The sequence below is a fragment of the Acidobacteriota bacterium genome, assembly GCA_003696075.1.
GTDB lineage: Bacteria > Acidobacteriota > Polarisedimenticolia > J045 > J045 > J045.
In genome coordinates this window covers 1-47,303 of sequence record RFHH01000074.1, presented here as the reverse complement: position 1 = coordinate 47,303, position 47,303 = coordinate 1, and the positions used below count along the sequence as shown (strand labels likewise).

43 protein-coding genes are annotated in these 47,303 nt (G+C 72.3%); 26 read left to right on the top strand and 17 right to left on the bottom strand.

Annotated elements, in window-relative coordinates:
• Positions 1-371 precede the first annotated feature (371 nt).
• The 11 genes from D6718_04915 to D6718_04865 all read right to left on the bottom strand — a co-directional run bounded on the left by D6718_04915 (position 372) and on the right by D6718_04865 (position 11,993).
• Positions 372-1,271: a hypothetical protein gene (locus tag D6718_04915; protein ID RMG46873.1), complete on the bottom strand. Its 900-nt coding sequence runs from the start codon at positions 1,269-1,271 to the stop codon at positions 372-374.
• Positions 1,268-1,930: a cell division ATP-binding protein FtsE gene (ftsE, locus tag D6718_04910; GenBank protein RMG46872.1), complete on the bottom strand. Its 663-nt coding sequence runs from the start codon at positions 1,928-1,930 to the stop codon at positions 1,268-1,270. Before ftsE ends, D6718_04915 begins: the two co-directional genes overlap by 4 nt.
• A 57-nt stretch (positions 1,931-1,987) precedes the next feature.
• Complete coding sequence (gatB, locus tag D6718_04905; GenBank protein RMG46871.1) at positions 1,988-3,538, bottom strand: Asp-tRNA(Asn)/Glu-tRNA(Gln) amidotransferase subunit GatB; 1,551 nt, start codon at positions 3,536-3,538, stop codon at positions 1,988-1,990.
• Complete coding sequence (locus D6718_04900) at positions 3,420-3,770, bottom strand: phage holin family protein (GenBank protein RMG46876.1); 351 nt, start codon at positions 3,768-3,770, stop codon at positions 3,420-3,422. The genes gatB and D6718_04900 overlap by 119 nt, the downstream gene beginning before the upstream one ends.
• Before the next feature lie 10 nt (positions 3,771-3,780).
• A complete protein-coding gene (locus D6718_04895; GenBank protein RMG46870.1) occupies positions 3,781-4,431 on the bottom strand; it encodes a hypothetical protein in 651 nt (216 codons plus the stop codon).
• Positions 4,432-4,453: 22 nt separating this feature from the next.
• On the bottom strand, positions 4,454-5,023 hold the full coding sequence (locus tag D6718_04890) for a sugar ABC transporter substrate-binding protein (protein RMG46869.1): 570 nt from the start codon (positions 5,021-5,023) through the stop codon (positions 4,454-4,456).
• Positions 5,024-5,116: 93 nt separating this feature from the next.
• A complete protein-coding gene (locus tag D6718_04885) occupies positions 5,117-6,118 on the bottom strand; it encodes a tetratricopeptide repeat protein (protein ID RMG46868.1) in 1,002 nt (333 codons plus the stop codon).
• A complete protein-coding gene (locus D6718_04880) occupies positions 6,115-7,521 on the bottom strand; it encodes a sigma-54-dependent Fis family transcriptional regulator (protein ID RMG46867.1) in 1,407 nt (468 codons plus the stop codon). The genes D6718_04885 and D6718_04880 overlap by 4 nt, the downstream gene beginning before the upstream one ends.
• Entirely contained in the window at positions 7,518-9,032 is a 1,515-nt protein-coding gene (locus tag D6718_04875; protein ID RMG46866.1) for a PDZ domain-containing protein, read from the bottom strand. The genes D6718_04880 and D6718_04875 overlap by 4 nt, the downstream gene beginning before the upstream one ends.
• A gap of 76 nt (positions 9,033-9,108) precedes the next feature.
• Positions 9,109-10,557 (bottom strand): sigma-54-dependent Fis family transcriptional regulator, encoded by a 1,449-nt coding sequence (locus tag D6718_04870; GenBank protein RMG46865.1) that lies wholly within the window; start codon positions 10,555-10,557, stop codon positions 9,109-9,111.
• Complete coding sequence (locus D6718_04865) at positions 10,554-11,993, bottom strand: hypothetical protein (GenBank protein RMG46864.1); 1,440 nt, start codon at positions 11,991-11,993, stop codon at positions 10,554-10,556. Before D6718_04865 ends, D6718_04870 begins: the two co-directional genes overlap by 4 nt.
• Before the next feature lie 160 nt (positions 11,994-12,153).
• Here D6718_04865 and D6718_04860 point away from each other — a divergent pair, with 160 nt between their 5' ends.
• From D6718_04860 to D6718_04770, 19 genes are all read left to right on the top strand, one after another.
• Positions 12,154-13,521 carry a tetratricopeptide repeat protein gene (locus D6718_04860; GenBank protein RMG46863.1) on the top strand — a complete coding sequence of 456 codons (1,368 nt, stop codon included), beginning with the start codon at positions 12,154-12,156 and terminating at the stop codon, positions 13,519-13,521.
• A complete protein-coding gene (locus tag D6718_04855; protein RMG46862.1) occupies positions 13,518-14,192 on the top strand; it encodes a hypothetical protein in 675 nt (224 codons plus the stop codon). Before D6718_04860 ends, D6718_04855 begins: the two co-directional genes overlap by 4 nt.
• Before the next feature lie 269 nt (positions 14,193-14,461).
• A complete protein-coding gene (locus D6718_04850; GenBank protein ID RMG46861.1) occupies positions 14,462-14,902 on the top strand; it encodes a division/cell wall cluster transcriptional repressor MraZ in 441 nt (146 codons plus the stop codon).
• A 23-nt stretch (positions 14,903-14,925) separates the two neighbouring features.
• Complete coding sequence (gene rsmH, locus D6718_04845) at positions 14,926-15,864, top strand: 16S rRNA (cytosine(1402)-N(4))-methyltransferase RsmH (GenBank protein ID RMG46860.1); 939 nt, start codon at positions 14,926-14,928, stop codon at positions 15,862-15,864.
• Positions 15,861-16,199: a hypothetical protein gene (locus tag D6718_04840; protein RMG46859.1), complete on the top strand. Its 339-nt coding sequence runs from the start codon at positions 15,861-15,863 to the stop codon at positions 16,197-16,199. Before rsmH ends, D6718_04840 begins: the two co-directional genes overlap by 4 nt.
• Positions 16,196-17,962, top strand: a complete 1,767-nt coding sequence (locus D6718_04835; protein ID RMG46858.1) for a penicillin-binding protein 2 — start codon at positions 16,196-16,198, stop codon at positions 17,960-17,962. Before D6718_04840 ends, D6718_04835 begins: the two co-directional genes overlap by 4 nt.
• Complete coding sequence (locus D6718_04830) at positions 17,962-19,443, top strand: UDP-N-acetylmuramoyl-L-alanyl-D-glutamate--2,6-diaminopimelate ligase (GenBank protein ID RMG46857.1); 1,482 nt, start codon at positions 17,962-17,964, stop codon at positions 19,441-19,443. The genes D6718_04835 and D6718_04830 overlap by 1 nt, the downstream gene beginning before the upstream one ends.
• Positions 19,440-20,837 carry a UDP-N-acetylmuramoyl-tripeptide--D-alanyl-D-alanine ligase gene (locus D6718_04825; GenBank protein ID RMG46856.1) on the top strand — a complete coding sequence of 466 codons (1,398 nt, stop codon included), beginning with the start codon at positions 19,440-19,442 and terminating at the stop codon, positions 20,835-20,837. The genes D6718_04830 and D6718_04825 overlap by 4 nt, the downstream gene beginning before the upstream one ends.
• Positions 20,834-21,907 carry a phospho-N-acetylmuramoyl-pentapeptide-transferase gene (locus tag D6718_04820; GenBank protein ID RMG46855.1) on the top strand — a complete coding sequence of 358 codons (1,074 nt, stop codon included), beginning with the start codon at positions 20,834-20,836 and terminating at the stop codon, positions 21,905-21,907. The genes D6718_04825 and D6718_04820 overlap by 4 nt, the downstream gene beginning before the upstream one ends.
• Before the next feature lie 16 nt (positions 21,908-21,923).
• Positions 21,924-23,345, top strand: a complete 1,422-nt coding sequence (gene murD, locus D6718_04815; protein ID RMG46854.1) for a UDP-N-acetylmuramoyl-L-alanine--D-glutamate ligase — start codon at positions 21,924-21,926, stop codon at positions 23,343-23,345.
• Positions 23,342-24,478, top strand: a complete 1,137-nt coding sequence (locus tag D6718_04810; GenBank protein RMG46853.1) for a hypothetical protein — start codon at positions 23,342-23,344, stop codon at positions 24,476-24,478. Before murD ends, D6718_04810 begins: the two co-directional genes overlap by 4 nt.
• Entirely contained in the window at positions 24,468-25,580 is a 1,113-nt protein-coding gene (murG, locus tag D6718_04805; GenBank protein RMG46852.1) for an undecaprenyldiphospho-muramoylpentapeptide beta-N-acetylglucosaminyltransferase, read from the top strand. Before D6718_04810 ends, murG begins: the two co-directional genes overlap by 11 nt.
• On the top strand, positions 25,577-26,971 hold the full coding sequence (locus D6718_04800; protein ID RMG46851.1) for a UDP-N-acetylmuramate--L-alanine ligase: 1,395 nt from the start codon (positions 25,577-25,579) through the stop codon (positions 26,969-26,971). The genes murG and D6718_04800 overlap by 4 nt, the downstream gene beginning before the upstream one ends.
• On the top strand, positions 26,968-27,906 hold the full coding sequence (gene murB, locus D6718_04795; protein ID RMG46850.1) for a UDP-N-acetylmuramate dehydrogenase: 939 nt from the start codon (positions 26,968-26,970) through the stop codon (positions 27,904-27,906). The genes D6718_04800 and murB overlap by 4 nt, the downstream gene beginning before the upstream one ends.
• Entirely contained in the window at positions 27,903-28,700 is a 798-nt protein-coding gene (locus tag D6718_04790) for an FtsQ-type POTRA domain-containing protein (protein ID RMG46849.1), read from the top strand. The genes murB and D6718_04790 overlap by 4 nt, the downstream gene beginning before the upstream one ends.
• Positions 28,697-29,953 carry a cell division protein FtsA gene (ftsA, locus tag D6718_04785; protein ID RMG46848.1) on the top strand — a complete coding sequence of 419 codons (1,257 nt, stop codon included), beginning with the start codon at positions 28,697-28,699 and terminating at the stop codon, positions 29,951-29,953. The genes D6718_04790 and ftsA overlap by 4 nt, the downstream gene beginning before the upstream one ends.
• Positions 29,954-30,069: 116 nt before the next feature.
• Positions 30,070-31,359, top strand: a complete 1,290-nt coding sequence (ftsZ, locus tag D6718_04780; protein RMG46875.1) for a cell division protein FtsZ — start codon at positions 30,070-30,072, stop codon at positions 31,357-31,359.
• 4 nt (positions 31,360-31,363) lie between these two features.
• A complete protein-coding gene (locus D6718_04775) occupies positions 31,364-32,374 on the top strand; it encodes a diguanylate cyclase (protein ID RMG46847.1) in 1,011 nt (336 codons plus the stop codon).
• 233 nt (positions 32,375-32,607) lie between these two features.
• The gene (locus D6718_04770) at positions 32,608-33,603 is read left to right on the top strand and encodes a voltage-dependent potassium channel subunit beta (protein ID RMG46846.1); all 996 of its coding nucleotides are present in this window, start codon (positions 32,608-32,610) and stop codon (positions 33,601-33,603) included.
• 56 nt (positions 33,604-33,659) lie between these two features.
• Here D6718_04770 and D6718_04765 read toward each other — a convergent pair whose 3' ends face one another.
• Entirely contained in the window at positions 33,660-33,863 is a 204-nt protein-coding gene (locus D6718_04765; protein RMG46845.1) for a DUF2892 domain-containing protein, read from the bottom strand.
• 989 nt (positions 33,864-34,852) lie between these two features.
• Between D6718_04765 and D6718_04760 the strand changes: the two genes are divergently transcribed.
• The 3 genes from D6718_04760 to D6718_04750 all read left to right on the top strand — a co-directional run bounded on the left by D6718_04760 (position 34,853) and on the right by D6718_04750 (position 38,434).
• Entirely contained in the window at positions 34,853-36,529 is a 1,677-nt protein-coding gene (locus D6718_04760) for an exo-alpha-sialidase (protein RMG46844.1), read from the top strand.
• A complete protein-coding gene (locus D6718_04755; GenBank protein RMG46874.1) occupies positions 35,335-37,062 on the top strand; it encodes a signal peptidase II in 1,728 nt (575 codons plus the stop codon). Before D6718_04760 ends, D6718_04755 begins: the two co-directional genes overlap by 1,195 nt.
• An 85-nt stretch (positions 37,063-37,147) precedes the next feature.
• Complete coding sequence (locus D6718_04750; GenBank protein ID RMG46843.1) at positions 37,148-38,434, top strand: aminotransferase class I/II-fold pyridoxal phosphate-dependent enzyme; 1,287 nt, start codon at positions 37,148-37,150, stop codon at positions 38,432-38,434.
• On the opposite strand, the gene D6718_04745 is transcribed toward D6718_04750, so the two are convergent.
• Positions 38,394-38,951 carry a YaiI/YqxD family protein gene (locus tag D6718_04745; protein ID RMG46842.1) on the bottom strand — a complete coding sequence of 186 codons (558 nt, stop codon included), beginning with the start codon at positions 38,949-38,951 and terminating at the stop codon, positions 38,394-38,396. The genes D6718_04750 and D6718_04745 overlap by 41 nt on opposite strands.
• The gene (locus D6718_04740) at positions 38,948-40,348 is read right to left on the bottom strand and encodes a DEAD/DEAH box helicase (protein RMG46841.1); all 1,401 of its coding nucleotides are present in this window, start codon (positions 40,346-40,348) and stop codon (positions 38,948-38,950) included. Before D6718_04740 ends, D6718_04745 begins: the two co-directional genes overlap by 4 nt.
• 205 nt (positions 40,349-40,553) lie before the next feature.
• On the opposite strand from D6718_04740, the gene D6718_04735 reads away from it, so the two are divergent.
• Genes D6718_04735 through D6718_04720 form a run of 4 tightly spaced genes read left to right on the top strand, consistent with a single transcriptional unit; the run spans position 40,554 to position 43,744 of the window.
• Positions 40,554-41,303: a hypothetical protein gene (locus D6718_04735; protein RMG46840.1), complete on the top strand. Its 750-nt coding sequence runs from the start codon at positions 40,554-40,556 to the stop codon at positions 41,301-41,303.
• Complete coding sequence (locus D6718_04730; protein RMG46839.1) at positions 41,291-42,175, top strand: hypothetical protein; 885 nt, start codon at positions 41,291-41,293, stop codon at positions 42,173-42,175. The genes D6718_04735 and D6718_04730 overlap by 13 nt, the downstream gene beginning before the upstream one ends.
• The gene (locus tag D6718_04725) at positions 42,169-42,834 is read left to right on the top strand and encodes a hypothetical protein (protein RMG46838.1); all 666 of its coding nucleotides are present in this window, start codon (positions 42,169-42,171) and stop codon (positions 42,832-42,834) included. The genes D6718_04730 and D6718_04725 overlap by 7 nt, the downstream gene beginning before the upstream one ends.
• Positions 42,779-43,744 (top strand): carboxypeptidase regulatory-like domain-containing protein, encoded by a 966-nt coding sequence (locus D6718_04720; protein ID RMG46837.1) that lies wholly within the window; start codon positions 42,779-42,781, stop codon positions 43,742-43,744. The genes D6718_04725 and D6718_04720 overlap by 56 nt, the downstream gene beginning before the upstream one ends.
• 23 nt (positions 43,745-43,767) lie before the next feature.
• Here the strand turns inward: D6718_04720 and D6718_04715 are convergent, their stop codons facing one another.
• From D6718_04715 to D6718_04705, 3 genes are all read right to left on the bottom strand, one after another.
• On the bottom strand, positions 43,768-44,019 hold the full coding sequence (locus tag D6718_04715) for a hypothetical protein (GenBank protein ID RMG46836.1): 252 nt from the start codon (positions 44,017-44,019) through the stop codon (positions 43,768-43,770).
• A 666-nt stretch (positions 44,020-44,685) separates the two neighbouring features.
• Positions 44,686-45,060: a cupin domain-containing protein gene (locus D6718_04710; protein ID RMG46835.1), complete on the bottom strand. Its 375-nt coding sequence runs from the start codon at positions 45,058-45,060 to the stop codon at positions 44,686-44,688.
• A gap of 200 nt (positions 45,061-45,260) precedes the next feature.
• Entirely contained in the window at positions 45,261-45,785 is a 525-nt protein-coding gene (locus D6718_04705) for a hypothetical protein (GenBank protein ID RMG46834.1), read from the bottom strand.
• Positions 45,786-47,303: the final 1,518 nt, after the last annotated feature.

Here is a 47,303-nt window from a genome sequence, read left to right as displayed (position 1 = left end):
GCGTCGATTTGCACCATCGCGGACGCACCATTCGACCGATAGAAGGGCTCCCTCCACGGTGCGAAACGCCGCGCAGCTCGATGTCGGATCGAAACTTCGACCCGAAAGCGCGGGCGCCAGGGCATCCGGGTCCGCCACCTCCGGGAGGTGCTCCCTCGATGGTGCGAAACGCCGCGCAGCTCGTTGAGAAACCATGACTTCCGCCCGATCGTGTGCGTCGGTCCGTTCGAGACCGGATCCTTCCGTCCTCCAACGACTTCGGCGAAACAACGCACCATTGGGGATGCACACCACGACCGATGAGCGGTTGAGACGGGTCTCCGCGCTTTCGACGCGGCCCATCGCCCCGGGAGGCGAGGGGCCGCGGCCGATCACTCGAAGGCTGCCGGTCCCGCGGCAAGGCCCGCCGCCACGCCGCCCGCGACGGCGCCGCCGGCGACGAGCGCGCCGATCGTCCCTTGCGAAAGGCCCGCGCCGAAGAGGACCTGCATCCAGCCCGCGAGAGGACCGCCGGCGACGGCGGCGAGGAGAACCGACCGCGCGAGATCGACCGCGAGCGTCCCGAGGGCCGCTCCCGTGCCACCCAGGATCGCTCCGGAGAGCAGCACCGGACTGGCCACGAAGAGGAACGGGGCGCCGACGAGCCGCAACAGGGCGACCTCGTCCCGCTTGTCGTCCAGGGCCAGACGCACCACGCTTCCGATCGTCGTGAGGGCGCCCGCGAGAAGGAGTCCCGCTCCCCCGAGGACGAACCAGCTGAACGCCCGAGCGGCGCGGGCCACGGCAGCGAGCCAGTCGCGGTCGAAGCGGATCCCGGTCACGCGAGGATCGTCCTTCAGCCGCTCGAGCACCGGATCCAGGCCCCCGGCGTCCGCCGAGGCGGGGACGAGACGGAGCGACGGCGGGAACGGATTTCCGCCGAGCAGCCGGTCGACGTCCCCCAGGTCGGGGAACAGGCGCCGGAACTCGTCCAGCGCCTGCTCGGGCGGTACCCATTCCACCCGGCGCACCGCCGGTTCGCGCGCCAACTCCTTTTCGAGGTCTCCAACGTCCGAACGGCGGGTCTCCGGCGCGAGGTAGATATCGACGACCGCCTGGTCGATCCAGCCGGCGACCACCTGCCGGACGCCTTGGGTCAAGAGGAGAAAGGCCGAGAGAAGCGCGACGGCGACCACCATCGACGCGACCGAGAGGGCGGACGCGATCGGCCGCCGCAGCAGGTCGGTGAGGGCCGTGCGAAGCGCCTCCCAGGCGAAGCGTACCGCCCTCACGCGGCCCGGTCCTCCTCCAGCCGGCCGTTCCGCAAGCGGACGACGCGACCGCCGGCCTGGTCGATCAGCGATGGATCGTGCGTCGCCAGCACCACGGTCGTACCCCTGGCGTGGATCTCCCGCAGGAGGCCCAGGATCTCGAGAGAGCGCTCGCGGTCGAGATTTCCGGTCGGCTCGTCGGCGAGAACGATCCGGGGCTCCGCGGCGAGCGCGCGCGCGATCGCCACCCTCTGCTGCTCTCCTCCCGAGAGCGAACTCGGCCAGTCGCTGGCGCGATGCGCCAGCCCGACCCACTCGAGCACCCGCCGGGTCCGGTCGCGCCGCCGGCCCGCCGGCCAGCCGAGCGCGCGGAGCACGAAGGAGACGTTCTCGGCGACCGTGCGCCTCGGCAAGAGGCGGAAGTCCTGGAAGACGACCCCGATGCGGCGACGCAGGGCCGGTACCTCGCGCCAGCCGAGCCGCGACACATCGAGGCCGTCGACGATCACGCGGCCGGAGGTGGGGAGGATCTCGCGGTACAACAGCTGCAGCAGCGTGGTCTTCCCCGCACCGGAGGGTCCGGTGACGGTCACGAACTCCCCCGGCGCGACGTGCAGGGAAATGTCGCGAAGGGCCGGCTCGAGGCGGTAGACCTTGCTGACGCGGTCGAGGAGGATCATCTCGCGCGCATCATGCCATCATCGACGCCCTGCGTCCCGTTCCGGGGCGCGCCCCGGTCAGGACTCCCGCAGGAGCGCCTCCAGCCGGCGGCGCAGCCGGCCGGGATCGGCCCGCCCACCGCTGCGGCGGAGACCCATGCCCACGAAGTGGTCGATCAGGCCCGTCTTGCCGGCCCGATACCGGCGGAGAAGATCGGGCGCCTCCCGCAAAATCTCCCGGCAAAGCGCCTCGATGTCCTGGTCCCCGAGGCTCTCGCGAGCTTCGCGCTCGGCCCACTCCAGGACGTCGCCGCCCCGTCCGGCCGCCTGCCGGAGTGCGCGGCGGGCCCGCGCGTGGCTGAGCTTTCCCGTGGAAACCCGTTCGACGAGCGCGGCGAGCGTCTCGGGAGGGACCCGGGGCGCTTCCCCGTCTTCCCCGAAGATCACCGCCGCTTCTCCCAGGATCCAGTGGGCGGCCTCGCGCGCCGCCGCCCCCGCACCGATCGCGCGGTCGAAGTAGCGGGCGAGGGCGGGCCGGTGCGCCAGGTCCCGCGCCGGACCGGAGGGCACCCCCAAGGCGAGGTAGCGCTCGATCCGCAGGTGGATCGGTTCGGGCAGATTTCTCCCCGCGGCGGCGAGCAGGGCCCGGCGGAGCCGCAGCGGGGGCAGGTCGGGCTCCGGCAGGTAGCGGTAGTCGAACTCGTGCTCCTTGCCGCGCAGGCGGCGCGTGCAGCGGCGGCGATCGTCCCAGGCCCGCGTCTCGTCGGCCGCCCCCGGATCCGCGCCGGCAAGCCGCTCGATCTCGTAGGCCAGCGCGCGGCGCACGTTGCGGAACGAGTTGAGGTTCTTGATCTCGACCCTGGCGGCCCCCGGCCCCAGCGAGACGTTGGCGTCGCAGCGGAGAGAGCCCTTCTCCATCTCCGCATCGCTCACGCCGAGATCGACGAGCGTCGCCTTCAGGCGCTCGAGAAAACGTTCGGCCTCTTCGGGGGAGGCCAGCGCCGGCTCGGTGACCACCTCCACCAGCGGCGCGCCGCAGCGGTTGAAGTCGAGTCCGGTCCGCCCTCCGGGGAACCGGCCGTGAATCGACTTTCCCGCGTCCTCTTCGATGTGGATCCGCTGCAGCGGAACGGGATGCGAGGGCGGGCCGATGTCGAGGGCGCCGCCCGTCGCCAGCGGGCGCCGCTGTTGGGTGATCTGGTAGCCCTTGGGCAGGTCGGGATAGAAGTAGTTCTTCCTGTCCCACTCCGAAACCGGATGGACGCGCGCCCCCAGCGCCAGGGCCAGCCGAACCGCCAGCCGGACGGCCTCCCGGTTCGGCACCGGCAACGCCCCCGGAAGGCCGAGGCACACCGGGCACACGAGCGTGTTGGGGGGCGCGTCGGCGCGAACGGGGCAGCCGCAGAACAGCTTCGTCGCTGTCCTGAGCCGGGCATGGACCTCGAGCCCGATCACCGGGGCCCGCCGGATCACCGGTGCCTCCCGGGGGCGCCGCCCGGCGCCGCTCCGCTCACACCAGCTCTTCCTCGTCCCAGATGCCGACGAACCACGACACGACCGACACCACCAGCGAGCCGAGCACCGCCCACCCCAAGGAGCGAACCTCGAACCCGGGCACGACCGCCGCAGCCAGCATGAACAACAGGCCGTTCAACACGAGATAGAACAGCCCGAGCGTGAGCAGGGTGATCGGAAGCGTGAGGATCAACAGCACCGGTCTCACGATCGCGTTGAGGAAGCCGAGCACCAGGGCGGCGACCGCCAGCGCCGGCAACGACCGCACGGTCACGCCCGGCAGGATCCACCCCGCGGCCGCCAGGGCCACCGCGACCGTGAACCAGTGGGTCAGAAAGCGCTTCATCGCGCTCCCCTCACGGCGCCACGAGGCTCCGAGCGGCCTCCTCCCGCTCGGCATCGGCCCGCTCCGCCCGGCTCAGCCGTTCGACCAGGATGCTCGTTTCGACGATGCGGTTGCGCTCCCAGAACGAGCGGATGTGCGTCGTCTGGAGGGTGGCCCGGACGTCGCACTCCCGATCGACCCAGCGCGCGCGGCGCCCGAACACGCCGAGCGTCGCATCGCTTTCGGGATCGACGAACTCCCCGTTCGATTGGGGAGGACCCCACCTCGCGACCAGCGCTTTTTCCAGCTCGTCGTAGCCGGCGGTTTCGGGAGGGACGTTCAAGCGCACCGCGACCACCACCTCGCGCGGCTCCCGGTTCGCTCCGCCTTCCTCGACGGCGACGGTGATCCGGAACTTGTCCCGCTCGGCGCACGCACCCCCGTCGCGCTCGCGGCCACACCAGGAGTAGACGGTCTCGTCGCGCCCGGCGGTCCCGGGGGCGGGGGCCCACCGCCCGCCACGGGAGCGGGCCAGGTCGGCCGCCTCCTCCAGCGTCATCCCGAGCCGGAAACCCTGGAGGGACCAGCGCCGCCCGCAGTCGCCCCCCTCCTGCGAGAGCGCGACGGCCCCGGCCCCGGCGAGGAGCACGACGAGCAGCGCGGAGCTGGCGATCGGTCGCATCTCGGCGCCTCCGCGCCCGCGGTCAGCGATGGAAGAGCAGCACGTCGCCCGGCCGCAGGTAGATGTTGTCCGCCGTCGGTTTGCCGGCGAGCAGATCGCTGCAGTCGATCTTGATCCACTCGGCCCCGCCTTCCGACTGCCGGATGAGCGTCATCTTCTCGTTGGCGAACGCGGTGAGGCCTCCCGCGGCAGCGATCGCCTGGAGAAGGGTCGTCGGCTGGTAGAAGCTCAGCACGCCCTGGCGGTTCACCTCGCCCAGCACGTAGACCTTGAAGCTGTTGATCTCCTTGACGATCACCGCCACGTTGGGATTTTCGAAGAACGGCTCCAGCTTTTCGGCGATGACCCGGCTCAGACGGGCGGGTGTCAGCCCCTCGGCCTTCACGTCACCGATCATCGGCAGGGAGATCATGCCGTCGGGACGGACCCGCACCTCGAGCTGAATGTTCTTGTCCTCAAAGACCCAGACGTACAGGAGATCCTCGACGCCGATGATGTACGACCGGTCGTCGTCGGAAGGCGCCGCCGGGGCCGGGACCGCGGCCAACGCGCCGGACACCGCGGCGGCGAGGAGCAGAAAAAGCGCGCGCATCTGCCGAGACCTCCGTTCCGGGCTCCGCTCCGGGCCGGCCGATTATGATGGCCGCCGCGGCGGCGGGGCAATCGCCCGGCCCGCGCGACGCCCTCAGTGCGGGCCGGCGGGCTCGCTCCCGCGGCGGGCGGCGATGGCCCCGAGAATCGGCTCGGCGTTGACGCCGAGATCGGCCGCCTTCCGAGCTTCCTTCTCGGCCTCGTCCAAGCGTTCCAGCCGGAGCAGGGTCGTCGCGTAGGCGAGATGCAGGCTGCCGTCGACCGGCGCCGCCTCGATCGCCTCGGCGAAGTAGCGCGCGGCGTCCTCGTAGTGACCGAGAGCGAAGTGCGTCTGCGCCACGCGCCGCAGCACGTCCGCGCGCCCCGGCACCAGCTCCGACACCCGGATCCACGTCTCGAGCGCCGCGTCGAGCTTTCCCTGCCACTCGTGGGCCATCGCCACGGTGGAGAGAATCCGGGGATTGTCCGGGGCAGCCTTCCCGGCCCGCTGGATCAGCTCGTATCCCTCCTGGGGACGTTCCGTCTTGACGTACAGCATTCCCAGGTTGAGCAGGGCCCCTGGATGATCCGGCTTCGCGGCGAGGGCTTTCTTGAGGTATTCCTCGCCCTTCTCGACGTCCTTGACGTGGATGCGCGCGTCGCCGGCGACGAAATAGGCCTCTGCCACCTGGTCCGGAGAGGCGAGCGGCGACCGGGCCACACGCAGCGCCTCGTCCACCGCCTTCTCCGTGTCGCCGGCCTTCCACAGCCCCTTGGCGTAGAGGAGGCGCACCTGCGGGTCGTCGGGGGCCTTGCCGAGCGCCTCGACCAGCAGCTCCATCCCCCGCTCGACCTGGCCGGTGGCCACCAGCAGCCGCCCGTAGCGGGCCCGGGCGACGGCGTCGTCCGGGTGCTGCTCGACCTCGCGGCGCAGCGCATCGAGTTTCTCGCGGACCTCGGGGGTGAGCGGAACGACGCGCCCCTGGACACCCGTTTCGGCTGGCGGCGCGGGAGCGCCGCCGGCCTCCGCCTCCGTCGCTCCGCCCGGGACGGGGACGATCGCCAGGAGGAAAGCGGTCGAAACGAGCGCGCAACGCCGATGCGTGGTCCTCTTCATGGTGTCTCGCTCCTCTTGTTGGCGGCCAGCCGTTCCAGCTCGTGGTGCTCGAGTTTCTTGTAGAGATTCGAACGCGGCGTCCCGATGGCCTGTGCGGTACGGGTGATGTTCCAGTCGTTTTCTTCCAGCTTGCGCAGGAGGAAAGCCCGCTCGGCGCGCTCCTTGAACTCCCTGAGCGTCTCGGCGTCGAAGAAGCTCTCCTCCCGGCCTCCCCTCCGGTCGTCGGGTCGCGGCAGGTCCTCAACGTCGATGGTGTCACCGGGCGCGAGGACGATCGCCCGCTCGAGGAGGTTCCGCAGCTCCCGGACGTTCCCGGGCCATGGCCGCGATGCGAGCTCCGCCAGAGCCTCGCGGGTGAACCGGCGAGGCTTGAAATTGTTCTCGCGGCAGATGAGAGCCGTCAGGTGTTCCACCAGCTCGGGAATATCCTCGCGGCGCTCGCGCAGGGGGGGCAGATGGATCGGCAGGACGTTGAGGCGGTAGTAGAGATCCTCCCGGAATCGGCCCTTCTCGATCTCCTCCCGCAGGTCCTTGTTGGTGGCGGCGATGACCCTCACGTCGACGCGGACCGTCTTCCCCGCCCCCAGCGGCTCGACCTCGCCGTCCTGAAGCGCCCGGAGCACCTTCGCCTGCGTCCGCAGCGACATGTCGCCGACTTCGTCGAGGAAGATGGTTCCGCGGTGTGCGCGGACGAAACGGCCCTCCTGGCGCGAGGAGGCGCCGGTGAAGGCGCCCTTCTCGTGGCCGAACAGCTCCGACTCGATCAGCTCGTCCGGAATGGCCGCGCAGTTGACCTTCACGAACGGGCGCTCGCGCCTCCGCGACGCGCGGTGGATCGCGCGCGCGACCAGCTCCTTGCCCGTTCCCGACTCTCCGGTCACGAGTACCGTCGCCTGGGTCGGTCCCGCGCGCTCGATCATCCGCCGCACCCGCTGCATCGCCTCGCTGCTGCCGACGAGACGCCACCGCGCCTCGTCGTCCGCCTGCCGGGCGCGCGCCTCCGCCTCCAGCCGGCGCCGCTCGAGCGCCCGTGCCAGTCTCCGCAGCACCACCTCCCGCTCCAGCGGCTTTTCGAGGAAGTCCTCGGCACCGAGCCGGAGCGCCTCGACCGCGGTGGCGATCGTCCCATGCCCCGAGATCATCAGGACGGGAACCTCCGGGAGGGATGCGCGGATCTTCTTCAGGGCTTCCATCCCGTCGAGACCCGGCATGCGGATGTCGAGAAGAATGGCGTCCGGACGCTGGGCGATCGCCTTCCGGACGCCCTCGGCGCCGTCCGCCGCCTCGAGCACCTCGTACCCGGCGTACTCGAGCACCTCCCGGAGCGCGAGGCGGTTCGCCGCCTCGTCGTCGACGACGAGGAGCGTCGCCCGGCCGGCGTCCCCGCCTCGCAGACCGCTCATGGCGCCTCGAAGAAGACGAGCGCTTCGGAGCGCCCCGGATCGGCGACGCGCGCGCGCACCACGCTCCCGGACGCGATCTCTTCCACCGCCCGCCGATAGTCCTCCACCGAACGGATCGGCCGGCCGTTCAGCTCCATCAGCAGAAGACCCGGCCGGATGCCGCGGTCGGCGGCGGAGGAGTTCGGCTCGACGTCGGTGATCCACACGCCTTCGAGGCCGCGGTCCGCCAGTTCCTCGCGGTCCTCCGCGCTGGGAGCCTCGACGGTGAAGCCGAGACCGGACTCCGACTCGGGCTCGGCCTCCTCCCGGCTCTCCTCGGGGGCCCCGCTCGCTTCGGAAGGACTCACCGGACGCTCGGCGAGCTCCACCACGAGGCGGTGCTCGGAGTTGTCGCGCCAGATCACGAGCTCGACCTTGTCGCCCGGAGCATGGTCGCTGATCACGCGGACCAGGCTCGAGCTGTCGGCGATCGGCTGTCCTTCGACCTCCAGGACGATGTCCCCGGGGCGAAGGCCCGCCTCGGCCGCCGGCATCCCCTCGGTCACCGCCTCGACCACCGCGCCGCGGGGCTTCTCCAGACCGTAGTAACGGGCCACCAGCCGGTCGACCGGACTCACGGTCACACCGAGGAAGCCGCGCTTGACCGTGCCGGTGCGCACGATCTGCTCGAGCACGTGGCGCACGGGAGTGATCGGCAGGGCGAAGCTGATGCCCTCGACGAGCTGCTCCTCGCCGAACGCGACGCGGCCGTTCCGGATGATGGCGGTGTTGATGCCGACCACCTCTCCCCGCGAGTTGAGCAGCGGGCCGCCCGAGTTGCCGAAGTTGATCGCCGCGTCGGTCTGGATGTACTCCCCCAGCTCCCCCGGGTTGTCGGCGATCCGCCGGCCCTTTCCGCTCACCACACCGACCGTCACGGAGTAGTTGAAGATCAGCGGATGGCCGATCGCGACCACCCACTCGCCCACGCGCAGCGACTCGGAATCCCCGAGAGGCAGGGCGGGAAACTCGCGGTCCGCATCGACCTTCAGCACGGCGAAATCGAGGTAGGGATCGGTTCCCACCAGCTCCGCGTCGAGCAGGTCCCCGTCGTTCGTCTGGATGCGGAAGGTGTCGCCGTTCTCGATGACGTGCTTGTTGGTGAGGATGTAGCCGTCCGTCGTGAAGAAGAAACCCGACCCGGCCTGCTGCACCTGCGGCTGGCTGCCCCCGGGCGCGTGGGGGTTCTGGTGCCGGAAGAAGCGGCGGAAGAGGGGATTGTCGAACAGCGATCCCCCTTCCGGCTCCGTCACCGCCTTGCGCGAGGTCACCTTGACCACCGAGGGGATGGCGCGTTCCACGAGGTCGGCGAAGCTCGGCAACGCCGCGGCGGGGGCTTCCCGAGGCGGGGGAGCGAGCTTCAGCCCGTCCGCCGCCCGCTCGACCGGCGGGACGACCGCCGCGAGAACCGCGCCGGCGATCACCGCGGCGCCCATCATGAGGCCCTTTCCGACGAACTCCGGCCTGCTCATCGCCTACCTCCTGGAAAGCACCGCCCGCGGTTCCGAGCTTGCCCGACGCCCGCGCGGCGCGCCACAACAGCCGGGCTCAGTCCCCGCCCGGCTCGGGGTCGGCCACCGGATGGCCTTCCTTCCGGTACTGCTTCAGCTTGCGCTGCAGCGTCCGCAGGCCGATCCCCAGCATCTCGGCGGCCTGCGTCCGGTTGCCCCCCGTCTTCTCCAGCGTGTGCAGGATCGCTTCCCGCTCGATCTCCTCCATCGTCCGCCCGGCGAGGCCGATTCCCATCGGCGACGAGGCCCGCGCCGGCTCCCGCGCCATCCGGCGCAGCTCCTCGGGGAGATGGCTGGGCCGGATCTCCTCCCCCGCGTGCAGGATCACCAGCGACTCCATCATGTTCCTCAGCTCGCGCACGTTCCCCGGCCAGGGGGCGACGCGGAGGAGCTCCATCGCCTCCGGCGTCAACCGCGGGGGTTTGCGGTCGTTCTCGACCGCCATCCGCTCGAGGAACGCGGTCGCCAGCAGCGGGATGTCGTCCGGCCGCTCGCGCAGCGGAGGGATCTTCAGGGTCACCACCGCCAGGCGGTAGTACAGGTCGTGACGGAACTCGCCCCTCTCGGCCATGGCCGCCAGGTCGCGGTTCGTCGCGGCGAGGACCCTCACGTCCACCTTCACCTCGCTCGTGCCGCCGACCCGCATGAAGGTCTGGGTCTCGAGCACGCGCAGCAGTTTGCTCTGCAGGCCGAGGGGCAGCTCGCCGATCTCGTCGAGAAACAAGGTGCCGCCGTCGGCCAGTTCGAACTTCCCCGGCTTGCGCGCCTGCGCCCCGGTGAACGCTCCCTTCTCGTGGCCGAACAGCTCCGACTCCAGCATCTCGGAAGGGATCGCGGCGCAATCGACGGGGAGAAAGGTCTCGCGGGCCCGGGGCGAGTGCCGGTGGATCGCCCGGGCGACGAGCTCCTTGCCCGTTCCCGATTCGCCCACGATCAGCACCGACGATCGCGCCGGGGCGACCTGGCGGATCTTGCGGAACAGCTCGAGCATGCTGCCGCTCCGCCCGATCATCCCCTCGAAGCTCCCTTCCTCGGAGAGGGTCTCCTCGATCGCCCGGTACTCGTCGAGCTGCCGCGAGAGGCGGACCTTTTTCACCAGATTCGCCACCCGGGCACGCATGACGCCGAGATTCACCGGCTTTTCGAGATAGTCCTCCGCTCCGTACTTCATCGCCTCGAGAAACGACTGCTCGGAGGCAAAAGCGGTGATCATGAGGACGCCGATGTCGGGCACCATGTCCCGCACCCGCCGCAGCAGCTCGAGTCCATCCATGCCGGGCATCCGGAGGTCGGTGACGATGAGCTCCACGTCCGGGTGATTGCGGACGTAGGCGAGCGCCTCGGCGCCGTCGCCGAAGCTCGCGACCTCGTACCCGCCGCGCCGCAGCGCCTTCTCCATCGCGTCGCGGTTCCGGTCGTCGTCGTCGACCAGCACGATGCGGCCTTCCCCCTGGGCGCCGGCGGCGCTCCGATCGACCACGCTCACGACGTCTCCCTCCACGCCGGCACGGCACCGGCATCGACCTCGCCCGGTTCCCCGGCCACGGCCGGCGGCAGGACGATGCGGAACAGGCTGCCGCCGCCCGGAGCCGACTCCAGCTCGATCCGTCCGCCGTGGGCGTCGACCGCCCGCCGCGCGATCGGCAGGCCGAGGCCGCTGCCGGCCGGCTTTTCGGAGTAGAAGATCTCGAAGATCCGCTCCCGCTTCTCGGGCGGGATGCCGGGACCTTCGTCGATGACCTCGATGCGCGCCTCACCGCGCTCGGTGGGCCCCGTGCGGACCAGGACCCTCTTTCCCTTCGAGCTCACCTCGAGCGCGTTCTGGAGAATGTTGACGAGGGCCTGCCGGATCTGGCCGCTGTCGATCCGCACCGGCGGGGTTCCCTCCTCCTGCTCGAAATCGAGCTCCACGCCGCAGCTCGCGAACTGGGGCCGCAGGAAGGCGACCACGTCCCGGACGATCTCCTCCACCTCCATTTCTTCCCGCTGGAGGCTGGCGGGGCGGGCGAAGGCGAGAAAGTCCTTGACCAGGCGCTCGAGACGCTGCACCTCCGCCCGGCTGGAGCGGAGCAAGGAGAGCGACTCGTCGTCCACGACCCCCTCGGCCAGCCCCTCCTCGAGGAGCTGGAGGTTGATGTTCATCGCGTTGAGCGGGTTGCGGATCTCGTGCGCGAGTCCGGAGGCGAGCGTGCCGAGAGCCGCGAGCTGGTCCGCGCGCTGCGCCTCGGCCTCGAGGCGGCGGACGCGGTGGACCATCCGCAGGACGTAGAGGAAGGCCACCGCCAGCAGGAGCAGGCTGACCGCGCCCCCGAAGAGAAGCTGGAGGACGAGCGAACGCCGCTGGCGCTCGAACTCGGCCTGCAGGGCGTTCGGGTCGAGGCCGACACGAACGGCGCCCGTCTGCGCCGCGAGCGGAACCTCGACCACCTGATCCCGCGTCACGCCGCGAAGCGCGAACGTCCGGCCCGGAACGCGGGGAATCGCCGGCGCCGGCGGCGCGTCGGGGCTGGGGGGCGCCGCCCCACCGAACGCCTGGCCGGTGTTCGCCACCGCCTCGCGCCGGCGGCTCTTCCGGAAGAGCAGGCGGCCGTCCGGCGTGAGAACCTCGACGAAATCGACCACCCGCAGCCGGGCGGTGTACCGGTCGATGACCCGGCCGAGAACGGCCCGCTTTTCGATCACGCGGAGGTGGTCGATCGCGCCCCCCGGCGCCAGCTCGGCGCTGATCTCCCCCGCCATCGCGCGCGCCGCCTCGATCGCCTCGATCATCTTGCTCCGCACGGCCCGCTGGTCGAAATCGTGGAAGAAGAGCCAGGCGACGAGGATCACGTCCGAGGCCAGCAGCAGGGCGAAGAGCACCACCGCCCGCAGCAGGAGCCGGCGCACCGCCTTCTCCGGTTGCCGCGACAGCATTCCGCGCACGTCGGGCCGCTCCTCATCGGCGCGGCGGGCCCGCCGGCCCCCGCCTCGCGAGTCTAGGCTCCCCCCCGGCTCCCGTCAATTAGACGTACCCAAAAGGTGACGCCAGCCGCGGCTCCCGGTGGGCCCGGGCCCGGTTCTCCAGGGTTGGAGCCGTAGTAAGATGGCGGCGAGGGGCGGCGGGACCTCGAGACCCCAGCCGGCGGGTGCTGCACCGGCACCGCACCAATGCGCGGTGACCGGTTCCACGAACGGCCCCGACATTGTTAGTAAGGGGCCGGAGGGTTCTCGGATGACGGAGCCGGCACGCCGTAGCAGGAGGAGATGGGAGGACCGTCCGAGCGAGCCCAAGCAGCGGCGGCGGTCCGCCGCGCCCAGGGGTAGCGAGAAGCTCGGCCTGTATTTGCGCCGCCTGCGGCAGGGCTACGGTTACTCCCTCAGGAAGGTCGAGGAAAAGGCGCGCCAGCAAGGCGGGGAGATCGACAACTCCCAGCTCAGCCGCTACGAGAAGGGGCTGTGCTACCCCTCGTTCGACAAGCTGCGCACCCTCGCCCGGATCTTCAACGTCTCCATCCAGACCTTCTCCGACGTGGTCGACCTCGAGGAACTCGAGCGGCATGCGCCGGAGAGCGACGACGTCGACGAGATTCTGCGCGACGCCCGAGCGGCCCGTGCCGTGGGCGAGTACGGGCGCGCGTACGCCCACTATCAGAAGGCGCGGCAACTCCTCGAGGAGCGGGGCGAAGGCGACACGCCGGCCGCGGCCCGCGTCCGCCTGTCGTGCGCCATCACGCTCTACCTCATGCGGAAGATCAGCCTCGCGGAGTACGAGCTGCGGCAGCTCCTCCGGCACGAAGACCGGCTCGACGACGGGCTGAAGGTGCGGGCCCTTCTGGAGCTGAGCAACGTCCACGCCAGTTTCGGTGACTATCTCCTCGCCGAGATCGAGGCGGAGCGGTCGATGGAGCTCGCCCGGAGGAGCGGCCAGCGGAGCCTCGAGGCGTTCGCCCATCATTGCCTCGGCCGGATCCTGCAGGACCGCGGCCGCCTCGACGAGGCGCTCGAACACTGGCACGAGGCTCTCAAGAGGTACCGCGAACTCGGAAATGTGAAGGAGGCCCTCAAGGTCAAGCGGAACCTGGGCCTGCTCTACGGCGCCAGGGGGCAGTTCCACGAGGGCGTCCGCCTGCTCAAGGAAGCGCAGGAGGAAGCACGGAAGGCGGGTCACCGCTGGACCGTCGCCTCGGCGGGGGCGTGTCTGGCGGAGCTGTACTACCACCGGGGGAACTACGACATCGCGAGACGCTACATGACCCAGTCGAACGCCATCGCCTCGAGCGGAGACGTCCAGTACGTCGACATCCTGTTCCTGAACGCCTTCTACCTGTGGCGCATCGCGGAAGCCGAAGGGAACGCCACCGAGGCTCGTGTCGCCCTGGGGCGACTGAAGTACCTGAGGCCCCACCTCGAGCAGGAGCTCCCCGAGGTGAGGGAGTTCGACCAGTACATCCAGAAAGGGGGTGGACGATGAAAGGCCTCGCGAGCCGACTCGCCCCGATCGTCCTGCTCGCGGCGGGCCTGCCCGCCCTGGGCTCGCTTCCCCGGGGCGCCACCGCGGGCGTGCGCCCGCACGACCTCGTTCCGACCTACCACGACCGGTCGGCCGCGGACGGACCGGTCTTCATGGCCGAGGACGCGAACGGCCGGCTCTGGGCGACCTGGGCCTACAGGGCGGGCGGCGAATGGGACATCGCCGTCTCCCGGGCCGTCGGCCGCGTCTGGACCGCGCCCCAGCTGCTTGGCGTCGCCAACGGGATGGACGACCTCGACCCCCGGCTTCTCTTCCTCCCGGACGGAACCGGGATCCTCGCCTGGTGGCAGCGCGGGCCGTTGCCGGAGCAGGCCGCGGTGGTCGTCTCCTACCTCGATAGCCGCACCGGCACGGTCTTCTCGCCGCCCGAGCGGCTCAGCGACGACACGGAGGTCGCGAGCCATCCCAGCCTCTTCCTGACGGACGGCATGCCCCTGGTGGGCTACACCGCCCGGCCGGCCGACGGCGAGGAGAGCCGGGCGAGCGTCGCGGTCCGGCCGCTCCGGCGCCAGCGCCCCGACGGGGGAGCCGAGGGGCCCGAGCCGTGGCCGGACGTGAGGTTCAAGCCTCCGAAGAACCGAGAAGGAGGGGCCAACGACGGCTCCAACTGACGGATCCGGCGCGCACCGTTCGGGGCCGCGGCCTCCGGGCCGCGGCCCTCGTGTCTAAGCCCCTGAAAAGGAAGGAAGTTCCCAAACGGGGTTGACACAGTCCGGACGACCGCCGTAGAGTCCCGGTGGGAGAAGGTGGGCCGTGGTGGGAGGCCCAGCCCGGCGCGGGCCCTGCCGGCGCCGGATCTCCCCGCTGGGACGCTTTCGGTGGGCTTCCACGACCGGGACTGAGGAGCGGGCCCCGGCCCCCGGGCCGGGTGGGAGCGGCGATGCTGCGGGGACACGCGACGGCCCGGGTCGACGCCAAGGGGCGGATCAAGATTCCGGCCGAGTTCCTCGACACCTTCCTTTCGCTCTGCGGCGAGGGCCGGCGCGTGTACATCACCTCCCTCGACGGGGTTCGCGCACAGGTCTACCCCCTGCCGGTCTTCCGCGACCTCGAGACCCGGTTGGCGAAGCTCAACTCCACCGACCCCCTGCTCGACCACTACAAGCTCACGCTCAGCTACTGGGGACGCGAAACCAGCGTGGACCGGCAAGGACGGATCCTGATCCACCCCCTCCTCCGCGAGCGGGCCCGCTTCAACGGAGAGGTGTCCGTCTTCGGCAAACAGCGCGTCCTCGAGCTGTGCGACCACGCGCGGTTCCGCGAGCAGCCGCCGGTCCTGACGCCCGAGCAGCTGGCCCAGCTCGCGCAGTACGGGCTGTAGACGTGCCGTACGGAGCGGCGTGCATGGTCGATCCTCCCGCCAGGCATCGACCGGTGATGGTGCCGGAAGTGCTCGAAGCGCTCGCGCCCCGACCGGGCGCCCTGCTCCTCGACGGCACGGTCGGTCCGGGGGGGCACGCCGAGGCGTGGCTCGAGGCGGCCGGCGAGGGAGCCGAGCTGATCGGCCTCGACCGGGACGCCTCGGCGCTGGCGCTCGCCCGGCGCCGCCTGCAGCGGTTCGGCGAGCGGGTGAGGCTGTTCCACTGCGACTACCGGGAGGCCCCGGCCCTGCTCGACCGGCTCGGCCGGCGCCCGGACGCCGTCCTGCTCGATCTCGGGCTCGGCTCGCACCAGGTGGACGATCCGGAGCGCGGATTCTCCTTCAGGCTCGACGGCCCGTTGGACATGCGCTTCGACCGGGACCGCCCCGGCCCGACCGCCGCCGAGATCCTGGCTCACGCCTCCGAACCGGAGCTGGCCCGGATCCTCTCCGAGTACGGAGAGGAGCGCGCGGCGAAGAAGCTCGCCCGGCGGCTGGTGGAGGCGAGGAAGCGCCGCCCCTTCCGCACGACGCGGGAGCTGGCGGACTTCGTCCGGGGAGTCGTGCCGGCCCGGGGCCGCCGCCGCCTCGACCCCGCCACGCGCACGTTCCAGGCGCTCCGGATCGCCGTGAACGACGAACTCTCCGGGCTGGCGGAGGCGCTGTCGGGACTGGTGGAGCGCCTGCCAGCCGGCGGCCGCATCGCGGTGATCGCCTTCCACAGCCTCGAGGACCGGATCGTCAAGCGCACCCTCCGGCGTCTCGCCGAGCCCTGCCGCTGCCGCCGGGGAGACCCCTGCACCTGCGGCGCGCTCCAATGGATCGAGCTGGTCCAGCGCCGGGCCCTCCGGCCGGACCCCGGCGAGGTCGCGGCCAACCCGCGGGCGCGTTCCGCGCGCCTGCGCTGGGGGGTGCGCCGATGAGCCTCCCGGCCGGTGTCGTCAATCGCCCGCCGGCGGCCGCGTCCCCTCCCGTGGTCGTCGCGGGTCTGGCGCGCATCGTCTTGGCCCTCCTGGGGCTCCTCCTCCCGCTGCTCCTGCAGGCCGCCGCGCAGGTCCCGGGACTCGTCTGGCAAAAGGATGCGGCGCGACTGGAAGAGCGGCTCGCGCGCCTGCGCGAAGAGCGCAGGCGTTACGCCGCCGAGCGCGCGTCGCTGTTGAGGGCCGAGCGCCTGCGCCGCGAAGCGGAACGGCTCGGTCTCGGACCGGCACCCCCCGGCGCCGGGCCGCTCGTGCTGCGGCGGGAGGGGAGGCCGTGATTCCCCGGGAGCGGAAGTGGCGCCGGAGGCGCCGGACGCTCATGCTGGCGACGCTCGCCGCGAGCGCGCTGCTGGCCGCCCGCCTCGTGGAGCTGCAGGTCCTCGCCCACGAGCGCCTGGCGGCCTTCGCCCGGGCGCAAGCGAGCGAGCGGGTGCTCGTCCCCGGCCCGCGGGGCGAGATCGTCGACAGGGACGGCCGCATCCTCGCGATCAGCGTCCCCACGAGGGTGCTCGTGGTCGAGCCGAAGCGGATCGAGCGCCGCGCGCTGGCGGCGATCGAGAGGGCCGCCCGCGTTCGGCCGGGCCGCCTCACCTCCCGTCCGGACGATCCGTGGGAGCTCGTCACGCGAGACTGCGATCCGCGGTGCGAGAAGGAGATCCTGGCGCTCGTCCACAAGCACGTCGTGCCCAAAACCGCCGTCCATCTGTCGCCCGGCTTTCGCCGCCGCTATCCGAACGGGCCGCTCGCCGCATCGCTGCTCGGCTTCGTGACCGAGGACGGATCGGTCGCCGAAGGGCTCGAACGGCAGTACGACGCCCTGCTGCGCCCGACCGACACCCAGGTCCTCCAGGTCAAGGACGGATACCGGCGCGTGTGGGCGAGGGCGGGGAGTCCGATCCCGCGCGAGCCGTCGTCACTGATGCTCACGATCGACGCCCGCCTCCAGGAGGTCCTCGAGAACGCCCTCGACGAGGCGCTGCTCCGGCATGAGGCGCGGGCCGCGGAGGGGTTGATCCTCGATCCGCGCAACGGCGAGATCCTCGCGCTCGCCGTGCGGCCCAGCTTCGATCCGAATCGGTTCTTCGAGGCGTCCCCGGAGCGACACCGAAATGCGGTGGTGGAGCGCGCCCACGAGCCGGGTTCGGTGATGAAGCCGTTCGTCGCCGCGGCGCTCGTCGAATCGGGCGCCGCCGGTGCGAACGACACCGTTTTCGCCGAGCACGGAACCTGGCGCGACGGCCGCCTGACGATCCACGACCATCACCCGTTCGGGCGCCTCACGCTGCCGGGTGTCCTCGAGGTTTCGAGCAACATCGGCATCGCGAAATTCGCGCGGAGGCTCGCTCCGGACCGGCTGTACCGCATCCTCAGCGCCTTCGGGTTCGGCCGCCGCACCGGCGTCGACCTGCCGGCGGAATCCCCGGGCACGCTCCCGCCGCCCCCGCGCTGGCGCGGGCGCGACCGGTACGCCATCTGCTTCGGCTACTGCATGACGGCGACGACCCTCCAGCTCGCCGCCGCCTTCGGCGCGCTGGCGAACCAGGGGCGCTGGGTCACGCCCCACGTGGCCCGCGCCTGGGGAAGCCCGGAAGGCTCCTGGCACCGCACGCGCGCGCCCCGGGAGCGCCAGGTGCTCAACCCCGCCACCGCGACAACGATCGCCGGATGGCTGCGGCGCGTCGTCGAGGGAGACCACGGGACGGGAAGGCTGGCGGCCGTGCCCGGCTTCACCGTGGCGGGGAAGACCGGGACCGCGGAAAAGCTGGTCCACGGCCACTACGACCGGTCGCGCAACCGCGTCGTCTTCGCCGGCTTCGTGCCTGCCGCCTCCCCCCGCCTGGTCGCGGTGGTGGCGCTGGACGAACCCCGGCGCGAAGGGCGCACCGCCGGCCGCGTCGCCGCACCGGTCTTCGCCCGGGTCGCCGCGGAGGCCCTCCGGCTCCTCCGGGTCGAGCCGGACGCCGCGCCGCCCGCCACCCTGCTGGCGTCTCGCACCGGTGGGCGGTCCGCGGACCGGGAGCGCGCCGGAGGGACGCGGTGATGCGTCTGTCCGAGCTCGCCGCCGGCCTGCCGGATGTCCGCCTGCACGGTGACGGCGAGGTGGGCGGCCTGTCGCTCGACTCCCGCACCGTCTCGCCGGGCGACCTGTTCGCGGCGCTCCCGGGACGGCGCGCGGACGGCCGGCGGTACGCCGCCGAGGCGGCCGCCCGGGGCGCTTCGGCCATCCTCGCCTCCCCGCCGCGTCCCCCCGGCTGGCCCGAGGATCGCCCGTGGGTGGAGGCCGACCGGCCCCGACGTGCTCTCGCCGAACTGAGCCGCCGTTTCTTCGAGCGGCCCGACGAGCGGTTGCTGGTGGCCGGAATCACCGGCACCGACGGGAAGACGACGACCGCGTGGCTGGCGCGAGCCGCCTTGGAGCGGAGCGGGATCGCGGCGGCGTGCGGAGGCACGCTCGGTTTCCGCTTCGGCGACGAAACGCTCCCGTCGGCCCTCACCACACCCGAGGCCCCCGACCTGTTCGCCATGCTGGCGCGCGCCGCCGAGAGCGGAGCTCGGGCCGCCGTCATCGAGGTCTCGAGCGCCGCGGTGGAGGCCGAGCGCGTGGCGGGGCTTCGCTTCGCCGCGGCCCTGCTGACCAACCTCGGCCGCGATCACCTCGACCTCCACGGCGACGCGGAGCGCTACGCGGCCGCGAAGGCACGCCTGTTCGGGATGCTGCCGGAGCCGGCGGCGGCGCTGCTGCCCGCGGACGATCCGTCCTTCGAGCGGTTCGCCCGGGCGGCGGCCCGCCGCCGGATCGTCACCTTCGGTACCTCCCCGTCGGCCGACTGGCGGGTGGCCGACCACGAGGCGAGCCCCGCGGGCGCTCGCTTCCGCCTGACCGGCCCCGGCCTGGACACCGAGGTCCGCACCTCCCGGCCCGCCCCGTGGGATGCGGCCAACCTCGCCGCCGCGGTGGCCCTCGCCGTCGAGCTGGGAGCCGATCCCTCCGCTGCCGTGGCGGGGGCCGCGGAGGCCGATTCCCCGCCCGGACGATGGCAGGTGATCGCGGGCGGCGAGCCCTTCCTCGCCGTCGTCGATTACGCCCACACGCCGGAGGCGCTCACGCGAGCCCTCGAGCTGATGCGCCGGCTGGTCTCGGGGAGCGTCATCGTCGTTTTCGGCTGCGGCGGCGAGCGCGACCGGACCAAGAGGGGACCGATGGGCGAGGCGGCGGGGCGGCTGGCCGACCGAGTCATCGTCACCGACGACAACCCGCGGCGGGAGGATCCCGAGTCGATCGCCGCGGACGTGCTGGCGGGAATCCGCCGAGCGCGCCCCCTTCGGGCCAGGAGCGTCGAGAGGGTCGCCGACCGGGCCGAAGCGATCGCCCGCGCGGTCGAGCTCGCCCTCCCGGGCGACGGTCTGCTCGTCGCCGGCAAGGGACACGAGCGCTACCAGGAGATCGGAGACGAGCGGCGCCCGTTCGACGACCGGGCAGAACTTCGCGCAGCGCTGGCCGCGCGCGGGGTGGCTCGATGATTCCCCGCCCGGTCGTCGAGATCGCCGGCGCCATGGGAGGAGTGCTCGCCTCCGGCGATCCCGGAACCATCGCGCGCGGGGTGGCGATCGATTCGCGGGAGGTGCGTCCCGGCGATCTGTTCTTCGCCATCCGCGGGCCGCGCCACGACGGGCACGACTTCGCGGCGGAGGCGGCGGCGCGCGGTGCGGCGGCCCTGGTGGTGGAGCGGCCCCCGGCCGCTCACGGGAGCGCGGCGTTGATCCGCGTCGCCGACACGACCGCCGCGCTCGGAGCCCTCGCCGCCGACGAGCGGCGGCGGCGCGCGGGGCTGCTCGTGGTGGCCATCACCGGAAGCGCCGGAAAGACCACCACCCGCGAACTGACCGGAGCGGCGCTCGGCGCGCGGCTGCGCGTCGCCACCGCACGGGGGAACCTCAACAACCAGTGGGGCCTGCCCCTGACCCTGCTGACACTCCCCGAGAAGATCGACGCGGCGGTGGTCGAACTGGGCATGAACCACCCCGGCGAAATCGCCTCGCTGACCCGCCTGGCGCGTCCGGACATCGGCGTGATCACCAATGCCGGCCGGGCCCACATCGGCTTTTTCGCGGACGAACGGGAGGTGGCCCGGGCGAAGCTCGAACTGTTCCGCGAGATGCCCGCCGGCGCCCCCGGCGTGGTCGACGGCCGCCCCGGTCCCCTGGCCGAAGCGCTGGCTGATCTTTCCCCGCGCCGCCTGGTCCGCTTCGCGATCGCCGGCGAGGCGCAGGATGCCGATCTTCTCGCGCACGACGTGAACACCGACCTCACCACCGGCAGCGCGTTCACCGTCGATGGGGTGCGCGTCACCCTGCGGCTTTGGGGGCGTCACGCGGTGCGCAACGCGCTGGCCGCGCTCGCCGCCGCGCGCGAGGCGGGGGTGCCGCTCGAGGAGGCCTCGCACCGCCTGGCGGCGGTCGAGCCGCCGCCCGGTCGCGGCCGACTGATTCCCCTCGCCGGAGACGTCCTCCTGATCGACGACACGTACAACGCCAATCCCGAGGCGGTGCTCGCCGTGCTCGAGGCGCTCCGGAGTTCGTCCCGCGCCGGCCGGCGGGTGGCGGTGCTCGGCGACATGCGCGAGCTGGGCAGGCGGGCGCCGGAGCTGCACCGCTCGATCGGCCGGGCGGCCGCCGCGGCAGGCCTCGGCCTTCTGGTGGCGGTGGGCGAGCACTCCGGCGACCTCGCGGACGGCGCGCGCGCAGGCGGACTCGCCGAGGTGCGGTGCTATCCGACGACCGAGTCGTTGCTGCCGGAGATCGGCCGGCTGATCGCGGACGGCGACACGGTGCTGCTCAAGGCGTCGCGGGCGTTGCGCTTCGAGCGCCTTCGCGACGCTCTCGCCGAAGCGCGGGCGGCGGGGGTGCGGCGATGATGTACGAGTGGCTGTACGGGCTGCGGGGCCTGTTCTCGCCGCTCAACGTCTTTCGCTACATCACGTTCCGCTCGGCGCTGGCGGCGGTCAGCGCCATCTTGATCAGCTTCGCCCTGGGACCACCCCTCATCCGCTGGCTGCGCCGCCAGCAACTCGGGCAGCCGGTCCGCACCGACGGGCCGCAGACGCACCTCGCGAAGGAGGGCACACCCACCCTCGGCGGCCTGCTGATCCTCGCCGCCGTGTTCGCGCCGGTCCTGCTGTGGGGCGACCTGCGGAACCCGTACGTCTGGACAGCGATCGGCACGACCGCCGGATTCGGGTTGATCGGCCTTTGGGACGACCTGCTCAAGCTCCGCCACCGCGACACGCGGGGCCTGCCGGCGGCCGCCAAGATGGCCGCCCAGGGGCTTCTGAGCGCGCTGGTCGGCGGCCTCCTCTACGCCACCGGCTTTCCGACCACGCTGACCCTTCCGTTTTTCAAGGATCTCTCGCCCGATCTCGGGGTGCTGTTCGTCCCCTTCACGATGCTGGTGCTGATCGGGTCGGCCAACGCCGTCAATCTCACCGATGGCCTCGACGGCCTTGCGATCGGGACGACCGGCATCGCCATCGCCACCTTCACCGTGATCACCTACGGCGCGGGACACGCCGTCATCGCCCGCTACCTCGGCATTCCCTTCGTCCTCGGCGCGGGCGAGCTGGCGGTGTTCGGGGCGGCACTCGTCGGCGCCAGCCTGGGCTTCCTCTGGTTCAACGCCCACCCAGCGGAGATTTTCATGGGCGACGTCGGGTCGATGGCGCTCGGCGGAGCGATCGGAACGATCGCGGTCATCTGCAAGGAGGAACTCCTTCTCGTGATCGCCGGCGGGCTGTTCGTTCTGGAGGCCCTGTCGGTCATCCTCCAGGTCGGCTCGTACCGGCTACGGGGCAAGCGGGTGCTGCGGATGGCGCCCCTGCACCACCACTTCGAACAGATCGGCTGGCCGGAACCGAAGGTGGTGATCCGGTTCTGGATCGTCGGGATCCTGTTCGCCCTCGGAACGCTGGCGACCCTCAAGGTGCGGTGAGCGGGGGCCGGGAGCGATGAGCGTGGCCGTGCGGGTGCGAGAGAGCGCGATCGACCGGTCGAGGCGGCGGTGGTCGGGCCGCTCGGTCCTCGTCGTCGGGCTCGGCCGATCGGGCTGCGCCGCGGCGCGCCATCTCCTGGCCGCCGGCGCGAGGGTGACCGCCGTGGACCTCAGGCCGCTCGAGGAGCTCGGCCCCGAGCCGGCGGCTCTGCGCGCGGCGGGGGTGGCCGTCCGGTGCGGCCCGCACGACGTGTCCGACTTCCTCGCCGCCGAGGCGATCGTCCTCTCCCCCGGCGTTCCGGCCGACCGCCCGGAGGTCCGGCTCGCGCGCGAGCGGGGCGCGCCGGTCCTCACCGAGATCGACCTGGTGGCTCCGGCGGTGTCGAGCCGCACCGTTGCGATCACGGGGAGCAACGGAAAGAGCACCGTCACCGCGCTCGTCGCGGCGATGCTGGGCGAGGCGGGATACGACGCGGTTCCCTGCGGCAACTTCGGACTGCCGCTGGCCGACGCGGTGCAGGGCGACCACCCCGGCCGGCGCTACTCGCTCGAGCTCTCCAGCTTCCAGCTCGAGACGACGAGCGAACTGCGTGCCGCCGCCGCCGTGCTGCTCAACGTCCAGCCCGACCACATCGATCGGCACGGGACGTTCGAGGCGTACCTGGCGGCGAAGGCGAGGATCGCAAAGCTGCGCTCCCCCGGTGCCCCGTTGATCGTCGTCCGCGACGATCCCGGCGCGGCCGCCGTCGCCTCGAACGCCGAGGAGCCGGTCCTGGAGGTGTCCGCCGGCGGGCCGGTCGGCCGCGGGGGCGGCGTCGAGGGCGGCCGGCTGGTGCTCCGGCTCGGCGCGGCGCCGGTGCCGGTGGCCCGAGCGGACGCCCTCCCGCTCCCGGGCCGCCACAACCTCGCCAACGCCCTCGCCGCCGCCTGCGCCGCCGCGACGCTCGGTGCGCCCCCCGAAGCGATCCGCCGGGCCCTCGAGACCGCCGCGCCGCTGCCGCACCGGCTGGAGCCGTGCGGCACCGTGGACGGCGTGCGCTACGTGGACGACTCGAAGGCGACCAACGTCGCGGCAGCCGTCGCCGCCGTCGACGCACTCGCCGGCGAGGCCGGAACCCTCTTCGTCCTGCTCGGCGGCCGCGACAAGGAGGGCGACTTCTCTCCGCTCGCCGAGCGCCTCGCCGCCTGCCGCGCGGTCCCGATCGTCTTCGGCGAAGCGGGAGAGAAGATCGCCGCGGTCCTGGAGGCGAGGGGGCTCGCCCCGCGCCGCGCCCGCACGCTCGAAGAGGCGGCGCGAGCGGCACGCGCCGAGGCGCGAGCGGGCGACGTCGTGCTGCTCGCCCCCGCGTGCGCCTCGTTCGACGCCTTTCCCGGGTTCGCCGCCCGCGGCGACGCATTCGCGAAGCTCGTGCGCCGCTTCGCCGGAGAGGAGCCGTGAACGCGCCCGCCGCGGATCGCCGGTGGCCGGCCCGGGGACTCGACCCCGCCCTGCTGAGTTCGGCCATCGGTCTGGCGATCGCGGGGGTGGCGATCTCGGGCTCCGCGCGCGCCTTCGGCGACGCCTCGGCCGGCCCCCGGCCCGAGGGGGTCGGCGAGGCGCTGGCGCACCTCGGCATCGGCCTCGTCCTCATGGGAATGGCGGCGCTGATCGACTACCGCCGCCTCGCGCGGCCCGCGGTGGTGTGGGGCGCGCTCGCCGGAATCGTCCTGCTCCTCGTCGCGGCACCGCTCGCCGCACCGGAGATCAAGGGAACGCACCGCTGGATCCGCTTCGGCGGGACGACGGTGCAGCCCTCGGAGCTCGCCAAGCCGGTCCTGGTGCTCGTCGTGGCCGCGGCGCTGGCCCGCGCGGGCGACGCCGTCCGGACGTGGTCGGGCCTCGCACGTCCGCTGGCGGCCGGGGGCATCATCGTCGCCCTGGTGCTCGCGGGGCGCGACCTGGGGACGCCGGTGCTGATGGGCACGGTGATCCTCGCGATGGCCTACGCGGCCGGCGCCCGCCACCGGCACCTCGCCGCGCTCGCCGCGGGTGCGGCGCTGGTGTTCGCACCGCTGGTCCTTTTCGAGTCGTACCGGAGCGCGCGGTTCGCCGGGTGGGGCGCGGCGCTCCGCTTCCCGTTCGGAACGCTGGACGGAGTGCATCTCCAGGTGCGCCAGTCGCTGGCGGCGATCGGCTCCGGCGGCGTCTGGGGCAAGGGCTTCGGGATGTCGACCCAGAAGGCCTTCTTCCTCCCGGAGGCCGACAACGACTTCGTGTTCGCCATCGTGGGAGAGGAGCTCGGCCTGATCGGGGCCCTCGCGGTGCTCGCGGCGTTTCTCGTCCTGGCCTGGCGCGGGTTCGCCGCCGCCGACCGCGCCACCGAACCGTTCGGCCGGCTGGTCGCGCTGGGGGCCACCTGGTCGATCTGCGCCCAGGCGCTGTGCCACCTCGCCGTGGCCACCGCGCTCCTGCCGCCGAAAGGGCTGCCGCTGCCGTTCCTCTCGACGGGGGGTTCTTCCCTCGTGTCGAGCTGCGTGCTGGTCGGGTTGGTCCTGAACGTCTCGCTCAGGGGGCGCCGCCATGCCGGCTGAACGGCCCATCGTGATCGCCGGTGGCGGCACCGGGGGCCACGTCTTCCCCGGCCTCGCCGTCGCCGAAGAGCTCCGGCGGCGGCGCCCGTCGGGGAGGCTCCTGTGGATCGGCGCGCGGGGCGGCCTGGAGGAGCGCCTGGTTCCGAGGCACGCGATACCGCTGACGCTGCTCCCCCTCGCCGGCGCCGCCCACCTCGGCTTGCGGCGCGGCCTCAGGGCCGCCTGGCTCGCCGGGTGGGCCACCGCGCGCCTGTGGCTCAGGTTCCTGCGGGAGCGCCCCGCCCTCCTGATCGGCGTCGGCGGGTTCGCCTCCGGACCGGCCCTGCTCGCGGGGGCGCTGCTCGGGGTGCCGACCCTCATCCTCGAGCAGAACGCGGTGCCCGGGAGAACCAACCGCCTGCTCTCCACCGTGGCGGCCGCGGCGGCGGTCAGCTTCCCCTCCAGCGCGCGGCAGTTGCGATGCCCGTGCGTGGCGACCGGGAACCCGGTGCGGCGCGAGATCGCCGCCGCGCCTCCGCGCGCCGCGGGCCCGCTCCGCCGCCTTCTCGCCGCCGGAGGCAGCCGCGGCGCGCGTGCCCTCAACGAGGCGTGGGAGCGGGCGCTCCCGCGGCTGGCCCGGCTTCCCCTGTCGGTGGAGCTCCAGACCGGCCCCGACGACGCCGAGCGGCTTCGCCGGGCGGCCCGGGAAGCCGAGGCCGCGCCGGGTGCACGGCTCGAGGTGGAGGTGGCCGAGTTCTTCGACGACATCCCGCGCCGGCTCGCTTCGGCCGACCTCTTCGTGGGACGAGCCGGGGCGACGACCGTGGCCGAGCTGACCGCCGCGGGGCGGGCTTCGCTGCTCGTCCCCTACCCCCACGCGGCCGACGACCACCAGCGCGCCAACGCGCGGGCGCTCGCGGCCGCCGGTGCGGCGCTCGTGATCGACCCCGACGAGCTGACGCCGGAACGGCTGGCCGCCGCGATCGAGGCCCTCGCGGCGGACCCGGCGCGGCTCCAGCGCATGAGCGACGCCGCCCGCCGCCTCGGCCGGCGCGACGCGGCGGCGCGGGTCGCCGACCTGGCCGAGAAGCTCGCTCTCCGGCCGGCACGGGAGGCGGCATGAGGCTCGGGCGCGTCCGGCACGTCCATTTCGTCGGGATCGGCGGCTCGGGCATGAGCGGCATCGCCGAGGTCCTGCTCAACCTGGGCTATCGCGTGTCCGGCTCGGACGCCCGGCCGAACGAAGCGACCGAGCGGCTGGCGCGGCTCGGCGCGCGGGTCCACATCGGCCACGCGGAGAGCCAGGTCGAGGGAGCCGACGTGGTCGTCGTCAGCTCCGCCATCCGGCCCGGGAACCCGGAGGTCGTCGCCGCGCAGCGGGCGCGCATCCCCGTCATCCCGCGCGCGGAGATGCTCGGGGAACTGATGAGGATGAAGTACGCGGTGGCGGTCTCCGGTTCGCACGGCAAGACCTCCGTCACCGCGATGCTGGCGCAGGTCCTTTCGCGCTGCGGTCTCGATCCCACGGTGGTCATCGGCGGCCGGTTCGGCGTGCTCGGCAGCAACGCGAAGCTCGGCCGCGGCGAACTCATGGTCGCCGAAGCCGACGAAAGCGACGGCTCCTTCCTCCGCCTGTTCCCCACCTGGGCCGTCGTGACGTGCATCGATCGCGAGCACATGGACCACTACCGCGACCTGTCCGACCTGCACGACGCCTTCGTCCAGTTCCTCGGGCGGATCCCGTTCTACGGGGCCGCCGTCGCCTGCCTGGACGACGAGGGGGTTCAGGCGATCCTGCCGCGTCTCGACCGGCGCGTCGTCACCTACGGACTGAACCCGCACGCCGACTTCCGCGCGGGCGCGATCGAAGTGGAGGGCTTCCGCACCCGGTTCACGGTGCAGCGCGGCGAGGAACCGCCGCTGCCGGTGGTTCTGCAGACGCCGGGTCGCCACCAGGTGCGCAACGCGCTCGCCGCCCTGGCGGTCGCCGACGAGCTGGGCCTGTCGCTGCGGGTCGCCGCGGCGGCCCTGGAGGATTTCCCCGGCGCCGACCGCCGCATGCAGCGCCTGGGCGAGCGCGGCGGCGTCCTGGTCGTCGACGATTACGGGCATCACCCGCGGGAAATCGTCGCCACCCTGCGGGCGCTCCGGGAAGCGGTGGGTAGCCGCCGGCTGGTCGTCCTGTTCCAGCCGCACCGGTACACGCGGACCGCCGACCTTTTCGACCTGTTCACGCGGAGTTTCCACGAAGCCGACGTCCTGGTGCTGACCGACATCTACCCTGCCGGCGAACCGCCGATCCCCGGCGTCGACGCCCAGCGGCTCGCCGAGGCGATCGCGGAGCGCGGGCACCGCGACGTCTCCTGGGCCGGCGATCTCGAGCGCGGGGTGGCGCGCGTGCTCGAGTGCCTGCGCCCCGGGGACGTGGTGCTGACTCTCGGTGCCGGCACGGTCGGCGGCGCCGGCCGCGCGATCCTCGACGCGCTCCCGAGCGGAAAGGAGGTGCGGCCGTGAGCGCCCCCGCCCGCAGCCGCCGGATTCCCGACCCGTACCTCGCGATCGCCCGGGAGCTGGGAGTCGTCGCGCTTCCCGAAGAGCCGCTGGCCCGCTACACCACCATGCGGGTCGGGGGTCCCGCGGCCGTGCTCTTCCTGCCCCGCACGATCGACCAGGCGGCGCGCCTGCACGCCGCGATCGCCGGCGGCCCGCTTCCGGTGCGGTTCCTCGGCGGGGGGAGCAACGTGATCGTGGCCGACGAGGGGATTCGCGCCGCGGTCATCGCCACTCACGGCATCGACGGCGAGCCGGAACGCGAGGGAGACGACCGCATCTTCGTCCCGGCCGGCCGGCCGGTCCCCGGCCTGGTCCGCTGGGCCGCACGGGAGGGGCTCGCCGGGCTCGAGTTCGCCGAGGGGATCCCCGCCCGCGTCGGCGGTGCGATCCGCATGAACGCCGGAGCCCACGGCCGCTGCTTCGCCGATGCGGTGGCGGAGGTCCTCGTCGCCGGCCGGGACGGCCGTCCGGAGCGGCGGCGGCCCGGCTCCGGTGACTTCGGCTACCGGGACAGCTTCGTGGCCCGGGAAGGCCTGTTGGTGCTCGGCGCCGTGTTCCGGCTCACACCGGAAGATCCGGAGCGGATCCAGGAACGCGTGCGCGCCTTCCGCGAGCGGCGCCGCGCCACGCAGCCGCTCTGGGAGCGCTCCGCGGGATGCGTCTTCGCCAACTGGCCCGGCCGGCCGGCCGGCGCGCTGATCGAGCGCCTCGGCCTGAAGGGGACGGCTGTCGGGGGAGCCGAGGTTTCTCCCGTGCACGGGAACTTCATCGTCAATCGCGGCAACGCGACCGCGCGGGACGTGCTCGCGCTCATCGAACTCGTTCGCGAGCGTCTCGCCGCCGCGACCGGCCTCGAGCCGAGGCTCGAGGTGGAGATCTGGAGGGACGAGGCATGACACGCAACCGCGGTGGGGGCCGTTCCCGGCGGCGCGGACCGCGGCGGTCACGGTCGCCCGTGTGGCGGCCCGCCGTCGCCGTCGCCGGCGCCGTCGCGGCGGCCGTCGCCTTCGGCTGGGCCGCGCGGGCTCTGGTCCTTTCGCCTGCACTGCGCGTGGCCCGGACCGCGATCGTCGGCAACGAAAGGGTGCCGAAGGGGGCGGTGCAGGCGGCGGTGGCCGACGCGTTGGGCCGCCCGATCCTTCTCCTCTCCCTGCCGCGGCTGCGCGCCGCGGTGGAGGCGATTCCCGGCGTCGAGCACGCCCTGATCGCACGGCGCCTGCCCGACCTTCTCGAGGTCCGGGTGCGGGAGCGCCGGGCGGTGGCGCGGGCGGAGATCGGCGGGCACGAGTGGCTCGTCGACACCGCCGGCTTTCTCTTCCCCCCGGGTCCGGGGCTCCCGGGCGACGCCGATCTCCCGCTTCTCCGCGGACTCGCCACCGCCGAGGGCTCGCGCACCTTGGCCGCGGCGGACCGCGCCGGGCTGGCCGCGATCGCCGCCCTCGCGTCGGTGACCGGCCGGCCCGCACCTCCCGGCACGGTCGTCGATCTCACCACGCCGGACAAGATCGTGCTGCATCCCGGCCCGAAGGCGCCGGCGCTCTGGCTCGACCGCGCCGAGCCGGAAAGGAACCTCGAGCAGCTCTTCGCCTGGCAGGACAAAGTGGCGGCGCTCGCCCCCGGCCGCCCGGTCGATCTCCGCTTCCCCGGCCGGCTGACGATCGTCCCGGCCGCCGGCCTGAGGAGGAAATGAGGATGTCCAGGAACAGCGACACGATCGCCGCCATCGACCTCGGCACCCACCGCTGCTGCTGCGTCGTCGCCGAAATCGTCGGCCCGGACCGGCTCGACGTGATCGGAATCGGGACCTCGCACACGGACGGCATTCGCAAGGGCGTGATCGTCAACCTCGAGGCGCTGGTCGGTTCCATCCGGCGCGCGGTGGAGCAGGCGGAGGCGATGGCGAGCCGCCGGATCGAGGCCGCGGTGGCCACCGTGCCGGCGCTCCGGCTGCGCTCGTTCACCTCGCGCGGCGTCGTCACCATCTCGGGGCACGACCGCATCGTCTCTCCCAAGGACCTGCGAAGGGTGCTCGACACCGTGCGGGCGGTCCAGATCCCGGCCGGGCAGGAGATCCTCCACGTTCTGCCCCAGGAGTACACGCTCGACGACCAGGAGGGGATCCAGGATCCGATCGGGATGACGGGGTCCCGCCTCGAGGCGAGCGCCCAGGTGGTCACGATCCCCACCCAGGTGGCGCAGCACGCCGTCAGCGCGCTCAACCGCGCTCGCATCGAGGCGATCTCGCTCGTCGCCCCCCAGCTCGCCGCCGCCGAGGCCGCGCTCACCCGGGAGGAGCGCGAACAAGGCGTGTTCCTCGTCGACTGCGGCGGCGGGACGACCGACATCGCCCTGTACGAGCGCGGGGCGCTCTGGTTCACCGGATCGGTGCCGGTGGCGGGAGAGCTGATCACCAACGACATCTCGATCGGACTGCGAACGCCCGTGCCCGAGGCGGAGCAGCTCAAGCGCTCCCACGCCAGCACCATCCCGGCCGACGACGACGTGCCGATCGAGGTGCCTGCCGTGGGCGGCGCTCCCCCGCGCGTCATCGCCGCCTCTCTCCTCAGCCAGATCGTCACCCCGCGCGTCGAGGAGATCTTCGAGCTGTCGCGATCGCTGATCGACCGGTTCGGGCTGGGGCATCGGGCGCGCGCGGGTGCGGTCCTGGTCGGCGGCACCGCGAACCTCGACGGTGCGCTCGAGACCGCCGAAGGAAAGCTCGGCATGCCGGTCCGCCTCGGCGTCCCCATGGGGTTGGGCGGCCTCACCGAGGACATCAAGGCGCCGAGCTTCGCCACCCCGGTCGGCGCCTGTCTGTGGGAACTGCGCGAGGGGCGGAAGCAGCGCGCGTGGGAGATGGGGGCGAGCGCGCCCCTCAAGGTGATGGGAGGACTGTGGCGCGGCCTGTCCCGTGCCACGTCCTGGTTCGGGCAGATGTTCTGAGCCGGAGGCGGGGGCACCGCCCGCCGACGGCCGGCGAGACGTGAGCGAGGAGGGAGACGATGGCGCAGAAGAGCAAGGGCACGGCGGTCCAGGCCGGCCGCAGGTTGCGCTTCACGATGGACGACATCGAGGAGACGCCCGCGGTGCGGCCGGCCCGCGAGCGGGCGAGAAAGTCCGGGCTCGGCATCGCCAGAGCGCTGGCCGAGGCGGCCGCCGAACAGCGGAAAGGGCAACGGTCGGTGCCCCGCGAGGAGGCGCCGCCGGGGGCCGTCCTCAAGGTGGTGGGTGTCGGAGGCGGGGGCGGCAACGCCATCAACCGGATGATCGCCGCCGGCGTCGCCGGGGTGGAGTTCATCGCGGTGAACACCGACGCCCAGGCCCTCCGCGTCAACCGCGCCGAGAAGAAGATCCAGATCGGGGCCAAGCTGACCCGGGGTCTCGGCGCCGGCGCGCGGCCGGAGATCGGCCGCGAAGCGGCTCTCGAGGACACCGAACGGCTGATCGAGGCGATGCAGGGAGCCGACATGGTGTTCGTGACCACCGGCCTCGGGGGCGGGACGGGGACCGGCGCCGCCCCGGTGATCGCGAGCCTGGCCGCCGACCTCGGCGCACTCGTGGTCGCCGTCGTGACCAAGCCCTTCTCCTTCGAGGGACGCCGCCGGCGCATGCAGGCGGAGGAAGGGCTGGTGGAGCTGAAGAAGGCCGTCGACACCGTGATCACCATCCCCAACGACAAGCTGCTCCACACGGTGGACAAGAACACCTCCATGCCGCAGGCCTTCATGATGGCCGACGACGTGCTGCGCCAGGCGGTCCAGGGGATCTCCGATCTCATCCTGGAGACCGGCGACATCAACCGTGACTTCGCCGATGTCCGGACCGTGATGGAAGGCATGGGGATGGCGCTGATGGGCGCGGGCATCGCGGAAGGAGAGAACCGCGCGGTCGCTGCGGCCCAGCAGGCCATCAGCTCCCCCCTGCTCGAGGACGCGTCCATCGAAGGCGCCCGCGGCGTGATCTTCAACGTCACCGGCGGCGACGATCTCGCGCTACACGAGGTGAACGACGCGGCGACGATCATCCACGACGTGTGCGATCCGGATGCCACGATCCTCTTCGGCTACGTCACCAAGCCGGAGATGACCGGAAAGATCAAGGTCACGGTGATCGCGACCGGGTTCGACCGCGACCGGCCCAAGACCGCGGCGCGCGAGCGGGCGGAGGCCCCGGGCCCGGCGCCGCGGCCGGCCGATCCGGATCCCGAGCCGCCCGTGGTGGTCCAGCCCAAGCTGCAGCGGACGCTGGACGAGCTGGAGATCGGCATGGACGGGCTGCTGCCGCACATCGACGAAGCCGAGCGCGACGACTACGACGTCCCCGCCTTCCTGCGGCGGATGCAGGACTGAACCGATGGCCGAGCCGCACGCCAGGCGCGTTCTCGTCGTCGACGACGATCCGGGTACGCGTGAGTTGGTGGAAGCTCTCTGCCGCCAGGCGGGCGTTCCGTGCCACGGCGTCGGGAGCGGCGGCGAGGCCCTGCGCGCGGCGGCGCGGATCATGCCGGACCTGATCCTCCTCGACATGATGCTGCCCGACCTGGACGGGATCGACGTGCTCCAGCGGCTGCGCGCCGACGAGCGGCTCGCCGGCGTTCCGGTGGTGATCCTGTCCGCGCGCCGATCGGAAGCGGTCAAGGTGCGGGCCTTCGAGGCGGGGGCCGACGACTACGTCGTCAAGCCCTTCTCCCCTGCCGAGATCGATGCCCGGATCCGCGCCAATCTGCGGAAGCGGGACCTGTACCTCCGCCTCGAGGAGGCGAACCGGGAACTCATGCGGGCGAACCGCCGGCTGGAGGAGCTGGCGACGACCGACGAGCTGACCGGGCTGTTCAACCTCCGCCACCTGCGCGAGCGCCTGGACGCCGAGTTCAGGCGGGCCGAGCGCTATCGGACGCCGCTGTCGCTGGTGATGATCGATCTCGACGGGTTCAAGGCGCTCAACGACGAGCGCGGCCACGCCGCCGGCGACGCCCTCCTGGCCGCCGTGGGGCGCCGCCTCGCCGCCGGCGCCCGATCGACCGACGTCGCGGCGCGGATCGGCGGCGACGAGTTCGTGGTCCTGCTGCCGCAGACCGACCTCGACGAGGCGCGGCGCTTCGCCGAGCGGCTGCGGCGCGAGCTGACGGAGGTGCCGGAGCGCGGCGGTGTCGGGGTGTCGTTCTCCTGCGGTGTCGCCTGTTACCCGGCCACGGCGGGAGCGCGCTCCCCGGCGCGCCTCCTCGCGGCCGCGGACGAGGCCATGTATCGCGCCAAGCGGTCGGGCGAGGGCGTCGCCGTCGCCACCGCCACCAGCGCGTCGGTCACCCGGCACACGAGGCCATGCCCCCGCCCTTCCACCCCACAGGGGCCGGGGGCTCGATGAAGGGGGAAGCGAAGGGCGGTGCGCCAGGAACGTCCCAACCACCCTTCTCCGCCCAAGCCGGCGCTATCCGCGCCGCCGCCCGCCCTGCCCCGGCGGGCGCTCGCAAGCCCTTCCCCACACGGCGCATCCGCTTCCCCCTTCTCACCCTTCCCCTCCCAGCGGCTGCCGGCGTCGATGCCTCCCGCCTTCCGGGATAGACTCTCCGCCGCACGACCAGCAGGGAGGTGGCCGCGATGGAATACAGACACCTGGGCCGTTCCGGTCTCGAAATCTCCGCTCTCTCGTACGGCGCCTGGGTCACGTTCGGTGTCCAGATCGACGAGGATCTCGCCTACGAGTGCATGACGGCCGCGTTCGACGCGGGGGTCAATTTCTTCGACAACGCGGAGGTCTACGCAGAGGGTCGTGCCGAGACGATCATGGGGCGCGTGCTGCGGCGCGCGGGATGGAACCGCTCCGAGTACCTCGTGTCGACGAAGATTTTCTGGGGCGGTGACAAACCCAACCAGCGGGGGTTGTCGCGCAAGCACATCATGGAAGGGGTCGATGCGGCGCTCCGCCGGCTCGGGCTCGACTACGTCGATCTCGTCTTCTGCCACCGAGCCGACCTTCACACGCCCCTGGAGGAGACGGTCCGCGCGATGAGCGACGTGGTGACCAGCGGGAAGGCGCTTTACTGGGGCACCAGCGAGTGGCCGGCCGCGCGGATCGCCGCCGCCTACGAAATCGCGGCGCGCGAGCACCTCGTCCCGCCGACGATGGAGCAGCCGCAATACAACATGTTCCACCGGGAGCGGGTGGAGAAGGAGTACGTGCCGCTGTACGAGCGCTACGGACTCGGGACCACCACCTGGTCCCCTCTGGCCAGCGGCATCCTCACCGGCAAGTACCTCGACGGGATCCCCGCGGGCAGCCGGATGTCGCTCGAGGGGTACGAGTGGCTGCGCGCGCGGCTGGAGAGCGAGGAGGGCCGGCGCAACCTCGAGAAAGTCCGGCGCCTGAAGCCGATCGCCGAGGAGCTGGGCTGCTCCCTCGCGGTGCTGGCGCTCGCCTGGTGCCTGGTCAATCGGAACGTCAGCACGGTGATCATGGGCGCGTCCCGGCCCGACCAGCTCCGCGAGAACCTGCAAGCGCTCGAGATCGCCCCCCGCCTCACCGCCGACGTGCTGGCCCGGATCGACGAGATCCTCGGCAACCGCCCCGAGCCGGAGCGCGACTGGCGCAAGTAGGCGGCTCCCGGTGGGCGGCGGGATCCGCCACCCACCGGGCCGCGATCCCCGCTTCCTCAGCGGCCGCCGGCGGCGGAGCCGATCCCCGCCTTCTCGAGACCGATCTCCAGCGGGCAGAAGCCGGTGAAGGCGCTCTGCAGGAGATTCGCCCCCACGAAGGCGGTCAGCAGGAAGAAACCGGGGTGGTACCAGTACCCGAGAGCCAGGCTGACCAGCACCATCGTGCCGGCGAAGGCCCGGATGATCCGTTCGCGCGTCATCGTGTCGAGTCTCCTCGGTGCGGCGGGGCCCGCATCTCGCGGCCCGCACCCGCCGGGCGGACCGCCGCGGCGGTGCGCCCGTTCCCAGGGATGCAGGCGGGGGCCGATCGGTCACGGCAGGGCGCCGGGGCCTTCCCCCGGCGGGGCGCTCGGCCGCCGGGTGGACGGCTCCTCCGGGCGCGTCTTCCGCGCCGGAAAGGGTGGCGCCCACTCGACACCGGGCCGGGGCGCGGCGCCCGCGATTCGGCGAAGGCCAGCGCACCTCCCGCCCCGGCCGGCGCGGCCCATCCCCGGCCGGACGCTTCATCGCTCACCGGCGCGGAGGTGCTCTTCCGATGGGAGGTGCTTCCTCGATGGTGCGAAACGCCGCGCAACCCAATGTAGGGCGGACAGTTTGGCCCGATCCCCGGTCATCGATCCGTTCGCGACCGCAACCTCCTTTCATGCCGCGAGTTCGGCGGCCCGACGCACCATTGCGGATGCACCTCACTCCCGGTGGTGCGGAACACCGCGCAACTCACCGCCACCTGGAGACTTCGGGCCGATCTCGCGGCCATCGGGCGATGCGAGACCCCGACCACCGAGCGCTCAGGGGATTGGATGCGAGAGCGCACCCTCGGAGATGCAGCTTCCGACCGTCCGGCGTTCGCGCCTCCCATCCGGGCCTCGGCGCGGCGACCGGGCGCGCGCCGCCACGCTTCTCCGAGGGGAGTCGTTCCGGCAAAGGCGGGCGGGCTGGGCCGCGAAGGACGCGGGGTGCAGCCCCGGCGGTGCGCCTTTTCCATGCAACCTTCTGAGGGCGCGGAGGTTTCGGTGTCGGATCGCCCGCTTTCCGCAAAGGCGGCCGCGAACGGCCGTGCCTTCATCGACTCGGGCGGCGCTGGCGCGCCGTCGGGTGGGCGCCTTGCTTGGGCGCCTTGCTGAGGAGGCCCTCCTTTTTCGCCATCCCGGTTCGCGGTACATTCCGGCCCCACCCCGGGAGGCCTCCCATGAATCCGATCCGCCTTCTCGCGCTCGCGCTCGCCGCGGGTCTCGCCGCGGCGGCGGCCGCCGCGCTCGTACCCCCTCCGACGGCGATCCCCGACCGGCCGGTGATCACCTACGACCCCCCGACCACGCCCCAGACCCTCGAAGCGGCGGGCGCGGGGACGAACGTGCGCGTCAACCAGGACAGCTCGGGACGGGACCAGAACGAAACGACGATCGCGGTCAGCCCGATCGATCCGGGCTACCTGGTCGGCGGCGCGAACGACGCCCGCTCGGGCAGTTGGGGGGCCGGCGTCTACGTCTCGCACGACGGCGGCCGGACCTGGACGGACGGCCTGATGCCGTTCCGCAAGTACCCGAACCAGGGCGATCCGACCGTCGCCTTCTGCGGTGACGGGATCCCCGTGTACGCCTACCTGGACTACGTCGGCGCCTACCAGCCTCACCGGCTGATCAGCGCGCACTCGGTGGACGGCGGCCAGAGCTGGGTCGGCCCCGGCGTCGCCTACCAGGGCACGACGCCCTTCGCGGACAAGCCGTACATCGCCTGCGCCCCGGACGACGGGTCTCCCTATGCCAACCGCGCCTACCTCTCCTGGACCCAGATCGGCTTCGGAACCTCCCCGATCGTGGTCGCGTATTCGTCGGATCACGGGCAGACCTGGAACGGGCGCACTCCCGTCTCGGGGAACGGAGGCGTGCAGGGGTCGATCCCGGTCGCCGGCCGCGACGGCGAGGTCTACGTTTTCTGGCGCGGCAACGGAGTCATCGGGTTCGCGCACTCCCTCGACGGCGGGGCGAACTTCGGCGCTCCGGGCGTCGTCGCCTCGATCACACCGATCCCCGATTCGACCTTCCGCCGCAACTCCTTCCCCACCGCGGCGATCGACACCTCGGGCGGTCCTTACGACGGCACGGTCTACGTCGCCTGGGCCGACAACCGCAACGGAGATCCCGACATTTACTTCACCCGGTCCACCGATGGGGGGAACACGTGGGACCCGCCACGCCGCGTGAACGACGATCCCGTCGGCAATGGGCGGGATCAGTTCTTCCCGTGGATGTCGGTCGACGAGAACGGCTACGTCCACCTGATGTGGCACGACCGTCGCGAGGATCCCGACAACCGCGACTACCACATCCGCATCGCGACCTCGCGCGACGGCGGCGCGACCTTCGACCGGAACCTCCGCGTCACCGATCTCGCCTCCGACGGATCGCTCACCGGGTTTCTCGGCGACTACGCCGCGCTCGCCGCCGGGCATGGCAATCTCTTCCCGTTCTGGTCCGATCTCCGGGCGGGAACCGGCGAGGAGGACGTTTACGTCGAGCGGGAACCGGTGTTCGACTACGACATCGTTTCAGGCGTCGCGTTCCGGCCCGACCGCGTCACCGTCGACTGGGACGACCAGGAGCCCCGCACCGGTTCCGGTGTGGTCTACGACGTGGTGACGGGGATGGTGTCCGACCTGGGCAGCGCCGACGCCGCCCAGCGGGCCTCCTGCCGCTACGAGGACCTGCCGTCCCCGCCGGCCGAGCTGCCCGACCTGCCGCCCGCCGGCGACGCCCTGTACGTGCTGATCCGCGCCCAGGGTCCGCGTGGAGACGGCAGCTTCGGCAGCGGCACCGACCATCCGGATCCCCGCGATCCGTTCGACGACACGCCGGCCTGCCTGTGAGCCCTGCCGGAAGCAGGCCGGACCAGGACAGACGCCGGAGCCTCCGGCACCGCGCAGCCGTGCTCGGCGCCGTCGCCGCCGCCGGACTCGCGGTCGATCAGGCGGCCAAGGTGGCGGCGGCCCACTGGCTCGCCGGTCGCCCTCCCGTCGAGTTCCTGTTCGGTGCGGTGCGGTTCGAGTTCGTCCTGAACAAGGGCGCCTTCCTCAGCTTCGGCGCCTCCCTTCCCCCCACGGTCCGGTTCGCCCTGTTCGTCGGGCTGGTCTCGGCCTTCGTGGTGGGCGCCGCGGGCTACGCGCTCGCGGCCCCACGCCTGAGGCCCGCCGAGCTGGCCGCCCTCTCGCTGATCGTCACCGGCGGCCTCGGCAACCTGATCGACCGGCTCCTGCTTCCGGGAGTGCGCGACTTCGTGAGCATCGGTATCGGCCCGCTCCGGACGGGCATCTTCAACGTCGCCGACCTTCTCCTCGTGGCCGGGGTCTTTCTCCTGGTCCCGAGCCTGGCTCCCCGTGCCGGGGGGCGCGACGGCCCCTGACCCGAATGGAGCGGAGCGTCTTGCCGGCACCTTCCCGGATGGGACAATGGATCCGACGGGAGGGTCCCGCCCTCGAGGAGCTGCCATGAGCCGCCAGCATCCGCGCCGCGCGCGCCACCCCGAATCGCTGATGATGGGGTACGGCTACGTCCCCGAGTGGTCGGAGGGGGCGATCAAGCCGCCCCTTTTCCTCACCTCGACCTTCGTTTTCAAGACCGCCGAGGAGGGGGAAGCGTACTTCCGCCAGGCCTACGGGCTCGATCCGGAGACGCCGGATCAGCCGATGGGGCTGATCTACAGCCGCCTGAACAACCCGGTTCTCGAGATCCTCGAGGACCGTCTCCGCGTGTGGGAGGAGGCCGAGGGCGCGCTCAGCTTCGCCTCGGGGATGGCGGCGATCTCCACCGCCATCCTGGCGCTGTGCCGGCCCGGGGACCAGATCGTCTACACCATCCCCGTTTACGGCGGGACCGACTACTTCTTCCGCCATATCGCGCCCGCCTACGAGCTCGAGGCGATTCCGGTGGAGGCCGGTCCCGGCTTCGCGGAGCGCGTGTCGGCTTTGAAGCTGGAGCGCCCCCGCTTCCTGTTCGTCGAGACGCCGGCGAATCCGACCACCACGATGACCGATATCGCCGAGGCGGCGGAGCTGGCGCGCACCCTCCGCCGGCCCGCTCCGGACGGCGGCGACATGCCGGATGCCGGCGCCTGCTTGCTCGCCGTGGACAACACGTTCCTCGGCCCGGTGTGGCAGCAGCCGATTCTCCTGGGTGCCGATCTTTCGCTCTATTCGGCGACGAAGTTCATCGGGGGCCACTCCGACCTGATCGCCGGCGCCGTGCTGGGCCGCCGCGACCTCATCGAGCGCATTCGGGTCTTCCGAACGATCATGGGCTCGATGAGCGAGCCCTTCTCGGCGTGGCTGATGCTCCGCTCGCTCGAAACCCTCCGAATCCGGATGGAAGCCCAGCAGCGCAACGCGATCGCGCTCGCCCGCTTCCTCGCGGGACATCCGGCGGTGGCGCGGGTGCACTATCCCGGCCTTCTCGACGAGTCGAGCCAAGAGGGCCGGATCTACCAGCGCCAGTGCCGGGGCCCGGGCTCGCTGATCGCCTTCGAGATGAAGAAGGGAGAGGACAAGGCCGCCGCCTTCCGGGTCCTGAACCGTCTCGGACTCGCCCACCTGGCGGTCAGTCTGGGCGGCACGGAGACGCTGGCCGAGCACCCGGCGACGATGACCCACGCCGACGTTCCCCCCGAAGAGCAGCGCCGGGCGGGGATCACCCCGGGGATGATCCGCGTTTCCTGCGGTGTCGAGCACATCGACGACCTCATCGCGGACTTCCGCCAGGCCCTCGACCCGGAGATCTGAGCGCCGGTTCCGGGTGCCTTTTGCGCGCGGCGGCCTTCTCGGCGTCGCGGGCGAGGCGGGTCAGCAACCGGTCGAACCGATCCGCGAACTTGCGCCGGTCCCTGGGACCGTAGGCCGGCGGGCCGCCCACCGCCGCCCCGCTCGCGCGAAGCTCCTCGTGCAGGTCCCGCAGCGCCAACCGGTCACCGGCGTTCGCGTCCGTGATCGGCTCGCCGCGAGGCGTGAGCACGAACACCCCCCGCTGCACCAGCTCGGCGGCCAGCGGAATGTCCGCCGTCACCGCCACGTCACCCTGCCGGCAACCCCCGGCGATCCGCCGGTCCGCCGCGTCGAAACCGTCTCCGACGCGGATCGCCGTGACGTGCGGCCGATCCGCTCCGTGGAGCGGGCGGTTGGCGACGAGGACGAGCGACACGCGGCCCCGCTCGACGGCCCGCCGCAGGATCTCCCGCACCGGTCTCGGACAGGCGTCCGCGTCGACCCACACCCGCCGCCTCGAGGGCTGGGCCGCGCTCACCAGCGGCTCCGCCGCGCCTTCCCGGCGCCGCGCGACCGGCTTCCCCTTGGCCGGGAGCGAAGGGCGGGACCCGACCGGTCCCGACCCGGGCCAGCCCCTTCGGTGCGAAGGCGAGGGATCGGCGTCCCGAGCCGGCGTTCGACGCGGGCCACCATCTCGCTGTCATCCCTCGTCGCGAGCGTGTAGGCCTTGCCGTCGCAGCCGCTCCTGCCCGTGCGGCCGATCCGGTGCGTGTAGGCCTCGGGCGTGCCCGGCATGTCGAAGTTGATCACGTGGGAAACGCCCGGAACGTCGATGCCGCGGGCGGCGATGTCGGTGGCCACGAGGATTTCGTAGGTGCGGTCCCGGAAGCCCCGCATCGCGCGCCCGCGCGCGCTCTGACTCATGTTCCCCTGGAGCGCCACCGCACGTCGCCCGGCCTCGGAGAGCTGGTGGGCGAGGCGACGGGCGCGGTGTTTCGTGCGGGTGAAGACGATGGCCGATGCGAAACCGGGCTCGGCGAGCAGCCGATCCAGAGCGGTCCGCTTGGCCCGTTCCTCGACGGGCACGATCGCGTGCTCGATCGTTTCCAGGCGGCCGCCCCGCGTGAGGTCGACGACGAGAGGCCCGCGAAGCATCCGGTCGGCGAGCGCGCGGATCTCCCGGGGCATCGTGGCGGAGAAGAGGAGGTTCTGGCGCCGAGCCGGGAGGGCGGCGAGGATTCGCCGCACGTCGGGCAGGAAACCCATGTCGAACATGTGATCCGCCTCGTCCAGAACGAGCGTTTCGATCCGCTCGAGACGGACGAGCCGCCGCCCCAGCAGGTCGAGCAGACGGCCGGGACAGGCCACGACGACATCCGGCTGGCCGCGGAGCGCGGCGATCTGGGGCCGCTCCGGGACGCCGCCGAAAACGGTCGCCGTCCGGAGCCCGGTTCCCCGGGCCAGTGTTCGGAACTCGCCGGCGATCTGAGCGGCGAGTTCGCGCGTCGGGGCGAGGACGAGCGCGCGCGGCCCCGGTGCCCGCCGCTCCGTCAACCGGTCCAGGATCGGCAGCGCGAAGGCGGCGGTCTTTCCGGTGCCGGTGCGGGCGAGCCCGAGAACGTCGCGGCCGCGAAGCACGGCGGGAATGGTTCGTTCCTGGATCGGACGCGGCGCGCGGTATCCGGCGTCCGCGACGGCACGGAGCACGGCCGGGCCGAGGCCGAGGCGGGCGAAACCGGCCTTCGGGACCGGCGATGCGGGGGATCGGGACACTTTTCCTCTTTCCGGCGGCCGAGCGCGGGACGCGCCCGCGCGGCGAGGCCGCCTGGGTTCCCGGCCGGGCAACAGTCCTTGGCGAGGGTCGTGGGTCGGACGGCGCGATCCGTTTTCCGGATCCTGTTGGGCGCCGGCAGCCGGCTCACGGGGCCGGCCGATCGACCCACGCTAACAGCGGCGCCTCGGCGGCGCCACCGCCGGCCCTCCCAGGGGCGCAACCGGAGGACCACCCGCAGCCGCCTTCACCGTCCGCGAGGGATCCGCAGCGTCTAACCTCCAATTCGTGGGAGCGGCGAACCTGCCATCGGATCGCGACGCACCGGGAGCGGGGCCCCGCCATCCGCGCCGGAGGGTCCCGATCCTGGTGTCGGCGGCGCTTCTGGGCTGGCTCGCGGGACAGCCTCCCGCGAAGAGCTGCGCCGACTGCAAATTCACGATCGGCGATCCCGACCACCCCGAATTCGGCTACATGATCTGCTTCGACAATCCGGAACTCCCAACGGGATACCTCTACTGCCTGACGGTCGGAGACCGGACCTGCTTCTTTTTCGGCCGATGCGGTTCGATCGTCGCCCGCGAGCCGGCCCTAGCGGTCGAGATGACCTTCTACGAACTGGGCGGGGGCGATCTCCGCCCGCCCGGCGGCGTCATCGAAGCCGAAGACGTCGCCTCGATCGCAACGGCGATCGCCCACGCGGCCGGCACCGTTCCGGCCGACGTGCGCCTCGGGGGACACGCTTTTCTCGCGGGTCCCGCGCGTATGCCGGCGGACCGGTCCGGCGCGCTCGTGGCCCGCGGCGCGGGCGTGCTGATCGGCGCCGCCGCCGAGCCGGGGGGCGCCGCGTCGGTCGTCCTGTGCACCTACTCTCTCGGGAGCCCTCCCCGCCGGGCGGCGGAGGCCCTCCTCGATCCCGGGAGGACGCTGATCGCACCGCTCCCCGTGGCGGAGGGCCGCTGGGTGGTCGCGGTCCGTGCTTACACCTCGGAAGCGGCAGAGCTCGCCGGCGGTTGGGCGGACCGGCAGGAACGGTTCGCTCTCGACGTGAGGCAAAATCGGAGGGGTCCTCCGCTGGAACTTCGCGTGGCGGAAGCGCCGGGGGGGTGCGAGCCGTGAGCGGGGAGGATGCGCTGCGGCCCGCGCGGCGCCGGCCGGGAACCGGCCGCTGCCTCGGCATCCTCACAGGGATCCTGGCCGCACTGTGCGGAGTGCGCCCCGCGCTCCCCTGCATCCGCTGCGCCGGCCCGTTCTGCAAGGTGGACCCCGTCGCGGGATCGCTCTACTGCAGGACGCTGCCCTCCGGGCGGTGCGTCGACTGGTACCCGTGCGGCGAGGTGCCGCGCCCCTTGCCGCCTCCTCCCGTCGCACTCCTCGCCGAGATCCTCCTGTTCGCCGTCCCGAGCGGGACGGCGGGAGCTTTTCCGGCGGTCGCGGACGGCGGCGACGCGGCTGCGCTCCGGGAAGCGGTGGCGGCGTCGGCCCGCTGCACTCCCGCGGCGGTCGATCTGCGGGCGGCGCTCGTCATCGCCGGCGCCGGGAAGATCGACGCGCCGCGGGAGCGTGCTGTCGGCAGCAGCGGGTCCGGTTTCCTGATCGCGGCACGTGACGCGGGCGGCTCCGCATCGCTCGTGCGAGTGTGCTCGTTCCGGAGCCCAGCCGGTCCCCTGGAGGCAGGAGATCCCATCGTCCTGCCGCCCGACCGCGCCCTCCTCGCACCCGCGGTCGCCGGCGGCCGCCCGGTGGTGCTGGCGATCCGCATGCGGAGGATGCCGCTCGATAGACTCGATCGCGAGGGAACGGCGGCCCAGCGGGCGTTCTGGAGGGATTTCGAACGCAACCGCAAGGGAACGCCGATTCCGCTGACCGAGACGGCGGCTCCGGCCGGATGCCCGGTTCCCGACTTCGTCGCTACGAGCCGCTTCCCCGCCGGGCGCGGGGAGCGTACCCTTCCCTCGGGCTCCGCCCAGGTGGGGGGCTCGCCATGGTGACGGCGCGGCTCGCGCTGACAACGGGCGCCGTGGGCATCGGCGCCCTCGCGGTCTGCGCCGGCTTGCCGGTCACGGCCGGGATGGGCTGCCAGATCGACGCGCGCGGCGCCGCCTGCTTCGTCCTCCGGGAGCCGGGTGCGGCGGGAGCCTGCCGGACGCCGCGGCGCGATGCCTGCGAACTCATCGTCCGGAGCGATCCGGGAGGACTTCCCGTCCCTTCGCTCGATCTCGTGACCGTTTCGCTCGACCCGCCCGGCTCCGCGGGACGGGGCGCGGCGTTCCATCTTCTCGCCGACCATCTGGAGGGGCGGCCCGAAGCGGCCAGGGTGCTGGACGGCGTCGGCATCGTCGTCGGCCTGCGCCGAACGGATCGGGGAGCCCGCGTGCGGGTTTGCCTGTTCGCACCCGGGGAGACGACCTTTTTCGAGAGCGAGGCCTTCGAGATGCGACCCGGGCAAGCCCGCGTCCGGACGATCCTCGCCGGCGGCGTGCCGCGGCGTCTCGCCGTGCGGTACCAGCCGGTGCAGCCGGAGAACCTCGCGCGAACCCCCGCCGGGCTCGCTCTCCTTCTCGAAACGGGAGCGCAAGGCGGAGGAGGCTCCCATGACCTCGTCTTCGACACGGAGGAGCGGCGCGCGCCGGCCGCGTGCCCGCCCTAGCCGCCGCGCGCGCCGGCGAAGATGCCTCGGGACATCGCTCCTGGCGCTCCTGCTGCTCGGCGGGACGACGCCGGCGTTCGAAGAAGCGCCCGCAGCCCCGGGGGAACTGGTCGTGTTCGTCTCGCTCAGGGACTCCGGCGGCGGCATGCACCCACTCCAGGCGGTGCCCGTGATCCTGGAGAGCCGCCCCCCGGGACGCTTGGCCGCGGAAAGGCGCACCGACGGCGCCGGTGCAGCGCGGTTCGGGCGCGTTCTCCCGGGAGAGTACCGGCTGGAGATCCGCGTTCCTGGTTGCCCCGAGCCGGAGCGCCGCGAAATCACCGTCGGAGCGCCGCCGGTCCCCGTGCGGATCGTCCTCGGGCCGTTCGGCGAACTCCGGGTGCGCGTGTTCGATTCCGAACGCAACCCCGTGCCCGGCGCGATCGTGCGGGTGGAGGGCGACGCGACCGTGCGGGCCGAGCGCACCGGGGAATGGGGCCGCGCCCGCTTCGCCTGCCTGCCGCCCGCGGTTCCTCTGTCCGTGACCGTCGCCCTCCCCGGGGTGGCGCCCGCCCGCGCCGGCCCGGTTCGGATCGAAGCGGGCGGCGCGCGCACCGTGACCGTGCGCTTTCCCCCCGAGCGCGGGTTCACCGTGCTTCCCGCGCTGCTCCGCCGGCCCTTCCGCCCCCACGCCGGCCGGGTCCACGGGCCGGCCCGCGGCGCCGGCCGCTCGCGCCGCGAGCGCCATAGAGCTCCGTGCCGGGGAACAGCCGCCCGGCGCGCTTTTCCGGAGTCCCCCCGAGGCCCACTCCATCGGCCTTCTCCCTTCGGTCCGGCGCACCCGCCTGCCCGGGAACCGGCGGCGAAAGATCCGGCGAAAGCGATGCGCGGGGTCACGGAACTCGCCGCGCGCGCCTTCCAGCGCTGCTGAGCACGGCCTGCCGGCTCCGGCCGTCAGCGGCTCGTGCGCCCGCCTCCGCCGATCGCCCTCGCGGCCAGCCCGAACAGAAACCCACCGCCGAACCCGGCGGCGGCGAAGATCGCCGGCATCCCGACCAGCGCCCCGAACGCGAGAACCGTGCCGCGGTTGAAACCGACCGTGGCGAGATCGACGGCGCAGCCGCCGACCGAGTAGAGGATGCCGCAGGCGAGGCCGAGGTAGGCCATCCAGCGGGCGCCGGTGACGGCCGGCCGCATCGGGTTCATCGAGGCATCCCCTTCCTCCGGCGGCCGGGCCTTCGAGCCATCCGGCCGCGAGGAGCCTGTCCGGCGAAAACATCCGCCGTGCGCGCCATCCATCTCGCGGTCACCGGCGGTCTCCGCACGTCCGCGAGCGACCGCTTCCGCACGACCCCTTCCCTCGCCGCGGACCGCGCCTTCGCAAGAGAATGTCCCGGGGCCGTGCCGATCGCCACGGCCGCGAGCGCGGAGAAACGAGCGCCCGCCCCGAGGCCGGCTCGCCCAGCCGCTGGCGCGCCCAGGAGAGCGCGTGGCCGCCGGCAACCGAGGGAACGAGAGATGCTCCCTCGATGGTGCGAATCGCCGCGCAACCCGATGAGGAACGAACACCTCGGCCCGATCCCCGGCATCGGTCCCTTCGACATCGGATCCTCCGATCCTCCAACGTGCTCGGCGGAACGACGCACCATTGGGGATGCATTTCGGAACGAATGCGCGGGGTTGCCGGAGGATCGTCCTTCGCCTCGATCCGCGCCCGGGCGAGAACCGGCCGATTCGATCTGTCCCGCGCGCTTCGCGGCGCCGGCCGGCCGGAAGCTCTGCGTGGATCCGCGGAGCCGGCCGGACCGCACGTCACTCCCGGCCGGCACCGACCCTGGCCTCCGCCCTTCGGAACGAAGATCGGCGTCCCTGTCACTCGCTACCGAGCGGGTCGATCGAGGCGGTCTCGACCATCAGCATCACGGTCCGTTCGGGGGCGCGCGGCCGGTGCCTCGTCCCCTTCGGGATGGTCACCCCCTGCTGCGGGCCCAACTCGATGGTCCGGTCCTCGAGGTCGATGAACAGCCGCCCGCTCAGCACGAAGAAGAACTCGTCGTCTTCCTCGTGCCGGTGCCAGTGGTACACCCCCCGAACGACGCCCAGCCGCACGACCGAGTCGTTCACCCTCGTCAGTGTCTGGTTGAACCAGTCACCGGCACTCTCGGCGGCGATGGCGGGAACGTCGATCCGTTCCAGCGGTGCGCACTTGATATCCATCCGGTGTTCGTAGCGGCGCTCGTTGCCCATCGTCGCTCCCCCTTCGGGCGTGCCGCGGCGGGGCCTTCGGCCGTGCCGGCGCGGACGCCCTCCTCCTCCCGCGGCCCAGACTAACAGACGTCCCAAGGCAAGGGCCCTCGCTCCGCGGGCGGACCACCGCGAGCGGGGACCATCGGTGACCGAAGCGGGAGCGCGACCGTCCTGGCGCGGCTACGGGAGGCAAGCCGCCGCTACGTCTGCCACCTGCCGCCACCGCCTCCGGCGGGTCGGCGTTGGAGCCGGCGTGTTGCCCACACGGCGAGCACGATCCCGATCGCCGCGAAGAGACCGGACAGCAGCGTCCCCGGCGCCTTCCATCGCGGTGCGGGCAGGAGGCCGGCCGCGAGCTGGACGATTCCACCAGCGACGAGCACCGCAACCAGGATTCCCGCGAACAGGGCCACGAAGCCGAAGGAGGCTTTCGGCGGCGCCCACACAACGAAGTCCGCCGCCCGCGACCGCACCGGCCGGCGCAGGAAGCGGCCGATCGGTTCCCAGCGCTCGGCGAGGCCGACGATCCCCCATCCGGCCACGATCCCCACCAGCAAGAACGCATACATCCACAGGCCGAAGAGGAACAGCCGCAACGCCGAGTCACGCACGAACCAGGCTTCGAATGGGAACCCCAGGAAGATCGGTCCCACGATCACCACATCCATCCAGAGGCTGCGCAGAACGTCACCCCGGCACGGACTGGAGTTGGCTTCCGGTGTCATGACTGCCTCTTCCCTCCTCGGACCCGATCGGACCGCCCCGACCGGTTGTCCCGCTCAAGCCCAATGTTACCACCTCAGTCAAACGTCTCGCGGCATTCTTCTTTGCAATCGTGCCAGGCGCCCCGGCAGTTGACGGAACATCCCCATCGAAAAAAACCACCGACGAGACTGGCGCCGACGGTGCAGCAACGCGCCGCTGCGGCCACTCCCACCTCCGTTGCGGCGCATCCGATCGATGCACCAAGGCACCCGACGGCCGATGCCTTCAGCACCAGAGAATCGCACTCCGCCGAGCATACATCACGCCGGTCGTCGCAGCAACTGGTGCAGTGCGAGAAGTCAGACGTCTGCTCCGAGCACGGCTGCTCATCTGAGAGGACGCGCTGCGCGGTCCAGGCCTGAAAGACATCACGGTCGCCAGTCAATAGCGTGTACTCGATCACCTCACGGTGAAGCGCGAAGAGCTCCTTGTCAGGAGTCAGGCCGATCCTATCCAACAAAGCGACTTTCCAGCGTGAAAGGTCGGCTCGTGACACAGCGTCGCGGGCCAGAAAAACGCGACCCAAGATGGGCTGGCCCATCAACCGCCCGTAGCGGACAACGGCCAAGAGCCTCTCTGGTATTCCTCTTGGCGCGAACCACGCACTGATCGCGACCCAGTCCCGGTTATCGAGAAGATCAGGACGTTGAGCGGCACACGACTCGAAGTCACATCTATCGCCGCTCGTGCATGCGTCAACGACCCGCATCCAGTTGTGTCGATTGTCGGCCAGCGGAAGCGTCACGAACACCGCGATATCAGCTAGTGTCGTCGGATCGATGCGATACACGGACCCAAGAGCAGGAGGAAGCTGACGCACTGGCGACGACAGCGGCATCCCGCCCGGGCCAACCACGGTACCGGGTTCCGCGGAATCCGCCGCTACCGCCAGCGGCCTTGCGAGAGAAGAGACCAGAAGCACAACTACACCAAGTTTGACCAATTTTGAGACAGCGATCCTATTCACTAACATGGATCCCACCCTCCTACCGGTCACGCCAACGCCGCTAACCTGCGGATTCTGGGCTGTTGCTACGCCGGCAATCGGGTCATCGCAACAGGTTCCGAATTTTTGGATCCGAGGACTCGGATCACCGCGCGACAGATTTCTGGAAACCCTAAGGCAACGAAGATGGGCGTCGCGGAAGACTCGCTCCTCCGCACCCCCAACGGGTTCCGAGCACGCACCGCGAGGCCTAGCCGAATGGCTCCGGCTGTGCCCGGATGTAAAGGTGCCGAGCGACACCCTCCCTCCTCGCCCGGGCGGCCGTCAAGCCAGCGCGCCCATACGCGAGGCGGAGCAGAGATGCGCGGCGCGCGGAACGTCTCGCGTCCTGGAGGAGCATCGGGTGGCGGGCGGAGCTCCGGCGATAGGGGCGACGGTGGCGCTGGGGGCCGGTGGTCGGTCGCGGCGTCTGAGGTGCTTCCTTCGCGGTGCGTTTTCGGCGCCGGGCCTGCGTTGGCACGGTTCCTGACCG

Bases quoted from the DNA above. Each gene is read 5' to 3' on its own strand.
- ftsE (RMG46872.1), bottom strand. From the start codon at position 1,930: ATGATCCTCCTCGACCGCGTCAGCAAGGTCTACCGCCTCGAGCCGGCC.
- D6718_04900 (RMG46876.1), bottom strand. From the start codon at position 3,770: ATGAAGCGCTTTCTGACCCACTGGTTCACGGTCGCGGTGGCCCTGGCG.
- D6718_04895 (RMG46870.1), bottom strand. From the start codon at position 4,431: ATGCGACCGATCGCCAGCTCCGCGCTGCTCGTCGTGCTCCTCGCCGGG.
- D6718_04890 (RMG46869.1), bottom strand. From the start codon at position 5,023: ATGCGCGCGCTTTTTCTGCTCCTCGCCGCCGCGGTGTCCGGCGCGTTG.
- D6718_04885 (RMG46868.1), bottom strand. From the start codon at position 6,118: ATGAAGAGGACCACGCATCGGCGTTGCGCGCTCGTTTCGACCGCTTTC.
- D6718_04880 (RMG46867.1), bottom strand. From the start codon at position 7,521: ATGAGCGGTCTGCGAGGCGGGGACGCCGGCCGGGCGACGCTCCTCGTC.
- D6718_04875 (RMG46866.1), bottom strand. From the start codon at position 9,032: ATGAGCAGGCCGGAGTTCGTCGGAAAGGGCCTCATGATGGGCGCCGCG.
- D6718_04860 (RMG46863.1), top strand. From the start codon at position 12,154: ATGGCGGCGAGGGGCGGCGGGACCTCGAGACCCCAGCCGGCGGGTGCT.
- D6718_04855 (RMG46862.1), top strand. From the start codon at position 13,518: ATGAAAGGCCTCGCGAGCCGACTCGCCCCGATCGTCCTGCTCGCGGCG.
- D6718_04850 (RMG46861.1), top strand. From the start codon at position 14,462: ATGCTGCGGGGACACGCGACGGCCCGGGTCGACGCCAAGGGGCGGATC.
- rsmH (RMG46860.1), top strand. From the start codon at position 14,926: ATGGTCGATCCTCCCGCCAGGCATCGACCGGTGATGGTGCCGGAAGTG.
- D6718_04840 (RMG46859.1), top strand. From the start codon at position 15,861: ATGAGCCTCCCGGCCGGTGTCGTCAATCGCCCGCCGGCGGCCGCGTCC.
- D6718_04830 (RMG46857.1), top strand. From the start codon at position 17,962: ATGCGTCTGTCCGAGCTCGCCGCCGGCCTGCCGGATGTCCGCCTGCAC.
- D6718_04825 (RMG46856.1), top strand. From the start codon at position 19,440: ATGATTCCCCGCCCGGTCGTCGAGATCGCCGGCGCCATGGGAGGAGTG.
- D6718_04820 (RMG46855.1), top strand. From the start codon at position 20,834: ATGATGTACGAGTGGCTGTACGGGCTGCGGGGCCTGTTCTCGCCGCTC.
- murD (RMG46854.1), top strand. From the start codon at position 21,924: ATGAGCGTGGCCGTGCGGGTGCGAGAGAGCGCGATCGACCGGTCGAGG.
- murG (RMG46852.1), top strand. From the start codon at position 24,468: ATGCCGGCTGAACGGCCCATCGTGATCGCCGGTGGCGGCACCGGGGGC.
- D6718_04800 (RMG46851.1), top strand. From the start codon at position 25,577: ATGAGGCTCGGGCGCGTCCGGCACGTCCATTTCGTCGGGATCGGCGGC.
- D6718_04790 (RMG46849.1), top strand. From the start codon at position 27,903: ATGACACGCAACCGCGGTGGGGGCCGTTCCCGGCGGCGCGGACCGCGG.
- ftsA (RMG46848.1), top strand. From the start codon at position 28,697: ATGAGGATGTCCAGGAACAGCGACACGATCGCCGCCATCGACCTCGGC.
- ftsZ (RMG46875.1), top strand. From the start codon at position 30,070: ATGGACGACATCGAGGAGACGCCCGCGGTGCGGCCGGCCCGCGAGCGG.
- D6718_04775 (RMG46847.1), top strand. From the start codon at position 31,364: ATGGCCGAGCCGCACGCCAGGCGCGTTCTCGTCGTCGACGACGATCCG.
- D6718_04770 (RMG46846.1), top strand. From the start codon at position 32,608: ATGGAATACAGACACCTGGGCCGTTCCGGTCTCGAAATCTCCGCTCTC.
- D6718_04765 (RMG46845.1), bottom strand. From the start codon at position 33,863: ATGACGCGCGAACGGATCATCCGGGCCTTCGCCGGCACGATGGTGCTG.
- D6718_04760 (RMG46844.1), top strand. From the start codon at position 34,853: ATGAATCCGATCCGCCTTCTCGCGCTCGCGCTCGCCGCGGGTCTCGCC.
- D6718_04750 (RMG46843.1), top strand. From the start codon at position 37,148: ATGAGCCGCCAGCATCCGCGCCGCGCGCGCCACCCCGAATCGCTGATG.
- D6718_04725 (RMG46838.1), top strand. From the start codon at position 42,169: ATGGTGACGGCGCGGCTCGCGCTGACAACGGGCGCCGTGGGCATCGGC.
- D6718_04720 (RMG46837.1), top strand. From the start codon at position 42,779: ATGACCTCGTCTTCGACACGGAGGAGCGGCGCGCGCCGGCCGCGTGCC.
- D6718_04715 (RMG46836.1), bottom strand. From the start codon at position 44,019: ATGAACCCGATGCGGCCGGCCGTCACCGGCGCCCGCTGGATGGCCTAC.
- D6718_04710 (RMG46835.1), bottom strand. From the start codon at position 45,060: ATGGGCAACGAGCGCCGCTACGAACACCGGATGGATATCAAGTGCGCA.
- D6718_04705 (RMG46834.1), bottom strand. From the start codon at position 45,785: ATGACACCGGAAGCCAACTCCAGTCCGTGCCGGGGTGACGTTCTGCGC.